The sequence below is a fragment of the Lysobacter gummosus genome (assembly GCF_001442805.1).
In the GTDB taxonomy this organism is placed as follows: Bacteria; Pseudomonadota; Gammaproteobacteria; order Xanthomonadales; family Xanthomonadaceae; genus Lysobacter; species Lysobacter gummosus.
In genome coordinates this window covers 2752590-2810260 of the sequence record NZ_CP011131.1, presented here as the reverse complement: position 1 = coordinate 2810260, position 57671 = coordinate 2752590, and the positions used below count along the sequence as shown (strand labels likewise).

Genomic DNA, 57671 nt, shown 5'->3' with positions numbered 1-57671 from the left:
GGCGCGATTGAGATGGATGATCGCGACGGGAACATGCTGGCCGGTGCAGCAGTACTCGAACAGCTTCGGACTGGCGATATCCAGCAGCTTGGTGAAGGAGAAATTCTGGATATTGACGCGCGCCGAACTGAGGCTGCCGGCGGAGGACGCGGTGCTGGACTGCGGCTGCGATGCACCGAAGCCGTAGTTCTTGATCTCGATCCAGTCCTTGTGCTTGTCGTCGGCGCTTTCGCCCTTGACGCCCTCGAGCTGGATGAATGCATCGAATGCCATGATCGTGCTCCTGTAATACAGTGCCTAGGTAGTGAAGGGCTCAGCGTGCCGACTTCGGCAACTCCGCCACCAGGCGGAGCGAGACGCTGAGTTCGTCGAGCTGGTAGTGCGGGCGCAGGAACGCCACGGATTTGTACGCGCCGGGCTTGCCCGGTATTTCGGTGACCTCGATGCGCGCTTCGCGCAAGGGGAACTGCGCCTTGCGCTCCTGCGACGCGTTGTCGTCCAGCAGGACGTACTGCGCGATCCAGTTGTTGAGGAACATCTCGACGCTGGACTTGGAGGCGAAGCTGCCGATCTTGTCGCGCATCATCGCCTTGAGGTAATGGGCGACGCGGCTGACCGCGAAGATGTACTGCAGCTGCGCCGACAGGCGCGCGTTGGCGTTGGCCGCATCGGTGTTGTACTCCTTCGACTTCTGCACCGACTGGGTGGAGAAGAACGCGGCGTAGTCGGTGTTCTTGCAATGCACCAGCGGGATCAGGCCGAGGTCGGCGAGTTCCTTCTCGCGGCGGTCGGTGATGGCGATCTCGGTCGGGCACTTGAGCGCCACCTCGCCGTCGTCGGTGCTGAAGGTGTGCGTGGGCATCCCTTCGACCAGGCCGCCGCCTTCCACGCCGCGAATCGCCGCGGTCCAGCCGTACTTGGCGAAGGCATCGGTGATCTTGCTGCCCAGCGCGTAGGCGGCGTTCATCCACAGATAGCGCTCGTGCTCCTTGCCGGTGACCGTCTCGGTGAAGTTGAACGCTTCCACCGGCGAGGTGTCGGGCCCATACGGCAGGCGGCCGAGCACGTGCGGCATGGTCAGGCCCACGTAGCGCGAATCCTCCGAGCCGCGGAAGCTCTTCCACTTGGCGTATTCCACCGTGTCGAAGATCTTCGCCAGATCGCGCGGGCCCGACAGCTCGGTGAAGCTCTCGAATCCGAGCAACTGCGCCGAGGCCGCCGACAGGAACGGCGCGTGCGCCGCGGCGGCGACATGCGAGATCTCCTCGACCAGGTACATGTCTTCGGGCTGGCGGCCGAACTCGTAGTCGCCGATCAGCGTGGCGAACGGGGCGCCGCCGAAGGTGCCGTATTCCTCTTCGTAGACCTTCTTGAACAGCGAAGACTGGTCGAAGTCGGAGGCGTTCTTGAAATCCTTGACCAGCTCCTTCTTGGTGCAGTTGAACACCTTGATCTTCAGCGTGGTGCTGGTTTCGCTGTTGTCTACCATGTACTTCAGGCCGCGCCAGCTGCCTTCCATGCGCTGGAAATCCTCCATGTGCATGACCGCGGACAACTGCTCCGACAGCAATCGGTCGATCTCGGCGATACGCGCGTCGAGCGCGGTGATCGCGTCCTTGGACACCACCAGGGCGCCGTCGGTGACTTGAGCGACCAGTTCGGCCATCAGATCGCGCGCGCGGGCGCGTTCGGTATCGGTCTTGGCGATCTTGGTCTGGGTCAGGATCTGTTCGAGCAGTCCGCCCTCGGCGGCTTCGACTGCGGCGGCCGGGGCCGCCTGGGATTCGGTATTGGCCATGATGGACTCGCTGGCTTCGCGGACGGGACGGCTGCCGATGCCGGCCGCCGTGACGACTTACTCGGACTTCGGCCCGACTTCCTTCCCGAGCTGGGTGATCTTGTCGGTGTTGAGCAGGACCTCGTTCAACAGATCCTCGAACTTGTCGTTGCCGGCGGCCTTGTTGCGCAGATCGGCGAGCTTCTGCCGCGCCTCCAGCAACTTGCGCAGCGGCTCGATCTGGCCGATGACCTGCTCGGGCTCGAAATCGGCCAGATTCGCGAAGGTGAGATCGACCGCGAGCTTGGAGCCGTCGTTGGCCAGCTTGTTATCGACCTGCCCCGCCACGCGCGGCTTCATCCCCTTGAGGACGTCGTTGAAGTTGTCCTTGTCGATGTTGACGAACTTGCGGTCCTTCAACTTCGGCAGCGGCTCCTCGCTCTTGCCGGTGAAGTCGCCGATCACGCCGGCGACGAAGGGCAGTTCCTTCTTCTCGATGGCGTCGCCGACTTCCACGTCGTAGGTCAGCTGCACGCGCGGGGCGCGGACGCGATCGAGCTTGTGCTGCGTGCTTTCCTTCTTGGCCATGATCTCTCCCGGCTTGCGCGGTGATTCAGTGACAGCGAGTCTAGGAATGGCGAACCGCCGCGGAAATCCGTCGGACGGCCGATCGACGGCCTATGCCGTTCGAACGAGGCGATGCGGCGTAAGTGCTGCGCGGCGAACGCCGAATGCGGCGGGCTCCGCGTTCATCGCATCGTTGAAGGCGCAACGGCCTCGCCGGGTCCGGCCGGTTCACTGTTTCAGCCCCACCCGCGCCCGGATCGCCGCCAGCACGCTTTCGTCGCGCACCACCTCGGCGAGGAATTCGTTCAAGGGCATGTCGGCCCATTGCACCGCCTGTTCCAGCAGCGAAGCCACCGGGCTATGCGGTTCGGTGCGCTTGAAGTAACCGGCGATGTCGCCGAGCGCGCGCAGGGCGGCCTGTTTCGAGGCCCGGCTGTCGCCGCCCAGATCCAGCGGCGTCGCCACCTCACCGCCACGTGGCGGTGCGCCGGCGGAATTGTCCTCGCCCTGCCTCGCCGCGGCATCGGCCGGATCGAGCAGCCCCTTCGCTTTCGCGGCCTGCTGCAGCACCTGGGCGATGCGCTTGAGCGTGGTTTCGATCTCGGCCAGGCTCGGGCAGGCGCGGCCGAACTTCGTATCCGCCACGGATTTTAGATGCGCATACGCGGTCTGCGCGGCGGCGATGCCGGCGAGCATGGCGCGCAGGTCGGCGTCGGCGACGGCGCGAATGCGGGTATCGAAGGCCTCGCCGCCCAGCTTGCCTTCGGCCAGCGCGGCCTGATGCGCCTGCGCATTCTGCCGCGCCAGATTGTCGAGCTCGCGCGAGGTCTGCCAATCGATCAGGGTGACCGCCGTCGCCGCGTCGGTGCTCAACGGCATGCGCTGCAGCGCCGCGGCGGCGTTGCTGTTGAACCAGGCCAGCTTTCCGGCGCGTTCTTCCAGATCCTCGCCCTCGGCCAAGGGATGCAGGCCGTCCCAATAGCGCTCGATCAGACCGGCGATCACCGCGAACCCGTCGCGCGCGCCGTCCAGGCCGTGGCGTGCGATCAGCGCCTCGCCGAGCCAGCCGGCGGCCTGCAGGTCCTTGCTGACCCGGCTCAGCGCTTCCACCGACAAGTCCAGGGCGAGCCGCCAGTCGGCGAGCTTGACCTGCGTCTGCCATTCGCCTTGCGGCAAGGAAGCGTCGTCGGCGCGGCGCGCTTCGCGGATGCGGTCGAACAGATCGGAAAACCCGGCATCCTCGCCGCAGGGTGCCTCGGCGCTGATGGGGGCCAGGAGGGCATCTATGTCGATCGCCATGGCGGAGCTCCTAAGCGGCACGCAGGCCGCGCGGTTCATTCGAGGATGGTCTGCGGCAGCGCCAGCGGCGCGGCGCCGCGCGAAGCCAGGAAGCGCTGCATCGGTTCGCTGGGCTCGATGCGCAGATGCACGCGCGCCTGGCGGAAGCCGATCGCCTGCAGTCGCGGCGCCAGCTGCTGCCATTGCGAAGGGCTGTAGGACTCGCGGAAATCGCCGAGACTGAAGACATGCGCGCCGGGCGCGAATTGTTCGAGCAGGCGTGCGATGCCATCGGGCCCGCGATAGAGCAAGGTCAGGCGGAAGGCGGGGTCCGGCGGAGGCGGCACGGCGGGCGCAGGCGCGGCAGGCACGACGGGCGCGGCAGTGGCGTCCTCGGGCGCGGCGGCGACCGCGTCCGTCGCCGCCAGCGCCTGGCTCGCGCTCGCCGGCAGCGCGATGCGGATGCGCGCTTCCGGGCAGGTGGACGGCGACCATTGCGGTTGCATCTGCGCGTCGGTCAGCGATTCCCCGCGACTGGTGATGCCCACGCTCTGACCGTTGCAGATCAGCTCGAACGTCGTGCCCTGCGCGCCTTCCAGCAGCGTTCCCAGATGGGTCGGCGCATCCAGCGTGAAGGTCCCCGCCGGAAACGGCGCGTCGCTCACCATTGCAGGCTGTCCACCGGTGAGCATCTGGCGATAGTCGGCCGACAGCGGCATCGCGACGCCGCTGAGACTGACCGGCGTGCGCTCTTTCTCGCTGAGGAAAGGCTTGAGCCAATCGCCGATGAAGGCTTCCAGCTTGCCTTGCGGGCCGAGCAAGGCCTGCGCCTGCTGCGCCGGCGGCTGCGAGGCCAGCGGCCGGATCACGGTTTCGCGCCAGCGCTGCTGCAAGTGATCGCCGGCGCGGCGCACGGTGAGCCGCAGCAGCAAATGCGCCGGCCCCTGCGCGATCGACCAGGCCGCCAGATCGTTCGCGCCGAACGCTTGCGCATAGGGCTCGCCGGGTTTGTCCACCGAACTCAACAACTGGCTGTACTCGTTCGCCGGTGCGCGTTCGGGCGCGCCGCGGCTGGCGAAAAGATCGGCGGCGATGCGATAGGCCTCCTGTCCGTCGCGATCGGCCTGCAGGCGCAAATAGCCGCGCGCGAACATCGGCGCCTGCGGCGCCAGGATCGCCACCTGGGTATCGCGCAACGCGGTCAGCCACACCGGCGGCTCGATCGAGACCTCGCCGAAGCGAAAACTGTCGCGGACCAATCGCCCCGCCGGCCGCCACGCCGAGGTCCAGCTCGATTTCATCTGCGCCCAGGCTTCCTTCCAGCGCAGGCCGAGCGGACGCTTGAGCGGCAAGGCGTAAAGCTGCGAGCGCAGCGTGCCGAAATACACCGTGTATGGGTTGTTGATGCCGGCCGCGCGCGCAGCCAGCTCGTTCTCGTGCCCTTTCCAGAAGGCGTAGCCTTCGCCGAAGCGCGACTGCAGCGTCGCCCAGGCGAGGAAGTAGTCGTGGAAATAAGCGTCGCGGAATGCGGCGACCTGCACGGCCGGAACATCGGCCTGTTCTTGCGCGGTTTCCAGGAACGGCGCGATCACCCCGTTCCAGGTGCGGTAGGTGAATGCGCCCGAGACCGTCGGCAGCGTGCCGCGCTCGATCCCCACGACGCGGTCTTTCGGCAGCCAGAAATCGTCCAGCGCATAGCCCTTGCCGCGGGCGTCCGCCCACGCCCGGACCTGGCCGACATCCAGCGAGCGCGATTGCATGATCCGCTGCAACTGCGCCTTCAGCCGGTCACGCTCGTCGTTCAGGCTCTTTTTTTTTTGCCAACGCAGATAGCCCAGATAGGTTTCGAACAGGGCGGTGGCGTTGGCGCGGTCGCGCCGGGTGTCGTTGTCGGGCGTGACGAACGGCGCGAACAGGCGCGAGCGGGCGTCGAAGACGACGTTGTCCGGCAACTCGCGCGCCAGGCATTCCTCGCTCGCGGAGCGGCAGGCATCCAGCAGGCGCAACCGCTGCGCGATCGCCAGCGCATGCTCGAATCCGGCGCGTCCGCGATCGATATCCTCGCTCAGCATCTGGTCGTAGGGCGCGAGGATCAGATTGGCGAAATCGTCCGTGACGCGCTGCTTCAACCCCTCGATATCGCGATCGGCGCGGCGGATGCCGAAGCCCAGCAAGGTGCCTTCCGCGGCGGATTCCAGGCGCTCGATGGTACGTCCGCAACTGGCCACCCACTCGATGCGCGCATTGCCCAGGCGGCCCTCGACCTCGCGGCAAGCGGTGCGCGTGCTGGCGAGCAACTGCGTATCGTCCTGCCGCGCCGCCGACAGGCCGTAGGCGAGATAGCCGCTGAAGCCCAGCAAGGCGGCCACGCCCAGGCCGGCCACCGCCATGCGCGCGGCGCTGCCGCGCAGGCTGGTCATGGCCAGCGGCTGGTCGGCGGGCAGAAAGCGCGTGAACAGATCGGCGACGAACGCGCCGCCTGGATGCGCGGCATCGGCGCCGCCGGCGAAATACAGGCCGCGCCACGGCGGCGTGCGCTGGAAGGTGTTGTCCTCCAACAGCAGCGTGACGAACAAGGCAAGTCCCGACTCGCAGCGGCGCAGCGATTCGACGAATTCGAAGATGTCGCGGCGCGTAGACGCGGTCGCCTGCGCGCGCAACGCGGTCATGCGCAGCGCATGCAGGCGATCGAGGATCGGCGTGAGGATCTGATCGAAGCGGCCGCTGGTGGCCGAGCTGACGGTTTCGGTCTGCGGCAGCCGGTGCCCCAGCGCCTGGGCGAAGGCTTCCGCCGGCAAGGTGGCGCGCAGCGTCGGGTAACCTCGCAGGCGCTCCAGGCCGCTGACCACGATATAGACCGGCACGCGCACCTGCAGATGCTCCATCGCTTCATCGACCAGACGCCGCAGCCGCGTCGCCGTGGTCTTCAGCGCGTCGGCCGGGCCCAGCAGGGTCTGCACCGACACGGTCAGCACGATGCCGTTGAGCGGCAGCTTCTCGCGCTCGGCGGCGAGCTGCATCAGCGCCTGGTACCACAGTCCGCGCTCCAGCCGCGAAGCGGTGTCGCAGACGGTGCGCGGATGCATCTGGATCGCGATCAGCGATTTGAAGAACCACCAGCGCCACCACTCGCCGCTGTCGCCGGCCGAGGGCGGCGGAAACGGCGACACTTCCGCGCCGGCGCGCAACAGGCCGTCGACATCGGCGTCGGCATCGCCCAGCAGCAGCATCCACGGCACGCGGTACAGCGGATCGCGGCCTTTTTCCATCTGCGGCGAACGCACGATGGTGCGCTTGGCCTCGGCGATGGCCTGCGCCATGCGCGCCAGCGGCTCGCGTTCGTCGTCCGTGTTGCCGGGCCCCAGGTCGCCGATGCGCGTGCGTGTGCGGCCTTGCAAGGTGAAACGGCGCTGCCCGGAGATGAACCACCACAGCACCGCCAGCGCCACCGCGCACAGGCCGAGCAATTGCCAGAAGCGCGCCGGCAGGGTCGGCACGATCGCGATCGCGGCGATCGCCAGCGCGATCAACAGCGCCAACGCCAGCAAGGCCACGACCAGCCGCAGCAACCACGGCTTCTTCGCGCCCTCGGCGACCGGACGGTACAGGCTGCGCGCCTGCGAGAACAGGCTGCTCAGCCACGAGAAGATCGCCTGCACCGGCGCGAGCGGATTGGGCAGGTTCATGGCTTGGGCTCGGTCTGCATGAACAGGAATTCCGCCGCGAGCCTGGGATTGCCGCGATTGCTTTCGATCAGCTGATTCAGGCGCGGCAGGTAGTCCTTCGCCGGCTCGATCTCCGCCGAGGGATTGCCCTGGAACAAGGGGGTCGGCGAGACGATCACGGTGATCAGCTCCTGTCCGAACGGTGGCGCCACCGTCCAGGAGCGCGCTTGAGTCGCGCCCACGTCGAACTGTTCGCCCGAGCGGATCAGGCGCCCGCTGTCGGGTTCTTTCGGATTCGGATAGATGTGCGCGACATCGCCGCCGACCGTGTAGTAATCCACGTACAGATACCCGTCGTAGTTGGCTTGCAGCAGCTTGACGGTCACTTGCTCGCCTTCCAGGAAGCGATCGGAATGCCCGGTGGTCGGCGTGACCGCCAGGCCGTAGCGAAGATCCTGGTTGCGCTCGCGGAACGGCTTGAGCATCCGCACCACCTCGCAGTGCGGCCAGATGCGCAGCTGCACCTTGAATTGCGGCGCGTTCACGCCTTCCACCTTCGACACGCGCTGCCGGACCGCGGCGATGTCGTCGGCGCGCGACACATAGCCTTCCACCGTGGTCTCACCGCGCGGGCCGACGACAGCGGCCAGGTCAGAACAGGGAAATCCGCTGAGCTGCCTGTTCACCAGTTCCTGCACGCTCGGGCCGCTCTGCTTGGGCGCGGCGATCAGCAGGTAGGCCAGATAACCCAGCGGGATCAGCAAGGCGGCGATCACGCCGGCCTTCAACAGCAGGCGGTCCCATTGCTTGGGATAACGCGGACCGGCCGGTGCCTCGCCGCTGTAGGGCTGCGGCGTCACCCGCTCCTCGCGCAGCGTGTGGATCGCCGCCGGCGCGACCGGCAGCTGGCGCGCGTGCAGTTCCTTGAGCTTGCCCAACTCGCCGCTGTCGCCGGTTTCGTAGTAGTACTGGCCGACGAATCCGAGCAGCAGCATGTGGTAGTACACCTCGCGCACTTCGTCGTGCTCGGACTTCAGCGCCGACAGGTGCGAGAAGAATTCGTTGCCGGCGTTGTTGGTGTTGTACAACGCGACCTGCAGCGGCGCCGCGCCGCTGGTGAGATAGGCCGGATTGCGCGCCATGACCTCATCGATCCAGGCCACCGCCGCGAACGCAGCGTCTTCGACATGCTCGGCGCGCTTGCCGTCGGCCTGGGCCGCGGCCTTGGCGCGATCGATCAGCTGGCGCGCCGCGGCCAGCACGTCCGCCGGCGGGTCGTGCGCGGCGGCGGCGGCGATCTTCTCGTCCAGCGCCAGCCCGAACGAACACACCGGCAGGAAATGATGGAGTAACCGCGCCATGACCGCCCTACTCCTGCGCGCCGATCGGATACAGCTTGATCGCGGTGGCGTCCGACGGCAGATCGCAGAACACGCAGATGTTGCGCGCGTTCTTGATCATCTGCCAGAACGGATGCGCGGTATCGACCAGGAAATACGTCGTGTTCGGCGTCTTCTGCGGCAGTTCCTCCGGCGGCACCGGCAGCAGGTCGATCTTCAGGCCGAACAGCGCCGCCGACAGCAGGCGCGGCATTTCCTCGGTCGAGGCGATCTTGCCGGTGCGCGACAGACGCGTGAACAGGTCCTGCCCGCGCAAGTCGGATTCGAACGCCAGATAGAAGCGAGTCTTGTCGGATTCGAACAGGTTCGCCGGCAAGTCGGCCTTGTAGAAGCGGCCGTCGAAGGCCAGCGCGATGCCGACCTCGGCGCCGACGGTCAGCGCCTTGATCAACGCCTCGGCGCGCTCGAAGGCGATGCGGAAGCAATGGCGCAGATCGTCGTGATCGTAATCGGGCAGTTCGGTTTCGGCCGGATTCGCGGCCAGGCCGCCAAAATAACCGATGTCCTCCGAGAATACGGAGAACTCCGCGACCAGCGCCCGCAACTGCTGGTACAGCGCATACGCCGGCACCGTGCCCAGCCGGACGTGCTCGGCGAAGACCGGGATATAGCGCGCGAAGGTCTGCATCATCGCCACGCGCATCACTTCCTGCGCGCTGGTCGAGGCGGCGCGGATGCCGCGCTGGCGCTTGCTGGCGGCGAAATCCTGTCCGCGCGAGGTCAGCAGGTCGCGCAAAGCGCGGGTCCAGCGCGAGAGATTGCGCGAGGCCTGCAGCGCCAGCAGCGGTGGAACGTAATCGTTCGACAATCGGTACTTGCCCGGACCTACCGGCACGATTTCGGCGAACTTGTAAGCCTCGCAGGACCGCACCAGGACTTCGGCGTTGTCGTCCAGCGAGGTCACGATCATCGGTTGATACAGCAGGAAGTCGACATCGGCGGCCGGGGCCTGCGGATCGAAGGGATCTTCCAGGCTGTCGCTGGCCAGCGCATGGCGCTCGCTCAGGCGCCCGGCCGGGCCCAGGCCGTGCACGGTGCGTTCGCGATTGAGCACCAGCCACAACGCGATCGGATCGTTGTTGCGCGGCGTCAGATCCTGCAAGGCGCGGTCGGGAATGCGCGCGTTGCCGCCGGCCAGCGCCGAGCCGCCGGCCAGGCGCTCTCCGTCGCGGGTGTGCAGTTCGATCTGCTCGATATCGACCACGCCGCTGGCCAGCGCGTCCTCGCGCAGCACCAGCGTTTCCAGGCCCCAGGGATACGGCGTGATCGCCCGCTGCACGCCCTGGCGCATCGCCTGATGCCAGGCGTCCTGCGCCTGCAGGTGCTGCGGGCTGAGAAAGGCGCCCTGGCCCCAGAAGACCTGACGATGGCGGTTCATGCGCTGGCCTCCGCGCGGCGGCGATGGCGCGCCGATATCGGCGCGGCGGATGTCGTAACGGCGAGCGTCATAGCGGTTCGGCCTCGATGCGATAGCCGGCGTGCTTCAGCGCCGCCAGCAATCCGTGTTCGCCGGGAAGATGGATCGCTCCGACCGCGATGTAGCAGCCGCCCTGGTCGAGCAAGGCGAGCAGCTCCGGCAGCCAGCGCTGGTTGCGTTCTTCGATCAGGCATCGGCGCGCGCGCATTTCGATGTCCTTGCTCTCGCCGTCCAGGCCGACCATGCGGTCGACATCGGCCAGCCAGGCATCGAGATCGCGCTCGCGGTAATGCCTCAACGCGCGCTCGGACATCTCGCGCATGACCTGCGGCGTCTTCAGCCGCTCTTCCAGCACCCGCGCCTGGTTTTCGCTGGCGATGCAGTCGAGCGCGCGCAACTGGTCCTCGGCCGTCTCCAGGTGCACGATGCGCATGCCGCGCTCGGAAGCGATGCGTTGCAGGCGATCGTCCAGGGTCTGCTCGCCGGCCTGCTCGCCGCGCGCCTCCAGCAGCGCCAGCACCATCCACGGTTTCATCCGCTGCAAGGTCGGCGGCGGAATCTGCGGCAGCAAGGTTTGCGCCATGGCGAAGCCCTCGGCGCTGATGAGCGCAGACAGCGACTGCTCCGGCGGCAACCAGCGATAGCGGTCCAGATCGCCGTCGCCGGGCGCGGCCAGATCGATCTCGTTCACCAGCGTGAACGACGACGACAGCGCCGAGGCCAGAAGCTCCGGACTTAGTCCCAGTTCTTCATCGTTGCCGAAGTGAATGGTGCCGAACAGGTAGCTGCTCGCCCGCGGCGGCGGGGATCGCGTCTGGGGCGCGGACGCATCCGCGGCTGCGGGCATTACCGCTTGCGCAGGCTCGATGCGGAACAAGATGCCGCGCGAGGGCGACGAAGGCGGCTGCGGAATCGATACCGGTATCTGCGCAGGCTCGGGCTTCGCCGCCAGCGCCGCGGTGCGCGTGCATCCGCACACCAGCGCCGCGACGGCCAGCACACATGCTCCGCCAACGCGCGGAATCGACGCGGATCTTAGCCAGGGCAGCGGCAGCATCGTCACAAGCAGTCACTTGAGGATCAGGCGGCTCATCTTTCGCGAGCGCGGCGGCGACGGCCATATCCCGTTGGCGCTATGCCTTTGGTGCGGTGCCCGCTATTGCCGGCGCGGCGGGCGCGGACTATCGTCGCGCTGAGTCTGCGCAGCCATCCATCCGTCCATCCGGGGTGGCGGCGCATGGGGCGTTCGCTGAGGATCCAAGTGATGAGAGTCCCATGAGAGTACTGATTGCCGACGACCATCGCCTCATCGTCGAGGGCGTCAAGACCAAACTGTCCGAGCTCGAGCACCAGGTCGAATTCGTCGTGGCGATGAACATCGCCGAGTTCGACGCGGTGGTGAACCGACCCGACAGCCCACTGGATCTGGCGATCATCGATATCTCCATGCCCGGCGCGCAGGGGCATCGCCACATCGCCGAAATGCGCCGTGTCGCCGCGGACGTGCCGATCATCGTGCTGTCGGGATCGGAGGACACCGAGCTGATCCGCACGCTGCTCGAACTCGGCGTCCAGGGCTTCATCCCCAAGGCCTATTCGCCCGACGTCATGCTGTCGGCCGTGCGCCTGGTGCTGTCGGGCGGCGTGTACGTGCCGCCGTTGCTGCTCGCCGGGGTCCAGGCGCGCGGCTGGACGCCCGCGGTCGAAATGCCGGCCGCGGCGCGCAACCTGTCCGCGACCGTCGAGCAGCACTCGCTCGACGGCCTGCGCCAGATCCTCACCGAGCGCCAGATCGACGTCATGCGCCTGCTGTCGCAGGGCAAGCCCAACAAACTGATCGCGCGCAACCTCGGCATCAGCGAAGGCACGGTCAAGATCCACCTGGCCGCCATTTTTCGCGCGCTCAACGTTCGCAACCGGGTCGAGGCCGTGGTGGCCTCGCGTCGTTTGGTCGAGCCGTGATTTTCGTCACGGTCCCGGCGCTGCGCTGCCCGCGTATGAACGCCGCTCCCGGCCCCGCGAGATGACGCCGGCCCTCCCCGCGGTGATATAACGCTCTTTCCCCCCGAGACGACAATTCCAGTGCGACCGTTCTCGTCCGCGTTCATGCGTCTGAGGCTTGCCCGCGTGTGGTCCTTGCTGCTGTGCATCGGCATCGCCGGAGCGGCCGCCGCTGCCCCTCCTGCGCAGCCCGTGCCTGCCGCGCAGGCAACGCCGCTGCGGTTCGGGATCCTGCCCACCGGCGGTCCGGCCGAATCCAGGCAGGACTGGCAAGCGCTGCTCGACGACCTGGCGAAGGCGCTGAACCGCCCGGTGGAAAGCGTGTCGGTGAGCACTTACGAGGGCATGCACCAAGCCATCGCCGCGGGCCGCGTGGACGTCGCCTTCCTGTCGGGCAAGCTCGCGCTGGACTCTGTGCTCAACAACAACATGCAGGTTTCGGTCCGGCTTACCCGCCTCGACGGCACTCCGGGCTATCGTTCGGTACTGATCGCACGGCGCAGCGGGCCGATCCGCAATCTGGCGACGCTGCTCGCCGCTCCGGGCCGATGGCGCTACGCGCGCAGCGAACCGCTGTCGGTCTCCGGCTATCTCGTCCCCGAAGCGCAGCTGTTCGCGCGCCGCGACCTCAGCTCCGATCTGTTCTTCAAATCGGTCACCATCAACAATCACCAGAACAACGCCCTCGCCGTCGCCAACGGCGAGGTCGATGTCGCCAGCAACAACGACGCCGATCTCGAACGTTTCGCCGTGCGCTTCCCGCGCCAGCATGCCCAGTTGCGCGTGCTGTGGCAGTCCGACCTGATCCCGCACGCGGTCCTGGTGGTCTCGCGCTCGCTGCCGGCGGAAACGCGCGCGGCGGTCCGGCGGTTTCTGATCGACTACGGACGCGGCGGCGATGCCGTGCGGGAACGCCGCAACCTGCTGAAGATCCACGAATTGTCCGGATTCGAGGCCGCCGACAACCGCGCGCTGCTGCCGTTCGAGGAGATCGAATACATCCTGGAGATGCAGCAGGCGCACTCCGCGCGCTGGATCGACGAAAACGCCAAACGCGCCCGCCTCGAGCGCCTGCGCGCCGAGCACGACCGCATCGAAAGGCAACTCACGCGCTAACGCCGACGAACAGGCGGCCAGATCACCCCAGCCGGACGCGGCCAATCCGCGCGACGCCGTAAGGCATAGTCCGTTCGGCAAATGGCCCCTGCCGGCTCACGCCCCTAGCCTGAGCGCCTGTCCCCCAATCGCACGATCCGCCCGACCGCGGAAGCGCGCGTCCCGCCATGCTCGATGAGCTGCTGCCTTACTACGAGAACGAACTGACGTACCTGCGCCGGCTCTCGAAGGAGTTCGCGGGGCGTTATCCCAAGATCGCTTCGCGGCTGATGCTGGAAGGCGATGTCTGCGAGGACCCGCACGTCGAGCGGATGATCGAATCGTTCGCCTTCCTGACCGCGCGCATCCACAAGAAGCTCGACGACGAATTCCCGCAGATCACCGAGGCGCTGCTGTCGGTGCTGTATCCGCACTTCCTGCGGCCGGTGCCGTCGATGTCGATCGCGCAGCTGCGGCCGAGCGCCGGCGCCGAACTGACCGCGATGCAACACCTGCCGCGCGGTACCGCCTTGTTGAGCCGGCCGGTGAACGGCGTGCCGGTGCGCTATCGCACGGCCTATCCGGTCGACATCTGGCCGCTGCGCGTCGCCGACGCCCGGCTGGAGTCCGCCGAGCGTTCGGCGTTCGCGCTGCACCGCCCCGGCAGCGTGGCGACGCTGCGGATCCGGCTGGAGGCGCAGGGGCAAACGCCGCTGTCTCAACTCGATCTGCGCAAGCTGCGCGTCTACCTGGACGGCGAAAGCCCGGTGACGCACGCCCTGTACGAAATCCTGCTGAACGCCACCGCCGCGATCTGTCTGCGCGCGCCGAACGGCTCGCCGCAGACGCCGCCGCTGCAATTGTCGCGCGAATCGCTGCGCGCGGTCGGCTTCGGCGAAGACGAAGGCCTGCTCGACTACGACGCACGCTCCTTCCTCGGCTATCGCCTGATCCAGGAATATTTCGTGCTGCCGGAGAAGTTCCTGTTCTTCGAACTCGACGGCCTGGATTTGTCGCGATTCGAAGACGCAGTCGAGCTGGTGTTCGAGATCCAGCCCTTCGGCCGCCAGGAGCGCCTGCCGCGGCTGGAGCAGGCGGTGGGCCCGGACACCTTCCGTCTCAACTGCACGCCGATCGTCAACCTGTTCAAGCAGCAGGCCGAACCGATCCGCCTGAGCCAGCAGCGCCACGAATACCCGGTGATTGCCGACGTGCGCCGCCCGCAGGGGCTGGAAGTGTATTCGGTCGATTCGGTGCGCAAGTTCAGCCGCACCGCCGATCAGGCCAATGTCGTGGATTTCGTACCGTTCTATTCGATCCGCCACGGCCTGCACGACAGCGACGAGGGATGCCATTGGTACACCCAGCGCCATCCCTCATCGCGGCCGAACGACGACGGCAGCGAAATGAGCATCGCCCTGGTCGACCGCGACATGAATCCGCACGTGCCGGCGGTGGACACCCTGTCCCTGTCGCTGACCTGCACCAACCGCGACCTGCCCTCGCAGCTGCCGTTCGGCGGCGAGGAAAGCCTGTTGCAGGTCGAACAAGGCGGCGTGATCGCGCAAGCGCGCCTGCTGAAGAAACCCACCGCCACCTGGCGTGCGCCGATGCGCATGGCCAATCAGTGGCGGCTGATCTCGCATCTGGCCTTGAATCACCTGTCGATCGTCGGCGGCGGACGCGAGGCGCTGCTGGAAATTCTCAGCCTGTACAACTACGCCGATTCGGCCAGCCTGCGCAAACAGATCGCCGGCATCGTCGATGTCGACAGCCGGCCGTCGGTGACGCGCATCGGCCGTGCGCCACGGCAGGCCTTCGTGCGCGGCACCGATGTCGAGCTGACCTTCGACGAGAGCCAGTACGTCGGCGGCGGCGTGTACCTGCTGGCGCGCGTGCTGGACGTGTTCTTCGGCCTGTATTGCACCTCCAACTCCTACACCCGCCTGAGCGTGCGCTCGCAGCAGCGCGAAGGCCTGCTGGCCGGGTTCGCGCCGCGCGCCGGCGCGCTGCCGCTGGTGTGAGCGGCGCGCCATGGCCGACACCGTGTCCTTGCCGCCGCCACCGATAGCCTCCACGGCGGGCAGCGAGCGGCCGGTCGCGCCGATCGAAAGACTGCGCGAGGATCCGCAGGCGTTCGGATTCTTCCAGGCCGTGCGGCTGATCTACCGCGCGCACGACTTCGACGCCCGCGGCAGTGCGGCGCGGCCCGGGCCCTTGCGTTTCCTCACCCCGGCCTCGTTGAATTTTCCTCCGGCCGAACTGGCCGCGCTGGAAGCCGACAACGCCGGCGGTTGGCGCATGCGCGTGCATTTTCTCGGCCTCACCGGCCCATCGGGCGTGCTGCCGCGCCACTACACCGAATGGCTGATCGCGCAGGGCGCGCAGCGCGACCGCGCCGCGCAGGATTTTCTCGACCTGTTCAACCATCGCCTGATCACCCTGTTCTGGCGCGCGTGGGGCAAGTATCGCGCCGACATCGGCCTGGAGTTCGGCTTCCGCAATTCGCCGCTGCACTACGTCCATCACCTGATCGGTCTGGGCACGCCCGCGCTGCAGGCGCGCGTGCAGGTACGGCAGCCATCGGCAAAGAGCGCGCCTGCGCAGCCGCGCCTGCCCGGCGCGGCCACCGCCTATTTCGCCGGACTGATCTCGCAACGCCCCCACGGCGCCGGTGCCTTGTCGCAGGTGGTCGGCGATGTGGTCGGCGCGCCGGTCGCGGTCGAAGGCTGTCTGGGCACCTGGCAACGGGTGCCGGCGGCCGACCGCACGCGCCTGGGCCGCGCGACATCGGCCTTGGCCGGCGGCTGTCTGTTGGGCGATCGCTTCTGGGATCGCCAGACCACCTTGCGCTTGCGCATCGGCCCGCTGGACCGCGCGAGTTTCCGCCGCTTGCTGCCGCGCGGCGAGTTGCTGTCGGACGTGGTCGAGCTGGCGCGCTTCCTCACCGGTCTGGCGCTGGACCTGCGCATCGAGCTGTCGCTGCGCGCGGATGAGGTTCCGCCGCTGGCGCTGGGAGAACGCGGCGCCGATCGCCCGCAACTGGGTTGGAACACCTGGCTGCGCGGACGCCGCGGCGCCGCGTCGGCCGACGAATGCGAATTCCACTTTTCCGCAATGGGAGGCCAGTCATGGCGCTGAACCTGCGTTCCCTGGTGGGACGCCTCAATACCACCTGCCGCGGCGCGGTCGAAAGCGCCGCCGGCCTGTGCCTGTCGCGCAGCCACTACGATGTCGAGATCGAACACGTGCTGCTCAAGCTGCTGGAAGTCGACAACAGCGACCTGCGGCGCATCCTGCGCCAGTTCGACATCGCGCCCGAGCGCGTCGAACAGGCGCTCGCGCAGGCGCTGGACGGATTGAAGTCCGGCAATCAGCGCACGCCCGCCCTGTCGCCGCATATACCCTTGTTGCTCGAACGCGGCTGGGCCTGGGCCTCGATCGAATTCGGCGAGGCGCGCGTACGCAGCGGCCATCTGCTGGTGGCGCTGCTCGCCGACGCCGAACTGCGGCGCCTGCTGGGCAATGTCGCGGCAGCGTTGGCGCCCATCAACCTGGAGACGCTGCTGCAGAATTTCCACGCCCTGGTCGACGCCTCGGTGGAAGCGCGCGACGCGCGCGCACTGGGCGACACCGGCGGTACGCCGGCTTCGGCCGACGCCGCCAGCGCCGGCGGCCGGCCCAGCGCCACGCCCAATCTCGACCAGTATTGCCAGAACCTCACCCAGCGCGCCCGCGACGGCAAACTCGATCCGGTGCTCGGCCGCGACGGCGAGATCCGCCTGATGATCGACGTGCTGATGCGGCGGCGCCAGAACAATCCCATCCTCACCGGCGAGGCCGGCGTCGGCAAGACCGCGGTCGTCGAAGGCCTGGCCGCGCGCATCGCCGCCGCCGAGGTGCCGCCGCCGCTGCGCAACGTGGAACTGTTGTCGCTGGATCTGGGCCTGCTGCAGGCCGGGGCCAGCGTCAAGGGCGAATTCGAAAATCGCCTGAAAGGCGTGATCGAAGAAGTGAAATCCAGCACGAAGCCGATCATCGTGTTCATCGACGAGGCCCACACCCTGATCGGCGCCGGCGGCGCCGCCGGCCAGAACGATGCCGCCAATCTGCTCAAGCCGGCGCTGGCGCGCGGCGAGATGCGCACGATCGCGGCGACGACATGGAGCGAGTACAAGAAATACTTCGAGAAAGATCCGGCGCTGACCCGCCGTTTCCAGGTCGTCAAGGTGGACGAACCCGAGGACGACAAGGCGGTGGCGATGCTGCGCGGCGTGGCCCGGGCGATGGCCGCGCACCATCGCGTGCGCATCCTCGACGAAGCCGTGCGCGATGCGGTCAAGCTGTCCTCGCGCTACATCGCCGGACGTCAACTTCCGGACAAGGCGGTCAGCGTGCTGGACACCGCCTGCGCCAAGATAGCGATCGGCCAGAGCGCGACGCCGGCCCAGGTCGAAGACACGCGCCGGCGCATGGAGGAGATCGCCACCGAGCGCGCGCAGCTGGAACGCGAAACCGCCGGCGGCGGCGATCACCTCGCCCGCCTGGCCGAACTGGCCGAGGAACACACGGCGCTGCAGCAGCGGCTGGAAGCGCTCGACGGCCGCTGGCAAGGCGAAAAAGACCTCGTCGCAAAGATTCACGAAAGGCTCGATGCGGCCGAAGCGCCGGACGCGGATGCTGCCGTGCGCGCGGCGGCGGTCTCGGAACTGGATGCCTTGCACGCCGAGCTGCGCGGGCTGCAGGGCGAAGCGCCGATGGTGCTGCCGGTGGTCGACGCCACCGCGGTGGCGCAGATCATCGCCGGCTGGACCGGCATTCCGGTCGGGCGCATGGTCGCCGACGAAATCCAGACCGTGCTCAACCTGCGCGAGCATCTGGAACAGCGCGTGATCGGCCAGGGCCACGCGCTGGAAGCCATCGCCCAGCGCGTGCGCACCTCGCGCGCGAACCTGGAAGATCCGAACAAGCCCAAGGGCGTGTTCCTGCTGGTCGGCACCTCCGGCGTGGGCAAGACCGAAACCGCGATCGCCCTGGCCGAAATGCTGTACGGCGGCGAGCGCAGCATGATCACCATCAACATGAGCGAATACCAGGAGGCGCATACCGTTTCCAGCCTCAAGGGCTCGCCGCCGGGCTATGTCGGCTACGGCGAAGGCGGCGTGCTGACCGAGGCGGTGCGGCGGCGGCCCTACTCGGTGGTGTTGCTGGACGAAATCGAGAAAGCCCATCCCGACGTGCTGGAACTGTTCTTCCAGGTCTTCGACAAGGGCCGCATGGAGGATGGCGAAGGCCGCGAGATCGATTTCCGCAATACCGTCATCATCCTCACCTCCAACGCCGGCACCGATCTGGTCATGCAGGCCTGCCGCGGCGCCGATGCCCTGCCCGACGGCGGCCTGCCCTCGGTCGAACGCCTCAACGAACTGCTCAAACCCGAGCTCAACCGCGTCTTCAAGCCGGCCTTCCTCGGCCGCACCACGGTGATTCCGTTCTATCCGCTGGACGACGCCAACATGCGCAAGATCGTGCGCCTGAAGCTGGGCAAGATCGCCCGCCGCATCCAGGCCAACCACGGTGCGCGTTTCGACTACGACGACGCCCTGGTGGACGCGGTGGCCGCGCGTTGCACCGAGGTCGATTCCGGCGCCCGCAATATCGACAACATCCTCACCGGCAGCCTGCTGCCGGAAGTCGCCGCCGAGGTGTTGACGCGGATGAGCCGCGGCGCCGCCCTCAGCCGCATCCATGCCGGCATCGACGCGCACGGTCGTTTCGCCTACAGCCTGGAGTGAGCGGCCGCCCGCCCGCGATGAACACGCAACCCCGAACCGCCGCGCTATGACGCATGGCCTAAGCCGTCTTGCCACTGGTCGCGCGCCCGCGCGCCGACCAGCATAACGGCATCCCCCGGAGCGCCCTGGCATGCCCTTGTCGACACAACACCGGATGTTCCAGCTGCGCTGTCCGCTCGGCGAGGACGCGCTGCTGGTGCGCGGGGTCCAGGGGCGCGAGGCGTTGTCGCGCCCGTTCGAGTTCAGCCTGGACCTGATTTCCGACCGCGACGATATCCAGCCCGAGGACGTGATCGGCAAGCGCTCGACCCTGTGCATCGAGACCATGGACGGCGAGCGCCACTTCACCGGCCTGATGTCGCGCTTCTCGCGCGTCGGCGCCACGCCGGCGCCGGAGGGCGCGCAAGGCGAGTTCTACGCCTACGAATGCGATCTGGTGCCGTGGCTGTGGTTCATGCTGCAGCACGAGGACTCGCGCATCTTCCAGGACAAGTCGATCCCGGACATCGTCGAGGAGGTGTTCAAGCAATTCCAGTTCACCGATTACGAGCTGCGCCTGTCCGGCGAACACCCGCCGCTGACCTATTGCGTGCAGTACCGGGAAACCAATTTCGCCTTCATCTCGCGGCTGCTGGAGCGCGCCGGCATCTACTACTTCTTCCGCCACGAGCCGGAAACCGAAACCCTGGTGCTCACCGACAACCGCGACCATAACCCGCGGCTGGAACCGGACACGCTGCCCTTCCACGACCTGGCCATGGCCGAGGCATCGGACTGCGTCACCGCGCTCAAGCGCCGCGAGCGCATCCACACCGGGCGCGTGGTGCTGCGCGACTACGATTTCGAACGCCCCAGCACCGATCTGGAAGTCAGCGTCGATTCGCTGGTGCACATCGGCGACAACAGCAACTACGAACGCTTCGTGCATCCCGGCGGCTACACCGATCGCGCCCTCGGCGAGGGCTTGGCGCGGGTGATGATCGAGTCGGAGGAAGCCGATCAGGACTTGCTGGATGCCACCAGCGACGTGCGCACCCTGATGCCCGGGCATGTGTTCGGGCTGGAGCGGCATCCGGAGGACGCGCTCAACGAAGACTATCTGGTCGTCGCGGTGGAGCACCGCGGCCGCAACAATCTGGGCAGCGATCAGGACAGCGGATACGACAACCGCTTTTCCATGATCCCGCACCGCGTGCAGTACCGCGCGCCGCTGCTCACGCGCAAGGCGCATCTGCGCGGGCCGCAGACCGCGGTGGTGGTGGGCCCGCCGGGCGAGGAGATCCACACGGACAAATACGGCCGGGTCAAGGTGAAGTTCCGCTGGGACCGCACGCCGAGCGCCGACGACAAGAGCTCGTGCTGGCTGCGCGTGGCGCAGATGTGGGCCGGCAAGCAATGGGGCGCGATGTTCGTCCCGCGCATCGGCATGGAGGTGCTGGTCGATTTCCTGGAAGGCGATCCGGATCAGCCCATCGTGGTCGGCTGCCTGTACAACGGCGAGAACATGCCGCCTTACGCCTTGCCGGCGGAAGCGACCAAGTCCACCTTCAAGACCTATTCCAGCAAGGGCGGCGAGGGTTTCAACGAGATCCGCTTCGAGGACAAGAAAGGCGAAGAACAACTGTTCCTGCACGCGCAAAAGGACATGGACCTGCGCGTGGGCAACGACCGCCGCGAATGGGTGGAGAACGACCGCAGCCTGGTGGTGAAGCGCGATCGCCTGGAAGAAACCCATCGCAGCCATCACAGCTTCGTCAAGAAGGACCGCGTGAGCGAAATCGAGGGCGACGATCACCTCGCCGTGAAAGGCAAGCAGGCGATCAAGATCGCCGGATCCAAGTCGCTGAAAGTGGACGGCGCGGTCGGCGAATCGTTCCAGAGCCACAGCGAACAGGTCGCCATGAATTACTACCTCAACGCCGGCGCCAACGTGGTGATCGAGGCCGGCGCCATGCTCACGCTCAAGGTCGGCGGCAACCACGTCACTCTTTCGCCGGCCGGCGTCGCCATCGTCGGCGCGATGGTGCTGGTCAACAGCGGCGGCGCGCCCGCGTCCGGATCGGCCGCCTCGCTGGTGCCGCCGCTGGCGGCGACCGCGGCGGCGGCCGCGGCCAGCGCCAAGCCCGGGCAGAAGCCGGAAGCCTCGCCGCTGGGCGACAAGCGTCCGGGCAAGCCGCCGGACCGGTCCAATTACGATCCCGATTCGGACGAAAACAAAGACAAGACGCATTGGATCGAAGTCGAGCTGGTCGATGAGGCCGGCCGGCCCGTCGCCGGCGAACGCGTGCAGATCACCCTGCCCGATGGCTCGATCAGCGGCGGCACCACCGACGAAAAGGGCCTGCTGAAAGTCGCCAACATCGACCCGGGCGATTGCCAGATCGGCTTCCCGGATCTCGACAAGGATGCGTGGGAATGACGGAGACCGACCATGGCTAGCGATGCTTCCGCGGGCGAGCGGCACGTGATCGGCAAAGGCGAGAGCCTGGCCTCGATCGCCAAGGAGCGCGGCTTCCTGTGGCGGACGCTGTGGGAGCACGGCAACAACGCCAAGCTCAAGGCCAAGCGCAAGAACCCGAACCAGCTGGTCGAGGGCGACGTGCTGTTCCTTCCGGAGAAAGGCGACAAGCAGATCGCCAAGCCGGCCGACGCCCGCCACCGGTTCAAGCGCCGCGGCGAGCCGACGCGGCTGAAGCTGCAGATGCTCGACAGCGGCGAGCCGCGCCGCAACGAAGCGTTCACGCTGGTGTTCGGCGACAAGGTGATCCACGGCAAGACCGACGGCGACGGCAAGATCGATCAGCCGATCCCGGGCGAAACGCGCGCAGCCGCGCTGAGCTTCGGCGACGGCAGCGAAAGCTACAGCGTCGAGATCGGATTGCTGGACCCGTCCGGACTGGCCAGCGGTCTGCAGCATCGTTTGAACAATCTGGGCTTTCACTGCGGCGGCGAGGACGGCGACATCGGCGAGGCCACGCGCGACGCCCTGCTGCGCTTCCAGCGCGCGCAGGGCCTGGCCGAGTCCGGCGAGGCCGACGAGGAAACCCGCGCCCGTCTCGACGCCTTGCATGTCTAGCCATTGTCCGGCGCAGCGCGCATCGCCGGAACGGAGACCGCCATGGGAATCATCAGCAACGCCGGCAATGCCGCCAAAGGCGTCACCGACACCCTGACCGACAACGTCGTCGGCGACGCGATCGATGCCGTCGCCGGAGGATTGACCGGGCAATCGGGCGGCGGCGCGTCGGCGACGGCGCATTACATCGCCGGCGAGGCGCTCGATCCGCGTCTGTCGAAAGCGGCCAGCATCGCCGCGCAGCCCGAACCGGTGGGCTCCGATCCGGGAACGCAGGCCAAACCCGGTTCGCACGTGCCCTTCGATGCGCGCAAGCCGCTGCAGTTCGTGCACCTGAGCTTCGCCCACGACGATCATGCCGACCGCTTTCCCGGGGAGTCCGCCGCCCACGGCATCGCCATGCGCGACGCGCTGATCCGCGAGGACGTTTTGATCTACTCCTTCGCACGCGCCGCGCAGCGCGTGCTGGAGCAGGCCAAGGCGAGCAAGGGCGCGGCCGGCGCGATGCTCGACACCGCCGGCTCCCTGCTCGGCGGCAAGGCGCAGGCCTCAAGCGGCCCGGAAGCGATCGACCCCGTACTGGACGCAATCCGCGCCGCCGCCGATCCGGTCAACGTCGACGCGCCCGGCTACCCCGAGGTGCACGCGGCCGGCGTGAAACTGGCCGAGGCCTGGGCCACGCTGCACGAAACCTGCAAGACCGCGCTGCAGCCCGCGGCCGGCGGCGGGATGGGACTGCCGTCGATTCCCGGCCTGAGCAGCCTCGCCGGCGGCGCCGGCATTCCCGAGGTCGTGGCGAAGATTCCCGAATGGCTGTTCAAGGTGCAAGACGCCTACCAGGCGATGTACCGCGCCTCGCGGCAGGCCTACGAGTGGGACATCATCAAGGCCTGCCACGACTATTCGATCCAGGCGATCGCGCAGCAGCGCAAGCCCGGCTTCGATATCTGGTTCCTGCTCGGCGAGAAACAGGGCGAGACGGTCGGCGAAGACAGCGACGTCGAACAGACGCTGGAAAACGCGCAACGTAGCCTGCGCGGCCTGCCGCTGGTCGGCGGCAGCGCGCCGGTCGATGATGCGGCCGGCGCTCTGGGCGGTGTGCAAAAAGCGATTCGCGACGCGCGCAAGGAAGCACGCGGAAAAGCCGGCGACATCACCGGTTGGCTGGCCACCACCGAATCGGAGCGGTCCAACCTGCCCGAAGGCAGCGCCGCGGCATTGAGCGCGGCGATCGCCGCCTTGAACGGCAAGCCGCAAGCGCAACCACCGCTGCCGGCGCTCGCGCCGTTGATGGCGCAGGCGCTCGGCGAAGCCTTGCTGGGCGCGGGCAAGCCGCTGCCGGGTTTCATGCAGACCGGCGTCGGCGTGATCGCCGACATCGCCATGGTGTTGCTGCCCAAGGTCTACAGCCATCTGCATGGGCGCCTGGGCCTGCCCGATCCGGCGCTGATCCTGGCCGCCACCCACGACGCGGTCGCCGGCAAGATCGTCGATCTGATCTGGGCGTGGATCTTCGGCAAAGGCTCCGCGCCGGGCCGCAATAACGAAGCGGACATGAAAGAACGCGGCACGCGCATGATCGACGATCTGAGCCGCGGCAGCCTCGCCAGCGGCGGCCTGCCCGGCATATCGGCGCTGGAGAACAAGGCCGCCGATCTGGTTCGCGACTTCATTCGCGACAACGGCCATTACATCGATGCGCTGATCGAATTCCTCGCCGAGGACCTGCACAAGGAACTGGCCGCCGCGCAGGCCGATTGCGCGGGCAAGTCCTGCCTGACCATGGAGGCCTATCTCGGTCGCCTGCCGATGCTGGCCGCGCTGTTGATGCGCAACCTGACCTTCCCGGTGTTCAACCTGGTGCTGAAGATCTTCGGCATCGGCGACCAGGTCGCCGGCATGGTCTGGAATCCGGTCGACGAGAAGATCCGCCAGGCCGGCGCCATTGCGCGCGGCATCCAGAACACCAAGAACGACGTCCGTCGGGCGGGCGAGGATATCGATGCGGGCAGCCGGCGCGTGGAGAATAAGCTCGACGATCAGGAGCGCTCTATCACCGGGCAAGCCGGAAAACTTACGGATCCGAACGAGTCGGTCAGCAGCTGGAACGACGTGACGGGATTGGCTGGTCGCAAGGAAGGTGAGGCCGGACGTCTCGCCGATACCATCGGCAGAGCCCCGAACGAGCTCATCCAGGCGGCCAAAGGCGAAGACAAAGAAGACGCGCCGCCGCCGGCGCAAGCCCCGACCGGCAGCGGTCCGATCTCGGCGCCGCGCGTACGCGACGGCACGGCCAAACCGGTCGCGCCCGGCGAAATTCAACAGGCCGGACGGGTGAGGCCGGAGACAGAAGCCGAGGCTATCGCGGCGCGCAATCAACCCGCCGCCGCGCCGCCGGCTGCGGCCGCGGCGCCGTCGCTGCCTTTCTGAGCCTCCATTCGTCATTCCCGCGAAGGCGGGCTCCGCTTTACTTCGGCGCAGCCGAACATCCAGCGACTTCAGCGCCATCCCCCAGACCGTCATTCTCGCGAAGGCGGGCTCCGCTTTACTTCGGCGTAGCCGAACATCCAGTGACTTCAAGCGTTCTCGCACGAAAAGCCCTGGATTCCCGCTTTCGCGGGAATGACGGCAAAAGCAGGGACGCCGCGGCTTCGTACTCTTTCGCACGAAAGGCCCTGGATGTTCGGCTACGCCGAAGTAAAGCGGAGCCCGCCTTCGCGGGAATGACGGCAAAAGCAGGGACGCTGCGGCCTCGTACTCTTTCGCTCGAAAGGCACTGGATTCCCGCCTTCGCGGGAATGACTAACTGGAAGTATCGCGCTGAAGCCTCTGGATTCCCGCCTTCGCGGGAATGACGGTAGGCGGGGGCGCTGTGTCTGACTCGCTCAACAACGCGACGATAAATGGACGCCATCTCCGCACGATCAACAACGCGCTACCCGATCATCACCGTCGGACAACCCTGCACGATCTTGCCGCCGTGCGCGGTTGCATCGCCGATCCGCGCCGCGGGCATGCCGCCGATCATGACGGTGGGCGAGCCTTGCGCGATCACATCCGGCGGGCCGACGCACAGCGCCATGTCGCCGATACGCGCGGCCGGCTGTCCGCCGACCAGGACGGTCGGGCAGCAGGCCGGCAGGATCGGGCCGCCGACGTGCGGCACCGGCGGCGTTCCCGGCGTCGCCATCGGGCAAACATGCATGTCGCCGAGTCGGGCTGCGGGAGGCATAAGCGTTTCCGTCTGTGTCGTGGAGTGAAAATCAGGTACGTGCGCACCGCTTCATACAATCGATTCTCGGCCCGCATCGGCGGCTTGGCGATATGCATTTCGCCATAGCCATCCGGCTGAATGCGCCGCGTGCCGGCCAGGTCGAGCAAGCGCGGGCTCCCCGCCGCGGCGCATGCCCGAATATGGCTCTTCCGGCGCGTTCCCGCGGCGCGCCATGCGCCGCAAGCGGTCGTGCGCTGCCGGCCACGGGGCGATCGTTCCGCGAACGCGCCGCCGGACGATGTCGCGATGCGGATACGCAACTCGCTCTAGCACGCACGAGATATCGAAGCATCGCCGCCGTTCGCGTCCAATAACGGCAACGACGGCGCGGGGCGCGCCGCCGCGACGAACGCGATCGCCAGGAGGTCCGCAGTGCAGTTCCTCCCCTCTTTAACGAACAAAAGCCGCGCAAGGATGCCGCGCACCGCATGCCGGCGCAGCGGCGGCTGAGCTCGTGGCCGCGATGGCTGCGTTCGCCGCGCGCCAGGGCCTGGGCGCTGGCGGGCGCGTTGGTCCTGGTGGTGTGCGCCGTCAGCGTGGTGCGCGTGGCGGCACTGGACGCAACGCCTGCCGACGGCCAGGGCCCGCGTCCGTCGCACGCACAAGCCGCCTCGCCGCACGCCGTCGAGGGCGCGCCGCGGCTTGCGCGCGCCGACGGCACGGATGCGGGCGAGGCGCGCATCTGGCGGCAAGGCGCGCAGGTGATCGTCGTGCTGCTATTGCTGTTCGGTGGCTACGATGTCTCCTGCCGGCTCCGGCCCGCGCGCGATCCCTCGGCGCCCGTGCAATCACCGCCCGTGGCGGACACGATCCCCTCCGGCGACATGCTGGCCATCGCCGGCGATCGAATGCGGCAATCCCTGCACGCGCTGAGCCTGTTCGCCGGAAGCCTCAATCACGGCGCGCTGCCGGCGCAACGCGATGCATTGCACGGCCTGGAAGCCAGCGTCCGCGATCTGGCCGGCATGATCGAGGAAGTCGAACAGATCTCGCGGCTGCTGCGCCACGAAGTGCCGGTGCGAGCGATAGATCTGCCGGTAGCGCAGCTGTTCGACAGCTTGCGCGGCCTGCTCGTGCGCGAAGCGCGCGGCGTGGGCGTGGAGGTGCATTGGCGCAGCGGCGATCTGTGTCTGCGCGGCGATGTCCTGCTGGCCGAGCGACTTGTGCATGTCCTGGTCGGCAGCGCCATTCATCGCGCGCGCCACCGCGTGCTGGTCGCGGCGCGGCCTGTAGCCGGGCGCGTGGCGCTGCAGATCCGCGACGATGGCGACCGTCTGGATATCGCCGCCGATGCCCCGGTCCTCGACGCGCTGTCGCGCCACGCACAGGCCATCGGCGAACGCGATACCGCGCTGGGCCTGGCCGTCGGCGCGCGAATCGCGGAACTGCTCGAAGTCGGCGTCGGCATTCGCCGCGGACAGCGCAGGGGCAACACCATCGCCATCGATTTCCCGCGCGCGCGCCCGGCCTCGCCGCCGCCCGACGACGCCACCCTGCTCTCGCTCGCCCTGCTCGAATCGGAGGCGCGGCGCGGGCAACCACCGCCCTCGCGCCTGAGCACGGTGTCCGATACCGGTCACGGGGGCGATGCGCATTCGGGAACGAGGAACGTCGAGCCCGCCCCGATGCGCACCGCCCCCACCTCGCGCGGCGACATCGATCGAAGTCGCTGAAGCGACATGACGGCCGCGCCACAGGGAATAGGCCGAATGAGATATCGAATTGTGCGCCGGCGATGTCCAGACTTTTCGCGTAAGGCCGTACCCGCCATTGGGACGGCGTCGACACCGGAGAAAGTCATGAATCGCAAGCTCGTATTCGCACGCATCGCCCTGGCATCGGCGCTGTCGCTGGGCGCGGCGTTCGCCGTGGCGCAGACCCACTACGGCGAAAAACCGCCGGCGGTGGACGACATCATCAAGAACCTGGGCAGCGGCAAGGACGCCACGCCCGCCACCGGCACGCGCGCCTTGCGTCCGGGCGCGGCGGTCACCGCGACCGCGGCGACGCAGCCGCCGAGAACCGCGTCGATCTCGATGCAGATCCAGTTCGATTTCAACTCCGACGCGGTGTCGGCCAGTTCGCAGACGACGATGGCGAACCTGGCGCAAGCGATGCAATCGCCGGAACTGGCCTCGCGCCGTTTCCTGATCATCGGGCACACCGACGGCAAGGGCTCTGCGCAGTACAACCAGCGCCTGTCCGAGCGGCGCGCGGCCTCGGTCAAGCGCTCGCTGATCCGCGACGGCGTGCCGGCGGACCGGCTCGAAACCGCAGGCCGCGGCAAGAGCCAGTTGCTCAACGGCGACGATCCCTACGCCGCGGAGAACCGCCGCGTGGAAGTGCAGGCCAGCGGCTGATACAGACCCGAGGCACCTCCTCATGGATCGCTCCCCTTCCCTCCGCGTTTTCGTTCGCCGTGCCGGCGCATCCGCGGCGCTGGCCGGGGCGTTGCTAACCGCGCAGGCCGGCCAGTACGTCATGGCGCAGGAGCCCGCGCCCGCGGCCGTCCTGGGCCAGCCCTTCGCCACCCGCCACGCGGCGTTCGAGCCGGTGCGTTTCGCCGACGTGCCGGGTTGGGACAACGACGCCCTGCACGAAAGCGCGAACGGCATGCGCGAGAGCTGCGATGCGCTGCGGCGCAAACAGGGATGGAGCACGGTCTGCGCGGCGTTCGACCGCGTGGACGCCGGCAGCGACGCGGCATTGCGCGCGTTCTTCGAAAGCAACTTCCACGTCTACCGGATGATGTCTCCGGCGCGTCAGCCCGACGGGCTCATCACCGGCTATTTCGAACCGTTGCTGGAAGGCCGGCGCAGTCGCGACGAAACCTTCCGCTTCCCGGTGTACGGCGTGCCGCAAGACCTGTTGCTGCTGGACGCCGCCACGCGCGCCGGCGGCGCCAGGCAATGGCTGCGCACGCAAGGGCAACGTCTGGTGCCGGCGTCCCCCGGCAGCGCCGGCGCGCGCGAATACACGCTGGCGCTGGACGATTTCTCGGCCGGTATCCGCGACAAGCGCATGCGCGTGCGCGTCGACGGCGATCAGATCAAACCGTATTGGTCGCGCCAGGACATCGAGCTGCGCTCGCTGCAGGCGCCGGTACTGGCCTGGGTGGCCGCGGCCGACCGGCTGTACTCGATGCAGATCCAGGGCTCGGGCAAGATCCGGGTCGAGGACGGCACGCTGATCCGCGTCTCGTATGCCGAACAGAACGGCCATCCGTTCCTGCCCAACATCACCCGCGGCATCGACACGTCCACTGTCCTGACCGCGATCAAGATTCGAGGGCTCAGCGTCGGCGGCAGTACCGGCGGATCGCGCGTCGATCCCGCCGTATCGGCTCCGGTGAACAACGAAGTCGCGCGCCTGATCGCGTTGTTCCAGGGCAGCGGAAAACCGGGTACCGCATCCTCCGCGCGGCCGTCGGCGAACCCAGGCTCGGCGGTGCGCGTCAAACCCAAGGCCACCAGCAACAGCGCCGATGTCGCCGCGCTGATCGCCGCGCTCAAAGGCGGCGCAACGGCCGCGCCCCGCGCGAATCCGTCCAGCGTCGCGTCCGCGTCGGCCAAGCCGGCGAGCGCGCGCCCCACGCTTCCGGTGTCGGCGACCGGCGCGCCCGCGTTGACCAATATTCCGGACCCCAGCTACGTCTTCTTCCGCAGCAGCGGCGACGGCCCCGAAGGCCCCATCGGCGCGCTCGGCGTACCGTTGACGGCCGGACGTTCGCTGGCGGTGGACCCGCGCTCCACGCCGCTGGGGTCCCCCGTCTTCATTTCGACCAAGGAACCGGCCGGCAGCGGTCCCCTGCGGCGGCTGATGTTCGCGCAGGACACCGGCGGCGCGATCCGCGGCAGCGTGCGCGGCGACCTGTTCTGGGGCTTCGGCGACAGCGCCGGGCGGCTCGCGCTGGCAACCAACGAAGTGGCGCAGATGTGGTTGCTGCTGCCGAAGACCCAGGTCGTCAGCGCGGCGCGGAACGCGGGACCCACGCTGCGATCGCTGCGTAATTCAGCGCGACTGCCCGACTGCGTGATCGACGATCCGGACTTGTGCGTCGAGGATTGAGTCGCGGGCGGGCGCGTCGTCCAGGCGGCGGAAAGCGTCTTTGCCCGGCTTCGCCGGATCGGCGGGCGCACCCGCGATGCGCGGTCACGCTCCGGGCGCGCGAGCCGGACCGTCGCAAACTCCCGCTATCACTTCGCAAACCACATTGCGCCGCTCAAGTACCGCGCGCAGAGCGCTGTCGGGCGCCATACGAAACGCATCGCCGGCTTTGATGTACGCCACGCGCATTGCATTGCCGGCGTGACGGACCAGCAACTCCACCAGTGCCTCGCGGTCTTGCGGCGCGGTCAGCCGGGTCGCGTCGCGTCGCGCCATATCGATCACCGCGGCGGGCAGCGCCGGGTCGCAGACCAGCACGTCCGCCTGGTTCAACACGCGCAAGGCTTTCAGCGTCAGCGAGCCGGGATCGCCGTCGCCGGCACCGACCAGGGCGACGCTGCCGGCGTTGTCGTCGTCGCGATCGCTTTCCAGGGCGTCGCGGAAGGCGCGTTCGGCGTCCTCGTGCCGGCCGTTGCGCAACAGCACCGACACCGGCCCGTCGATGACCCGGTCGAACCAGCGCCTGCGCTGCGGCAAGGCCGGGAACCGTTTGCGGATGGCATCGCGATGCCTCGCGAACAAGGTCGCGAAGTCGCCGAGGGAATGATCGAGCTCGATTTCCAGCCGTTCGCGGATGCGCCGGGCCAGCATCGGCGCGGCGCCGCCGGAAGAGATCGCCACCTGCAGGGGCGCGCGGTCGACCACGGCCGGGATCTGCACGCTGGACAGCTGCGCGTCGTCGACGACGTTGGCCCACAGCCCGCGCGCGTGCGCCTGTTCGGCCAGGCGCGCATTGAAGGCATGGTCGTCGGTGGCGGCCACCAGCAGCCAGACGCCGTCGAGCCAGGCCGGGTCGAACTCGCCGTCCAGGCGGGTCAGCCGGCCTTGTTCCAGCCAGCCTTGCAGCACCGGATCGAGCGCCCTCGCGTGCACGCGCACTCGCGCACCCGCGCGTAGCAGCGCCTCGATCTTGCGCACGGCCACTTCCCCGCCGCCCACCACCAGCACGGGGCGGCCGGAAAGGTCGGCGAGCAGCGGAAAGAGCGTCATGCGGATTCCTCCAAGGGGGCTCGCGGCCTGTTATGTTGCATGGCAACATGAGGTTGACGGCGCGTCAACACACCCAGGGGCTTCGACCGGTATGCCTCGCATCTTGTTGGTCAACGACACCGAAAAGCCGATCGGCGAGCTGCGCGACGCGTTGCTCGGCGCCGGCCATGAAGTGCTGGAGGAAGTCGTCGCGATCGGCGCCCTGCTCAAGGCGGTGGAGTCGCAACAGCCCGACGTGGTCATTCTCGACATCGACTCGCCTTCGCGCGACACGCTGGAGCAACTGGCCCTGATGCACGAGCACGCGCCGCGGCCGGTGGTGATGTTCTCGGCCGACGGCAACGAGCAGTTGATCCGCGCCGCGGTCGGCGCGGGCGTCACCGCCTATGTCGTGGACGGCCTGTCGCCGGCGCGGTTGGCGCCGATCATCCAGGTCGCGCTGGCCCGCTTCGAGCATCAGTCGCACATCCGCCGCCGCCTCGACGAGGTGCAGCAGCAATTGCTCGACCGCAAGCTCATCGATCGCGCCAAGGGCCTGCTGATGGAAAAACGCGGCATGGCCGAAGCCGACGCTTACGCCGCGCTGCGCCAACAGGCCATGAAGAACGGGACGAAGCTGGTGGACGTCGCCCGCCAGATCATCGCGATGGCCGATTTACTGGGATGACCCGCACGAATGAGGCCGAGATGACCGCACCCGCCGCCGCATCAGACCGTCCGTTGCGCCTGGGCTACCTGCCTTTGGTCGACTGCGCGCCGCTGGTGGCCGCCGTTCGCCTCGGCCTGGATCGCCGTTACGGCCTGCGCCTGCAGTTGCAGCGTCAGGCCTCGTGGGCGGCGGTGCGCGACCGGCTGCTGTCGGGCGAACTCGACGCCGCGCACGCCCTCGCCGGCCTGGTCTACGGCGTGGAAACCGGCATCGGCGGGCCGAAGGGCGAACTGGCGATCCTCTCGACGCTCAACCAGAACGGCCAGGCGATCACGCTGTCCTCGCAACTGGCGCGATCGCTCGAACAAGGCCTATCGCTGCGCGATGCGCTCGCCTCGTTGCGGCGGCCGGCGGTGTTCGCGCAGACCTTCCCCACCGGCACCCACGCCATGTGGCTGTACTACTGGCTGGCGGCGCAGGGCATCGATCCGATGCGCGAGATCCGCATCCTGACCCTGCCGCCGACGCAGATGCCCGAGGCCCTGGCGCGAGGCGAACTGGACGGTTACTGCGCCGGCGAGCCCTGGTCGATGCAGGCCGAGCTCGCGGGCGTGGGCCGGCGGGTGATTCGCAGCGGGACGATCTGGCCGGGGCATCCGGAAAAAGTCCTGGCCTGCCGCCGCGAATTCGCCGCGCTGCAACCCGACGCGGCGATCGCGCTGACCGCGACCGTGCTGGACGCGTGTCGCTGGCTCGATGCCGATATGCGGCATCGGCGCGAAGCGGCGCGATGGCTGGCGGACTCGCAGGTGATCGCCCTGCCCGCGCGCGACATCGAAGCCTGCCTGCTGCCCGCCGACGGCGACGGACAAACGCAGCTGCGTTTCCATGCCGACGGACAGGCGAATTTCCCCTGGCTGTCCGATGGACTGTGGTTCCTGGCGCAGTTCCGCCGCTGGGGATGGCTGCCGCCGGCGCTCGACGGCGAGGATGCGGCATTGATCGGCCGCGTGCATCGCATCGACAGCTATCGCCAGGCGGCGCAGCGGATCGGCGTGCCGGTTCCCGATGGCGACAGCCGCGCGCACCGGCTGTTCGACGAGACGTCCTGATCGCTCGCATCGCCACACACTGCGCGCACCAAAATGAAGCGTGCACGCGCTCGTTTGGTGCGCCCTTCGGATTTCGCGAACATCCGCACGGCCATCGGCGCATCGAGTCCGCGCATAAACGTTTGAATCGATGGACGATTCCATCCGCACGAAATCGCTGCACCGGCTTGGCACGATGATTGCTTAGCCCTTTGATGGGTGCACACGTGCACCTGCGATGAGCGACTCCGGCAGGCGGACCAACGGCGGTCCGTCCAGCCAAGACAACGGCGTCTACCCGGTTCGAACAGGACCGGAGGGCGCCGTTTTTCGTTTTCCCTCCCCTCCTCATCGCATCCCTGCCGGCACACCGGCATCGGGCGGCGTTCCATTCGGAGATCGCGCAGGTGAATCGATCCTTCTGGCAGGCCGGACATGCGCCCACGCTGTTGTCGGCGTTTCTGTATTTCGATCTGAGCTTCATGGTGTGGTATCTGCTCGGCCCGCTGCAGGTGCAGATCGCACAGGCCCTGCACCTGGACACGCAGCAACGCGCGCTGATGGTGGCCGTGCCGATCCTGTGCGGCGCGATATTGCGGTTGTTCCTGGGCATGCTGGCCGACGCCATCGGCGCCAAGCGCACCGGGCTGCTCGCGCAGGCCGCGGTCATGCTCACCCTGCTGGCGGCGTGGGGGCTCGGCGTGCATTCCTTCGCCCAGGTGCTGTTGCTGGGCGCGTTGCTCGGTATCGCCGGCGCCTCGTTCTCGGTGGCGCTGCCGCTGGCCTCGCGCTGGTATCCGCCCGAACACCAGGGCACCGCGCTCGGCATCGCCGGCGCCGGCAACTCGGGCACGGTGCTGGCCGCGCTGTTCGCACCGGTGCTGGCCGCGGCGTTCGGCTACGAAGCGGTTTTCGGCCTGGCCTGCCTGCCGCTGGCGCTGGTGATGATCGTGTTTTTCGCCTGCGCCAGGGATGCGCCGGTAGAAATCGAACGCAAGCGCTTCAGCGACTACGGCCGTGTGCTGATAGGCAACCGCGATTCGTGGTGGTTCATGTTCTTCTACTCGATCACCTTCGGCGGCTTCGCCGGTTTCGCCAGCGCCTTGCCCGGCTATTTCCACGATCAGTTCGGCTTCGATCCCAAGATCGCGGGCTGGGCGACCGCCGCATGCGTGCTGGCCGGTTCGGCGATGCGGCCACTGGGCGGCGTGATCGCCGATCGCATCGGCGGCACGCGCACCCTGCTCGCGGTCTATCTGTCGGTGGCGGTGCTGGTCGCCGCCGCCGGACAGGGCGTCGGCGGCGCGGCGATAACGGTGACCTTGTTCGTCGCCACCCTGCTCTGCCTGGGCGCCGGCAACGGCGCGGTGTTCCAACTGGTGCCGCAACGCTTCGGCGCCGACATCGGCTTGATGACCGGACTGATCGGCATGGCCGGCGGCATCGGCGGTTTCCTGCTCGCCGCCGGCCTGGGCGTGCTCAAGCAACACACCGGCAGTTACGCGCTGGGCTTGTGGGCGTTCGCCGGCTGCGCGCTGCTCGCCTGGGGCCTGCTGTCGAACGTGAGCAAGCAGTGGCGCCACCAGTGGGCGGCGCTCAGCGCCGCGCGTGTTTGAGTGCGGTCGATGACGGAGACACAGCGATGAAGAAGCCCAGACTCGTGGTGATCGGCAACGGCATGGCGGGCATGCGCACGCTGGAGGAGTTGCTGAAGCTGGTTCCGGACATGTACGACATCACCGTGTTCGGCGCCGAGCCCTATCCGAACTACAACCGCATCCTGCTCTCGCCGGTGCTGGCCGGCGAGCAGAATTTCGACGAAATAGTGCTCAACCCCATGGCCTGGTACGCCGAGCACGGCATCGAGCTGCATCTGGGCAAGGAAGTGGAGCGGATCGACCGCGTGCACCGGCGCGTCATCGCCGCCGACGGCACGCAGGCGCAATACGACCGTCTGCTGCTGGCGACCGGCTCATTGCCGATCGTGCTGCCGATCCCGGGCAAGGACCTGCGCGGCGTCATCAGCTACCGCAACATCCACGACACCCGCGCCATGATCGAAGCGGCCAAGGTGAAAAAACACGCGGTGGTGATCGGCGGCGGCCTGCTCGGACTGGAGGCGGCCAACGGCCTGAAACAGCGCGGCATGGACGTGACCGTGGTGCATCTGGCCGGCTGGCTGCTGGAACGCCAGCTCGACCCCGTCGCCGGGCGGCTGCTGGAAAACTCGCTGCGCGAGCGCGGCCTGAAGTTCCGCCTGGGCACTTCGACCACGGAACTGCTTGGCGACGACCACGGCGAGGTGCGCGCGGTGAGGTTCTCCGACGGCAGCGAAGCGCCCGCCGATCTGGTGGTCATGGCGATCGGCATCCGTCCCAACGCGCAACTGGCGCAGACGGCCGGCATCTATTGCAACCGCGGCGTCATGGTCAACGACTCGCTGCAGACCTTCGACCCGCGCGTCTACGCGGTCGGCGAATGCGCCTCGCATCGCGGCATCACTTATGGACTGGTCGCGCCGCTGTTCGAGCAGGCCAAGGTCTGCGCCAATCATCTGGCCCACTACGGCATCGGCATCTACGCCGGCTCGGTCTCCTCGACCAAGCTCAAGGTGACCGGCATCGATCTGTTTTCCGCCGGCGATTTCATGGGCGGCGACGGCAGCGAGGAGATCGTACTGTCCGACCCGGCCGGCGGCGTCTACAAGAAACTGGTGATCAAGGACGACAAGCTGGTCGGCGCCTGCCTCTACGGCGATACCGGCGACGGCGGCTGGTACTTCAAGCTGCTCAAGGACGGCGGCCGCATCGACGGCCTGCGCGATCGGCTGATGTTCGGCGAGAAAGCCATCGGCGACTCCGGCACCGCCGGACAGAACCGAGCGGTGACGATGGCCGACGCCGACGAAGTATGCGGCTGCAACGGCGTGCGCAAGGGTGCGATCGTCAAGGCGATCAACGAGCAGGGGCTGTTCACCATCGACGAGGTGAAGAAGCACACCAAGGCCTCCAGTTCCTGCGGCTCGTGCACCGGGCTGGTCGAGCAGATCCTGATGAACTGCCTGGGCTCGAACTTCCAGGAAACGCCCAAGACCAAGGCCGTGTGCGGCTGCACCTCGCATACCCACGCCGAGGTGCGCAAGGCGATCGCCGAACACCGCCTGCTCTCGCACCGCCAGGCCTACGAGTTCATGCAGTGGCGCACCCCCAACGGCTGCGCGACCTGCCGCCCGGCGATCAACTACTACCTGATCTCGACCTGGCCGCGCGAGGCCGCGGACGATCCGCAGTCGCGCTTCATCAACGAGCGCGCTCACGCCAACATCCAAAAGGACGGCACCTTCTCGGTGATACCGCAGATCAAGGGCGGCGTGACCAATGCCGACGAACTGCGGCGTATCGCCCACGTGGCGGACAAGTACGCCGTGCCGATGCTCAAGATCACCGGCGGCCAGCGCATCGACCTGCTCGGGGTGAAGAAAGAAGATCTGCTCGATGTCTGGCGCGATCTGGGCATGAAGTCCGGCCACGCCTACGGCAAGTCGATCCGCACGGTGAAGACCTGCGTCGGCAGCGAGTTCTGCCGCTTCGGCACGCAGAACAGCACGCAGATGGGCATCGACCTGGAAACCATGCTCGCCAACATGTGGAGTCCGCACAAGGTCAAGCTGGCCGTCTCCGGCTGTCCGCGCAACTGCGCCGAGTCCGGCATCAAGGACGTGGGCATCATCGCGGTCGAGTCCGGCTGGGAGATCCATGTCGGCGGCAACGGCGGCATCAAGACCGAGGTCGCCAAGTTCCTGACCAAGGTCAAGACCGCCGATCAGGTGCGCGAATACACCGGCGCCTTCCTGCAGTTGTATCGCGAGGAAGCGTATTACCTGGATCGCACCGTGCACTACATCGAACGCGTCGGCCTGGACTACATCCGCCGGCGCGTGGTCGACGACGCCGCCGATCGCAAGTCGCTGTACGAACGCCTGCTGTACGCGCTGGACGGATTGATCGACCCGTGGGAGGCGCGCGTGCGCGAGGACCGCCGGCCGCGCGAGTACGAGCCGCTGCGCATGCCCGCCCAGCTGGCCGGGCAGGAGAACTGAGCATGGACGCCGTCATGGAACACTCTCTCACCTGGCTGCGCGTGTGCGGTCTCGACGACATCCCCGCGCTTGGCGCGCGCGTGCTCAAGCGCGACGGCGCCGACGACATCGCGCTGTTCCGCACCGGCGAGGATCGCGTATTCGCGCTGCGCGACCGTTGCCCGCACAAGGGCGGCGCCCTGTCGCAAGGCATCGTCGCCGGCGACACCGTGACCTGTCCGCTGCACGGCTGGAACATCGCCCTGGGCAGCGGCCAGGCGCAGGCGCCGGACGTGGGCTGCGCGCACCGGTTCCAGGTGCGCGTGGAACACGGCGATGTCTGGCTCGCGCTCGAAGGCGACGGCTGATGGACGGTTCTGCCGCCCCCCTGCTGCGCACGCGCACCCGCTCCACGTGCTGTTACTGCGGCGTGGGCTGCGGCGTGCTGATCGACGCCGAGCGCGATGCGGCCGGCAGCCGCATCGTCGGCGTCGAAGGCGACCCGGCGCATCCGGCCAACCACGGCCGTCTGTGCACCAAAGGCCGCACGCTGGCGCAAACCGCGCACAGCACGCAGGGCCGGCTGCTGGCGCCGGAACTGCGCGCGCATCGTCAGCAATCGCGCCGCCGTGTCGACTGGGCGGTGGCGCTGGACACCGTCGCCGATCGCCTCGCCGACATCGTCCATCAGCATGGCCCGGACGCGGTGGCCTTCTATCTGTCCGGGCAACTGCTGACCGAGGACTACTACGTCTTCAACAAGCTCGCCAAGGGATTGCTCGGCACCAACAACATCGACACCAATTCGCGCCTGTGCATGTCGAGCGCGGTCGCCGCCTACAAGCTGGCCTTCGGCGCGGACGGCCCGCCCACCTGCTACGAAGACCTGGAACTGGCGAAGACCGTGCTGTTCGCCGGCAGCAACATGGCCTATGCGCATCCGGTGCTGCTGCGCCGACTGGAAGACGCCCGCCGCGACGATCCGCAGGTGCGCTGGATCGTGATCGATCCGCGCCGCACCGACACCGCGGCGATGGCCGACCTGCATCTGGCGATCCAGCCGGGCACCGACGTGGCCCTGTTCAACGGCATGCTGCATCACCTGCTGTGGGAAGACCTGATCGACCCGGCCTTCATCGCCGGCCACACCAGCGGATTCGGCGAACTCAAATCGCTGCTGCGCGAATACACGCCGCGCATGGCCGCGGAATTGTGCGGCATCGAGGTCGCCGATCTGATCCAGGCGGCGGAGTGGTTCGGCCGCAGCCCGGCGACGCTGTCGCTGTATTGCATGGGTTTGAACCAGTCCGTGCACGGCACCGACAAGAACCTGGCGCTGATCCACCTGCATCTGGCGACCGGACAGATCGGCAGGCCCGGCACCGGCCCGTTCTCGCTGACCGGGCAGCCCAACGCGATGGGCGGACGCGAAGTCGGCGGCATGGCGACCATGCTCGCCGCGCATCGCGACATCGAAGTCGCGGAGGATCGCGCGCAGGTCGAGCGTTTGTGGGGACTGCCCGCTCACACCTTGTCGGCCAAGCCCGGGCTGCCGGCGGTCGCGCTGTTCGATGCGCTGCGCAGCGGCAAGGTCAAGGCCGTCTGGATCGCCTGCACCAACCCGGTGCATTCGATGCCCGACATCGGCCATGTGCGCGAAGCCCTGCAGCGCGCCGAACTGGTGATCGTGCAGGAAGCGTTCGGCAATACCGACACCGTGCCTTATGCCGACGTGCTATTGCCCGCCGCCACCTGGGGCGAGAAAGAAGGCACGGTGACCAATTCCGAGCGCCGCATCTCGCGGGTGCGCGCCGCGGTGGCCGCGCCGGGCGAAGCCAAGCCCGATTGGTGGATAGCCAATGAAGTCGCGCGTCGTCTCGAAGCGCGCCTGGCGCCGCCGGGCGCGGCGCCGCTGTTCGCGTTCGACTCCACCGCGGCGATCTTCGACGAACACCGGCGCCTGACCGTCGGTCGCGACCTCGACATCGGCGGCCTGGATTACGCGAGACTGGAAACCGACGGGCCGCAGCAGTGGCCGTTCCCGGCGAACGCCGTGCAGGGGCAAGCGCGCCGCTACACCGATGGCGTCTTCGCCACCGCCGACGGCCGCGCACGCTTTCACCCGACGCCGTACCGGCCCGTCGCCGAAGCGATTTCGGCGCACTATCCGCTGCGCCTGCTGACCGGCCGACTGCGCGATCAGTGGCACGGAATGTCGCGCACCGGCCGCGTACCCGGCCTGTTCGCGCACAGCCCCAGACCGGGCCTGCGCATGCATCCGCAGGACGCGGCGCGGCGCGGGCTGGCCGAAGGCGAGCTGGTCCGCGTGACCGGCAAGCGCGGCGAACTGGTGCTCGCGCTGCAGTTGTCGGACGAACTCGCCTCCGGCACGGTATTCGCCGCCATGCACTGGAGCGGCCAGTTCCTGTCCAGCGGCGGCATCAACGAACTGACCCAGCCGGCGGTGGACGCGCGCTCGCAGCAGCCGGAGCTGAAGCATGCCGCGGTGCGCGTGGAAAAAGCCGAATTCGGCTGGCATCTATTGGCGGCGCGACGCGGAGAGGTGTTGAGTCTGCAGGCCGCGGTGCAGCCGCTGTTGAAGGAATGCGCGTTCGCCGAGCTCAGTTTCGCGGCCGAGCCCGGCGCCGGCGACGACATCGCCTGGCTGACGTTGCGGGCCGCGCACGCGCAGGCGCCGCCCGACGCCTGGCTGGATGCGGTAACCCAGGCGCTCACGTTGTCGCCGGGCGCCGACAGCGTGGAATATCGCGACGCGCGGCGCGGCTTGCTCAAGCGCGTGATATGGCGCGCGGAAGCCGGCGAGCGCCATATCGACGGCGTTCTGCTGAGCGACACGCAGCCTCACCGCATCGAGGAAGCCTTGCTGGAACGTGCATTGTCCGGCCGTGCCTGGCGTGGCTCCGGGCTGGCCGTGTTCGCGCAGTCCGGCCACGGCCTGCGCGACGCGTTGGTATGCAACTGCATGCAGGTCGGCGAAACCGCTATCCGCGAACAGGTGGCGCAAGGCGCCGGCGTGCGCGAACTCCAGCAGCGCCTGGGCTGCGGCACCGTCTGCGGCTCGTGTCTTCCGCAACTGGCGCAACTGTGCCGGCAACCGCAACGCGCATGAGGTCATCGATGACGAACGACGACGAACTATCGCCGCGCCACGCCCGCCTCCGCGATCGCGTCAACACCAAGGTCGTGCTGTTGTCGGCGGGGCCGGGCGACCTGGAACTGCTGACGCTCAAGGCCGCCAGGGTGCTGGCCGCCGCCGAAGTTCTGCTGCTCGACGATCTGGTCGCGCCCGGCATCGCCGAGCTGGCGCCGCGGGCGCGGATCGTGCGCGTCGGCAAGCGCGGCGGCTGCCGTTCGACACCGCAAGCCTTCATCTGCCGCCTGATGCGGCGCTATGCGATGCAGGGTGTACGGGTCGTGCGGGTGAAAGGCGGCGATGCGCTGCTGTTCGGGCGCGCCGGCGAAGAGATCGCCTTCCTGCGGCAGGCCGGCATCGAGGTCGAGATCGTCAACGGCGTCAGCGCCGGCTTCGCCGCCGCCGCTGCGTTGGGCATGTCGCTTACCCATCGCGATCATTGCCATGGGGTCACCTTCGTGACGGCGCATACGCACGATCACGGCGAGCCCGACTGGGCCGCGCTGGCGGCCACCGGAACCACGCTGGTTATCTATATGGGCATGACGCGTATTCAATCGCTGACGCAGGCGCTTTTGCGTCATCTCCCGCCCGACACCCCCGCCGCGATCGTGCAATCGGCGAGTCTTCCCGATGAGGTGCGCTTGTTCGCGACTCTGGATCAATTATCCGAACAATCAGACAAGGCATGGCCGGATCGGCCGGGCGTGATTCTGGTCGGGCGGGCCGTCGCGCAAGCGCGTGAGGAAGTTGCCTGCGGCCCATGCGCCGGCGGGGAAGATCTCCGCGAGCGCTTACAGCGCTGACTGAAGGGGCCGCCCGCAACCACAGCCGCGACAGCGTGGCCGCCCTGGGGCGGCGCCACGCCGTCGCAGCCGTCGTTAAAACCATCAGCGCCGGTACACGCGCACGTAGTCCACGTGCATCTTCGCCGGCAGCTTGCTTTCGTCGATGTTGAAGCCCGGCCAGTTGCCGCCGATGGCGAAGTTCAGCAGCAGAAAGAAGTCGTTGTGGAACTCCTGCGTGCCGTTGATTCCGTTCTGGATGTTGGCTTCGTGGAACTTGACGCCGTCCACGTACCAGCGGATCGCATTGACATCCCACTCCACCGCGTACACGTGCCAGTCGGCGACGTTGAGCGCGGTGTTGCCGCCGTACTGCGCGTAGTTGCCGTTGTGGTCGCGCCAGTGGATGGTGCCGTAGGTGCGGTTTTCGTTGTTGATGTGTTCCATGACGTCGATTTCGCCCGAGTCGGGCCAACCGACCTGCGAGATGTTCGCCCCCAGCATCCAGAACGCCGGCCATGCGCCCATGAACGACGGCAGCCGCATGCGCGCTTCGATCTTGCCGTACTTGAAGGTGCGCACGCCCTGAGTCTTCATGCGCGCTGAGGTGTAGCGAAAGCCGTTGAAGTCCTGGCGCCGGGCGGTGATGACCAGCGCGTTGTTCTCGATGCCGGCGTTCTCGCGGCGGTAGTACTGCAGCTCATTGTTGCCCCAACCGCTGCCGCCGTTGCCGGTCTCGAAGACCCAGCTCGGGCCGATCGATCCGTTGAACTCGTCGCTCCATGCCAGTTGCCAGTTCTGCGCGCTGGCGCCGCCGGCGAACAGGCACGCGACGGCGAAAACCATGCCTTTCATCAGTTGTTTCATGGTGTGTGATCCTTGTTGGAAACGTTAATGACGCCCATCGACCCGCTCCGGCTTTGCGTGCGAACAGGCTCGTGCGTCGCCGCCGGATGACCGCCGCACGCCAGGTTCGCGGCGAAACTGTCCCGTGATGACAGCGCTGTCAACCGGCGTTTTTTCCGAGCTCGGATTTGCGCGGACGGCTTCACACTCTGGATGTGGGCTGGTTGGTGATAAGCGCCGGCATCGGCTCATGCCGTGCTGCACGACAGCACGCGCTGCGCGCCGCGGCTATCAACCGTGCATGTCGCGGATATTCGTCGCCTTCCCCGCCAGCCGGCGACGCTGCGCGAACGCAAAAAACACCATTCAGCGGCCGGGAGCGGATGGCCGGATGCGTGCGGCGATCACGTCTTTCATGGTGAGCATCTGCGGTACGCATCACGTCCAAAGCGAATTCAATGGCGTATTGCTGCTTGCGGAATCGACGCTTGCCGATCGCGCTCATGCATACGTAAACGTTTCTGGAGAAACTTTCTCTGCGGACATGGAGGTTGTCTCGCGCATCGATGGATGCGCGCACCAACGACTCGCGGCGATCCTCGCCTGTCTTCTTTCGACCGCGGTTGCCGTGCGCACCGCCAAGTGCCGCGCTCGCGACCGCAAGTTCGACAAAAGGCCAAAGCCGACATAAGGAACGACGGCGCGCCTGAAAACGCGCCGCCAACGCGGCCACGGATGGCTGTACCGGCGAAACGCACGTGCCGTTTCGCCAAAGACCGGTGCGGACTCGGGCCGCAGCGGTCGACCCGGGAAAACCGCGATGCGGGTTCCCGATCGTTTGCCCTAAGGACTATCCCCCAACATGGAGCTTGTTATGAAAAATCTACTTGCGTTGAGTCTGATGTTGCTGATCGGCGTTCCGGCGATGAACGCCGCCGAAGCCAAGGAGCCTGTATTCAAAAAATCGAACGCCAAGGCCAAGTTCATCCACGGCGACAATCTAATCAAGGGCCTGCTGCCGGAAACCGGCGCCGCGATCGACGCGCGGCTGCAGACGCCGCGACAGAAGGCCGCCGGTTTGAGCGCGGTCATGGTCACGCGCAATGGCGATGTATACGAATCCAGGATGAATCCGGAAGATGTCGCCATCTTCGAAAAAGCCATCAAGGACCTGGAAGCGGTCGGCCGCACCGCCACCTCGTTCAGCACGGCGCCGACCTTCCCCACCCTGTATGAGGACGGCCGCGTCACGCCGAAAGTCGTCATCGGCACGGACAACCGCGTGCAGGTGTCGAACACCGTCGCCTCGCCGTACTGGCATATCGGCCGCATCGGCATCGGTTGCACCGGAACGCTGATCACCGCCAAGCACGTCCTCACCGCCGGCCACTGCGTGTCCAACGGCGCCGGCACCTGGTATTCCGCGCTGAATTTCACCACCGCCCAGAACGGCAGCTACCAGCCATGGGGCACGACCAGTTGGGCCCGCGCCGTCACCACCAGCGCGTGGCATAACAGCGCCGACAGCAATTACGACTATGCGCTGATCGTGCTCAGCTCGGCGCCGCACGGCGGCAACTCCGGCTGGGGCACCTACTCCGGCGGCACCCACACCATCAGCGGCTATCCGGGGGACAAGCCGCTCGGCACGATGTGGACGCATTCCGGCTCGGTCAGCACCAGCGGTTCCTACCGCCTGTGCTACACCATCGACACCGCCGGCGGAAACAGCGGCAGCGGCATCGCCAGCGACGGCGGCGTCAACGTCCGCGGCATCCACACCACCGGTTCGCCCAGCCAGAACTGCGGAACCCGGATCACCAGCACGGTCTACAACACGCTGCAGAACTGGATCAGCACGTATCCTTGATCGAATCGCATCGATCTGAATCGATGCCCGCGTGGCGCACCGGAACCTCGGTGCGCCGCGTTCTCGTCCCTTCGCCAACGTCCGAGGCGGCCATGATGAAACCGATCTTCATCTCGATACTGATGCTGCTGGCGGCCTGCGGCCTCGACAACAAGCAGCCGACCAAACCGGCGGCCGTCGATCAGGAGCCGCTGGAAAGCGCGCTGATCGTCGGCAGCGCGGAATCTCCCGACCCGGTGCTGGCCAGGGTCATGGCTTTGGAACAAAGCGGCGTGGTGAAAGACGTGGTGGTGCAGGAGTCCTTCCCGGTGCAGATCCGCCTGCGCGCGCCGCGCCGAGTGATCGACGAACTCAACCGCATGCCCCGAACCGGCCAGTTACGCTAAAGGCGCTGAAGGCTGTCGATTTCGCAGCCATGCATACGGCCATGGCGGCAAGCCGTCACGGTCTTCGCCGTCACTCCAGCGCCGCGTCGACGATGCCCTGCGCCTCGTGCAACAGCGTCTGCAAGTGCTCTTCGCTCTTGAAGCTCTCGGCATAGATCTTGTAGATCGCCTCCGTGCCCGACGGCCGCGCCGCGAACCAGCCGCCGGCGGCCACCACCTTGATGCCGCCGATCGGTTCGCCGTTGCCCGGCGCCGCGCTCAATATCTGTTCGATCTTCTCGCCCGCGACGCGGTCGGTGCGCAGTTGCTCCGGCGAGAGCTTGCCAAGCTTCGCTTTCTGCGCCGGCGTGGCGGCCGCGTCGACGCGGCTGGCGAAGGGCTTGCCAAGCTCGTCGGTCAAGCGCGCATACGCCGCGCCCGGGTCCTCGCCGCGACGCGCGGTGATTTCCGCCGACAGCAGTGCCGGCACCATGCCGTCCTTATCCGTCGTCCAGACCGTGCCGTCGCGGCGCAGCAACGAGGCGCCGGCGCTCTCTTCGCAACCCAATCCCAGCGAGCCGTCGAGCAGCCCGTCGGAAAACCACTTGAATCCCACCGGCGCTTCGAACAATGTCCGGCCCAGGCGCCTGGCCACGCGATCGATCAGCGCGGTGGTGACCACGGTCTTGCCGACCGCGGCACGCTCGCCCCACTGCGGCCGGTGCTGGAACAAGTAATCGATCAACACCGAGAGATAATGGTTCGGCTCCATCAGCCCGGCGCTGCGTGTGACCACGCCGTGGCGGTCGTGGTCGGTGTCGCAGGCGAAGGCGACGTCGTATTTGTCTTGCAGGCCGATCAACCGCTGCATCGCGTACTTCGACGACGGATCCATGCGGATCTTGCCGTCCCAGTCCGCGCTCATGAACGCGAATTGCGGATCGACCGTGTCGCTGACGACCGTCAGATCGATCCGGTAACGCTCCGCGATCGGCGCCCAATAGCGCACGCCCGCGCCGCCCAGCGGGTCGACGCCCATATGCACGCCGGCGGCGCGGATGAGGTCGAAGTCGATGATGTTGGCCAGATCGGCGACATAGGTGTTGAGGTAATCGTGTTCGCGCGTGCTGGCGGCCTTGCGCGCCTGCGCCAGCGGCATGCGCTTGACGCCGTCCAGGCCGGCCTCGATCAGCGCGTTGGCGCGGTTCTGCACCCAGTGGGTGATGGCGGTGCCGGCCGGGCCGCCGTTGCTCGCGTTGTACTTGAAGCCGCCGCTGTCGGGCGGATTGTGCGACGGCGTGATGACGATACCGTCGGCGAGGCCGGCGCTGCGGCCGCGGTTGTAGACCAGGATCGCATGCGAGATCGCCGGTGTCGGCGTGAACTCGCCGCCGGCGGCGATCATGGTGTCCACGCCGTTGGCGGCCAGCACTTCCAGCGCGTTGTCGAACGCCGGCAGCGACAGCGCATGCGTGTCCAGACCGACGAACAGCGGGCCGTCGATGCCCTGGCTCTTGCGGTAATCGCAGATCGCCTGACTGATCGCCAGGATATGCCACTCGTTGAAGCTGCGATCGAGCGAACTGCCGCGATGGCCGGAAGTTCCGAACGCGACGCGCTGCGCCGGCACCGAGGGATCGGGTCGAAGATCGGCGTAAGCGGACAGCAGCTTGCCGACATCCACCAGGGTGGATGCCGGCGCCGCTTTACCGGCGCATGGGCTGATGGTCTGGCTCATACGCCCGATGGTACAGGCTCAGGTTTCGCGCGATACAACGCGTCTCACCCTTTCGCGAACAAAGGCCTGCTCAGCTTGCCGCCTTCAAGGCGTGCTTGCGCACGCTCATGACCTTGTGGCATTCGCGCACCTGCGGCAGCAGGCGCTCGACTTCGGCGCGAGCCGGCGCCGGCGTGTCGGCATCGGTCAACGTTTCGTTGAAGGCCTTCAACAGACGATCCTCGGACTCTTCCAGCTCGGCCACGTAGCCGTACTGCGTATCGCCCAGGGTGGCCCGCACCTTGCCGTAGAACTGCTGCATCGAGCCGACGAAGGTGCCGTGTTCGGCCGGCTTGCCGCCGGCCGCGACCACCGCCGAGCTCAACGAGTCGACGATATCGGCCTTGACGCCGGCGATGCGTACGAACAACGCGGACAACTCCGCGTCCTTCACCTTCTGCGCGGCTTCGTCGTAGAAGCCCTTGCCGTCGCGGGCGATCTCGATCAGATCGTTGAGGCTGTGCGCAATCTTGGTCTGGTTGTTCATTGGAACTCCTGGAGGTTGCGTTCAAATGGGGCGGCGTATTCGCCGGTGGAAACGACTATTTCCGAAGGCTCATTAAGGCCTCGTGACCTGTTCGTTGTCCGAAACAACGATGCGATATCGGCATTCATGCGACGCACGATGCGATGGGAGCTGCGACCTTAGGCGCGCGGCGATGTGGCGCGCGTGAAGTCCGGGGCGAAGTTCTGAACTGTTCAGCGCGGCGTTGTCGCGGCTTCATACATGCGCGAGCGCGTCACAGCGATTGAACATCGGCCTGCCACACTCGTGGCGCACGCACTCACGGGTTCAACCTATGCCGCCCTCGCCCACCCGCTCCAGCCGGCAGCTTTCGACCATCGTCCATGCGTCGCCTTTCGTGATGGCGCAACGCCTGATGGACATGGCGCTGGCCACGCAACCGCCATCGGGCCGCGATCAGCGCGAATGGAACCGGATGTTCAGCGAGAAAGGCAGCGCCGCGGTGGAGGCCTGGTGGGCGATGGTCAATGCGATGTGGCTCGCGCCGATGTCGTCCAGCGCCTGGACGCTGTGGCCGAACCCGTGGCAGTACTGGACCGGACTGGCCCATGCCGGCGATCGCATCCTGGCCGAAGGGCTCAAGCCGGTGGCGCGTACCGTCTCGGCCAACCGGACGCGGCTGGCAAGGCGCGGATCTTCCAGGCGCTGACGCGCGGATTTATAGCGCCGGCTGCGATCAGGGATTGCTCCGGCATTCTTTCGCGATGGCGCTCATGACCTTGTGCTTCAGCAGCGCCATCTCGACCTGTACCTCATAGCCGTTCCAAGTGTTGTCCAGCGGCGGCAGCGATTTCAATCTGGAATCGAGTGAGTCGATGTCGCTCGCGGCAGAGGCCGCCGCCTGCGCGCATCGCCCCGAACTCAACCGTTTCGTCAGTGGCTCGGTCGCGGCGGAAATGGTGCCGAGCTGACGCTCGTAGCAGGCGCCGACAATGTTGCCGCAGCCGCCGAAGCTGCATTGCTCCCGGTCCTTCTTGGTTTCCCGCATGCATTGATCGAACTGCCTGTCCGCCTCCAGCTTGATGTCGCCGGCAAACACCGCACGGGGCAAGAGGAGGAGCAGCACGAGAAAGGTCGAAGCAGATTTCAATGTAAGAGCCTCAGGCAGCGTGGCTGGATTGAGTGAACTCGAGCATCTCACACGCCCGAGCGCGCCTCGATCGCCCGCAGCACCGCGATCATATCCTCCTGTCCGTGCCCCAGCTGCACCGTCTCGCCGAACAGTGCATGGCAGACATCGAGCAAGGGCGAAGCCACGCCGGCCGCGCGCGCCGCCTCGGCGATCAGGCGATTGTTCTTGAGCACGTCCAGCGCCGCCGCCTGCACGGTGAAATCGTCCTGGGTGAGTTTGCCGAGCTTGACCCGCGACACCTGGCTGGCCATCGGACCGGCGTCGAGCACGGCCTGCAACAGGCTCAAGTCGAGACCATGCCGCTGCGCGAAGTGCACCGATTCGGCCAGACCGGTGACCAGCGAAATCAGGAACAGATTCACCGACAACTTCATCAACAACGCCGCGGGCACCGCGCCGCAGACGAAGGATTGGCTGCACATCGGCGCCAGCAACGGCCGTACCCGCTCGACCGCCGCGCCTTCGCCGGCCAGCATCGCGACCAAGGTCCCCTGTTCGGCGGGGCCGCGCGAACCCGACACCGGCGCTTCGACGTATTCGCCACCAGCGGCGCGGATATCGGCTTCCAGCGCGCGCGAGTACTCGGCCGAGGTCGTGCCCATGTGCACCACGATGCGGCCGCGGACGCTGGCGCCGACCGCGCCGCCGGCGCGTTCCAGCACGGCGTCGATCGCCGCTTCGTCGGCCAGCATCAGGAACACCACGCTCGCCCGCCGGAACACGTCTTCGGTGCTGTCGGCGACGCGCGCACCGGCCTCGCGCAGGATCTCGATCGCCGGTTCGGAGCGATTCCAGACGATCGGCGCCAACCCGGCGCGGGCCAGATTCAAGGCCATGGGCCGGCCCATGACGCCCAGGCCGATGAAGCCGATGTCGGTATCCAAGCTGTTCTCCGATGGGGCCGCGGTCTTGCAAGCTTAATTAATGCGGGCGCCGATCAGGTTGAATATTTGTATACGCTGCGTTGCGAATAAGCCGCGGCGCTGCGAGCCGGCTGAATACGCACGTCGCGCCGAAGGATCTCCTGCGGTTAAATGGCCCGGTACAACCTGCGCCCACTTTCCAACCTGCAAGGCCTGCCCATGACCGACTCGAACGCGGTGATCGATTGGCTGCTCGGCGCCGATCCGGCGATCCGATGGCAGGCGATGCGCGATCTGCTCGACGCGCCCGAGTCGGCGTGGCAAGCCGAACGGGCCAAGGTAGAGCACGAGGGCTGGGGCGCGCGGCTGCTGTCGGCGCAGGACCCGGACGGGCAATGGGACGGCGGCGCGTTCGTACCGGCCGGTTTCGATTCGCAGCAGTGGAAACAGCACGGGCAACCGTGGACGGCGACGTGTTTTGCCTTGACCCAGTTGCGCGAATTCGGTCTGGACCCGGCCTGCGAGCGGGCGCGGCGCACGGTCGAACTGGTCGGCGCGCATTCGCGCTGGGACGAAGGCGGCCAGCCGTATTGGGCCGGCGAAGTCGAGGAATGCATCAACGGCCGTACCGTCGCCGACGGCGCTTACTTCGGCGTCGATGTCTCGGCCATCGTCGCGCGGCTGCTCGGCGAACGCCTCGACGACGGCGGCTGGAACTGCGAGCGCTGCAACGGCTCGCGCTGCTCTTCCTTCGCCCCACCCTCAATGTCCTGGAAGGCCTGCTGGAATACGAACGCGCCAGCGGCGGCAGCGCGCAGTCGCGGCAGGCTCGGCGTGCGGGCGAGGAGTATCTGCTGCGCCGTCATCTGTTCCGCCGCCTGAGCACCGGCGAGCCGGCCGACCCGCGTTTCCTGCAGTTCCTGCATCCCAACCGCTGGCGTTACGACGTGCTGCGCGCGCTAGATTACTTCCGCGACGCGGCGCTGCTTTCCGGCAGCGAGCCCGACCAACGCCTGCACGAAGCCGTCGAGCATCTGCGCGGCCGGCGTTCGCCCGACGGCACCTGGCCGCTCGACTGGAGCCCGGGCGGACGGGTCTGGTTCGACATGGACGACGGCCCGGGACGGCCGTCGCGCTGGCTGACGCTGCGCGCCTTGCGGGTGCTCAGGTGGTGGGACGGCGCCGGCGTGGCCTCGCTCGGAACCGGAAGCTGACGCCCACGTTGAACGGTCGCGGCGGCGCCGAGCGACCACGCCCCTGCTCATGCATCAGGCCCCGGCGATCAGGTCGCCGACACGATGAAGTGCCAAGCGAAATTCGCCGGCGGCGGCACGAAGCTGCGGCCGGCTTCCGCATACATGTTTCGTTTTATATCGGCACCGAAAGCAAACGAACTATTGCATACTTTCGTCTTGCGAAGGAGTTCCGTATGACGGCCAGCCGCGACACGAGCCAGCGACGTCTGCAGATCAGCGAGCTCGTACGCCAGCACGGCAGCGTGCAGGTGGCGGCGCTGGCGGCACGCTTCGGCGTGAGCATGCAGACGGTGCGCAAGGACCTGCGCTACCTCGCCGAGCGCGGCGTCATGGCGCGCGCCTACGGCGGCGCGATCGACAGCGGCGTGGTCGGCGGTGTCCAGGCCGAGCCGCAGTACGACCCCACGCGCACGGTGTTTCTCGACGAAAAGCGGCGCATCGGCCAGCGCGCCGCGGCCCTGGTCAAGGCCGGCGACACCATCGCCATCGATTCGGGCACCACCGCCGTCCAGTTGGCCGAGGCGATGCCCAACATCGATATCACCGTGGTCACGAACGACCTGCGCGTGCTGTCGGCGCTGGCGCCTAAGAACAACATCCATATCGTCATGCTGGGCGGCGAATTGCGGCGCAAGAACATGGCCTGCTACGGCGGGCTGACGGTCGATGCGCTCGGCGCGCTGCACGTGGACATGCTGTTTCTGGGCGTGGACGGTTTCGATCTGGAGCGCGGCATCACCACGCACTACGAGCCCGAGGCCACGCTCAATCGCAAGATGGTCGAGGCCGCGCGGGCGGTGGTGGCGATCGCCGACAGCTCCAAGTTCGGCAAGGTCTGCCTGCACCGCATCATCCCGGTCGGCGATCTGACTACGCTCATCACCGATACCGGGGCGCCGGAACATATCCGCCAGGCCAGTCAGCAGTTGGGGTTTGAGTTGCTGCTCGCCTGAGGTGGGGTTGCTTTCGCTTTGATTGTGGGAGGGGCTTCAGCCCCGATGCTCTTGGCTCAGATGCGGTGGATCTTCATCGACTGAGCGAAAAGCATCGGGGCTGAAACCCCTCCTGCAAAAGACGGCGCGCCCTCGATCACGCCCCCAGCAACTGCGCTTGGCCGGGCGCCCGCGCCTGCCGGCGCGAGCGCAGCCATTCGGAGAACCGCTCCATATACAGATAGATCACCGGCGTGGTGTACAGCGTCACCAGTTGCGATACCAGCAGACCGCCGACGATCGACACGCCCAGCGGCCGCCGCAGTTCGGCGCCGATGCCGTTGCCCAACGCCAGCGGCAGCGCGCCCAGCAGCGCGGCCGCGGTGGTCATCATGATCGGACGGAACCGCAGCAGGCAGGCGCGGCGGATGGCGTCGGCCGCGCTCAGGCCGGTGCGCTGCGCTTCGATGGCGAAGTCGATCATGATGATCGCGTTCTTCTTGACGATACCGATCAGCAGCACGATGCCGACGATGCCGTCCACCGACAGGCTCATGCCGCACATCATCAACGCCAGCAGCGCGCCCACGCCGGCCGGCGGCAGGGTCGAGATGATGGTGACCGGGTGGATGTAACTCTCGTACAACACGCCCAGCACGATGTAGATCACCACCACCGCCGCCAGCAGCAGCAAGATCTCATCCGACAGCGAGGCGGAGAACTCCGCCGCCTTGCCGATCAACTGGCCGCGTATCTGCGGCGGGAACTTGAGCTCGCGTTCGACCTCGGCGATGGCCTCCACCGCCTGCGACAGCGAGTAGCCCGGCGCCAGATTGAACGACAGCGTCACCGCCGGCAATTGCTGCTGATGGCTCACCACCAGCGGCGCGCTGATGACGCGGGCGCTGGCCAGCGACGCAAGCGGGATGGCGCCGCCTCCGCCGACCTGGAAGCCGACATTGCCGGTATCGCCGATGCCCGAAGGCGTGGCCGAGTTGCTCGAACTGAGCTGGCCGTACTCGCTGGCGTTGCTGCCGGTGAGCGCGCCGTTGCCGTTGCCGCGCACGGTCAGCTGGTTGAGCAACGCCTCGCTGGTGCGGAACTGCGGCCCCACTTCCATCACCACGCGGTACTGATTGAGCTGGGTGAAGATGGTCGAAATCTGGCGCTGGCCGAACGCGTCGTAGAGGGTGTCGTTGATGGTCTGCATCGGCACGCCCATGCGGCTGGCCTTGGCGCGGTCGATGGTCAGATCGAGCGCGTTGCCCTGCGCGGCCAGATTGTTGCCGACATCGGCCAGCTCCGGGCGCTGGCGCAAGCGCTCGGTCATCCGGGCGGCATACCCGGCCAGCTCGGCGGAATTCACCGCCGACATCGAATATTGGTACTCGGTGGCGGCGACGCGGCTGTCGAGGGCCAGGTCCTGCACCGGCTTGAGATACAACGCCACGCCGGGAATGTCCGCCACCGCTTGCTGCAGCCGCGGCAGCAGCGCGTCGAGTCCGTCGCGCTCGCCGCGATCCTTCAACACGATGCTCAGCTGCGCCTGGTTGAGCGTGGGATTGACCGAGCCGGCGCCGATGAACGCGGCCACGCCGGCCACGCCCTCCTGCTTGCGCAAGGCCTCGGCGACCGCGCGGGTGCGCTGCTGCATCTGCGCGAAGGCGACGTTCTGATCGGCCTGGATCACCCCGGCGATCAAACCGGTGTCCTGCTCGGGCAACAGCCCTTTGGGAATGATCGCGTACAGAACCACCGTAAGCGCCACGCTGGCGGCGGCGACCGCGATGGTCAGGCGCTGGTGGCCCAGCACCCAGTCCAGCGAGCGCTCGTACACGCCGACGATGCGCGTCCACACAGTGCGGTGGCCATCGGCGGCGTCGCGCTCGTGCGCGTCGTCGCCGTCCGGCAGCGCTTCGCGCTTGAGCAGGTAGGCGCACATCATCGGCGTCAGGGTCAGCGACACCAGCATCGAGATCGTCACCGCGATGGTCAGCACCCAGGCGAACTCGTGGAACAGGCGGCCGGTGACGCCGGGCATCAACAGCAGCGGCAGGAATACCGCCACCAGCGACACCGTCAGCGACAGCACGGTGAAGCCGATCTGCTTCGCACCGATCTCCGCCGCTTCCTTGCTGCTCTTGCCCTGCTCCATGTAACGCACGATGTTCTCGACCATGACGATCGCATCGTCGACCACGAAGCCGGTCGCCACCGTCAGCGCCATCAGCGACAGGTTGTCCAGCGACATGCCGGCGAAGGCCATGACCCCAAAAGTGCCCAGCAGCGACAACGGCACCGCCACCGACGGGATCAGCGTCGCCCACAAGCGGCGCAGGAACACGAAGATCACCCCGACCACCAGGCAGATGGTCAGCACCAGGGTGAATTCCACATCGTCCACCGAGGCGCGGATGGTCACGGTGCGGTCGGCGAATACGTCCAGGTGCACGTCGGCCGGCAGCACGCTGCGCAGCTCGGGCATGATCCGCTGGATGCGCTCCACGGTCTGCACGATGTTGGCGCCGGGCTGGCGGCGCACGTCCAGCAGCACCGCCGGCTTGCCGTCGGCCCAGGCGGCGAGTTGGTCGTTCTCGACGCCGTCGATCACCTGGGCCACGTCGGCCAGCCGCACCGGCGCGCCGTTGCGGTAGCTGATGATGGTGTTCTTGTACTCGGTCGCATCGCGCAACTGGTCGTTGGTGCCGATGCTGTAGGACTGGGTCTTACCGTTGAGCGTGCCCTTGGGCGCGTTGACGTTGGCCTGGGTGAGCGCGCTGCGGACGTCCTCCAAGGTCAAGCCCAGATTGGACAGTTGCGCCGGATTGACCTGCACCCGCACCGCCGGCCGCACGTTGCCGGCGATCGACACCAGTCCCACGCCCTGCACCTGCGAGAGTTTCTGCGCCAGGATCGAATCGGCGTAGTTGTTGATGTCGCGCAGCGGCAGGCTGTCGGAGGTCAGCTTGAGGGTGAGGATCGGCGCGTCGGCCGGATTGACCCGGTTGTACACCGGCGGATACGGCAGGTTGCCCGGCAGGATGCCCTTGGCCTGGCTGATCGCCGCCTGCACGTCCTGGGCGGCGACGTCGATGTCGCGGTCCATGTTGAACTGCAGCACGATCGTGGACAGGCCCGCGGACGAATCCGAGGTCATCATCGCCAGCCCCGAGATCTGCCCGAAGTTGCGCTCCAGCGGTGTGGTCACCAGCGCCGCCATCGTCGCTGCGCTGGCGCCGGGGTATTGCGTGGTGACGACCAGACTGGGCGCATCGATCTGCGGCAAGGCCGACACCGGCAACTGGCGATAGCCCAGAACGCCCAGCAGTATCACCGCCACTACCAGCAGCGATGTGGTGACTGGGCGACGGATGAAGAGAGTCGACAATCCCATGGCGCGGTCAGTGCGCGGCGGCGATGGGAGCGGCCGGCGCCGCCGCGACTTCGCCGGGCTTCAAGGGCTTGACCTTGCTGCCCGGCTTGAGCCGGAACTGGCCCTCGGTGACGATGCGCGCGCCCGCGGCGAGTCCGGAGGCGACCATCACATGACTCTCGCCGACCTCCCCCGCCAGCTTGACCGGCTGCATCTTCACCGTCTGGTCGGCCTGCAGCAGATAGACGTAATCGCCGTCGGGACTGCGCTGCACCGCCTGCGCCGGAATCACCAGCCCGCCGGCCACCGTGCGCAGCTTCAGCCGCACGTTGACGAACTGCCCCGGCCACAACGCGCCTTGTTCGTTGACGAACACCGAGCGCAGCTTGAAGGTGCCGGTGGCGCTGTCCACCGTATTGTCGATGACGTCCAGCGTGCCGCCCTGGGCGACGGTGTGCGCATCGACGCGGTCGAGCGCATCGACTTCCAGCGCCGCCGCGCCGCGGGCGGCGCTGCGCACCAGGTCCAGGTTCTGTTCGGGCAAGGTGAAGCTGACGTAGATCGGCCGCACCTGGGTGATGGTGACGATGTTGGTGCTGGTGGTCACCACATTGCCCGGATCGACGCCGCGAATGCCGGCGACGCCGTCGATCGGCGAGACGATGCGGGTGTAGTCCATCTGCACCTTCGCGTTCTGGATCGCGGCCTGATCCGCCGCGATCTGAGCCTCGTTCTGGCTGACCGTGTTGCGCTGGGTGTCCAGATCGATCTTGGACACGTACAGGCTGTACTTGGGATCGGAAGAACGCTGGTAATTGCTGCGCGCGGTCGCCAGCGCGGCCTGATCCTGGCGCAGCTTGGCGATAGCCTGATCGTAATTGGCCTGGGCGTTGCGCGGGTCCAGCTGCGCCAGCAGCGCGCCCTTCTTCACTTCCTGGCCTTCCTTGAAGTTGATGCTCAGCAATTGCTGGCCGCCGATCTGCGGGTTGACCGCGACGCTGTTGCGCGCCTGCACGGTGCCCTGGGCCAGCAGATACACCGGCACGTCCTGGCGCGAAACCGGCTCGACGGTGACCGGGATCGGCGTGGCCTCAGCGCCCGCCTGCGCACCGGGGCCGGCATCGGCCGAAGACGTGTGCAACACGCCCATGGTCGCCACTCCCATCACGACCACGACGGCGGCGATCAACGCGATCTTGCTGAAACGCGACATGAAACACTCCTGGCATGCATGAGGCAGGTGGCGCATCCGCCTGCGGCGGTCGGCGCGCATCTGCCGTTTATCAAGGTCCCGCTACAACGATTTGAAAACCGGCGGAAACTAGCCGTATTTGCTACGAAAACTGCGAGCGGTCACTCTTTTCGAAACGGCGCGAACATCGCCTGGGCCAGCCCCTGCGCCTTGAACGCGCGCCTGGCCGCGCGCTGCTCGCGCCGCGCCGCCTTGCGTTGTTTGCGATCGTGGTTCCACAGGTAGATGGCCGGCGTGCTCAGCAAGGTCAGCAACTGCGACACCAGCAGTCCGCCGACGATGGCGATGCCCAGCGGCTGGCGCATCTCCGCGCCCACGCCGAAGCCGATCGCCAGCGGAAACGCCGCGCCGATCGCCGCCAGCGTCGTCATCAGGATCGGACGGAACCGCACCAGCGCCGCCTCGCGCACCGCCTGCAGCGGGCTCAGGCCGCGCTCGCGCTCGGCGCTCAGGGCGAAGTCCACCATCAAGATCGCGTTCTTCTTGACGATGCCGATCAGCAGCAGCACGGCGATGATCGTCATCAACGTCACCGGCGTCTGCGTCACCAGCATCGCCAGGAACGCGCCCACCGCCGCCGCCGGCAAGGTCGATAGGATCGTCAGCGGGTGCACCAGGCTTTCGTAGAGAATGCCCAGCACGATGTACATCGCCGCCACCGCCGCCAGCAGCAGGATCAGGCCGTTGGATTGCGCCGATTCCATGCGCAGGTTGTCGCCGGTCAGATTCAGGCGGATGCCGGCCGGCACTCCGGCCTTGCTCACCGCCTGCCGGATCAAGTCGGCGCTGCGATCGGGAGTGACGCCGTCGGCGAGGTTGTAGCTGATCTTCACCGATTCGAGCTGGTTGTAATGGCTGATGCTGGCCGCGGCGATGTTCGGCTCGATCCTGGCCATCGTCGACAACGGAATCATCCGCCCAGCCGGGGAACGCACATAGGTGTTGAGCAGCGCATCGACGCTGAGCCGGCCTTCGTTGGACGAGGTCAGCACCACCCAGTACTGGTTGATATCGGAATAGATCACCGACACGGTGCGCTGGCCGAAAGCGCTGGACAGGGCCGAGTCGACATCGGCCATGCTGATGCCCAGGCGACTGGCGATGTCGCGATCGACCTTCAGCATCTGCTGCTTGCCCACCGCCTCGTAGCTGCTGCCGACGTCGCGGAATTCCTTCATCGCGCGCAGCTGTTGCACGACCTTCAGCGCCCACGGCTGCATGTCGCCGCTCAGGCCGTTGACCAGCTGGAACGAGAACAGGCCGCCGCCGCTGCCCTTGCCTTCGTCGCCGCCCAGCAATTGCAGAGGGCTGATCACCACCGAGATCCCGGACAGTTTTTCGTAGCGGCGGTTGAGACGCTCGATCACCTGGCGCAGGCTTTCGCGGCGCTCGCCGGGCCCAGCGCCCAGCGGCTTGAGATCGACGAACATGTTGCCGCCGCTGCCGACCGCGCCGCCGCCGCTGTCGGAACCCAGAATCGTGGTGACATCCGCAATGGCCGGATCGGCCTGCATGATCGCGATCAGTTCTTCCGCGCGATCGGCCAGCAAGGTCGGCGAGATGTTGGTGTCGGCGCGGAAGGTGGCCTGCAGCATGCCGGTGTCTTCCTCCGGCATGAACGCGCCGCCGGCGGTTTCCACCACCGCCAGGGCCAGGCCGACCGTCGTCACCAGCAGCAGCAACGGCTGCCAGCGCATCAGCCGGCGGTGGCGCAGGGCCCAGTCCAGCGAACGCTCGTACACGCCGTGCAGCCATCGGTCGAAGCGCTCCACGCGCGATTCCAGCTTCGACACCCGCGCAGGCTCATGCGGCTGCACCGTGAGATAACGCGCGCACAGCGCCGGGGTCAGGGTCAGCGCGACGATCGCGGAGATGATCACCGCCGCGGCCAGGGTCATGGAGAACTCGCGCAGTAGCACCACCAGTTCGTTATTGCCCAGCAGCAGCGGCAGAAACACCGCCAGCAGGGACAGAGTGATCGAGACGATGGTGAAGCCGATTTCGCCGATCGCGGTCATCGCCGCGCGCAGCGGCGGCTGGCCCAGTTCCATGTAGCGCACGATGTTCTCGATCACCACGATGGCGTCGTCCACGACGAAGCCGATGCACAGCACCAGCGCCACCAGCGACAAGGTGTTGAGCGAATAGCCCAGCGCCCACATGGCGATGAAGGCGCCGGCCAGCGACAGCGGAATGCTGAGCATGGCGATCAGGGTGGGCCGCAGCCGGCGCAGGAATACCAGCATCACCGCGGCCACCATGGCGATGCTCAGCAGCAGGGTGATCTCGACCTCGTGCAGGCCCGAGCGCACCGTGCCGGTCAGATCGAACATCGGCACCACCTGCACGTTCGCCGGCAAGGCCTGCACCAGCGCCGGCAAGCGCTCGCGAATCTGCGCCACGGTGCTGACCGCGTTGGCCTGCGGGCGCTTGCCGATCTGGATCGTCACCGCCCGCTGCGAGCCGAACCACGCCGCCTGATAGCGGTCCTGCTGGCCGCTGGCGACGGTGGCGACATCGCCCAGGCGCACCGCCGCGCCGTTGCGCATCGCGATCAGCAGATCGGCGAATTCCTTCGGATCGTGCAAGGCGCCGTTGGCGCTGACTGTCATCTGAGTGCGGCCGTCGCTGAGGATGCCTTGCGGCGAGGTGACGTTGGCGGCGATCAGGGCGTTGCTGACATCGTTGGCGGTGATGCCCTTGGCCGCCAGCGAGACCGTATCGAGTTCCACCCGCACCGCATGCGGCGCGCCGCCGGTCACCTGCACCTGGGCCACGCCGGGAATCTGCGCGATCGCCGGCTTCAGCAAGGTGTCGGCCAGATCGTAGAGTTTGTCCGGCGGCTGCCCGTCGGAGGTCAGCGCCACCATCAGGATCGGGATCGCGTCGGTGTTGGCCTTGAAATACTGCGGCGGCGCCGGCATGCCCGCGGGCAGATCCGGCGCGGCATCGTTGATCGCCGCCTGCACGTCGCGCGCGGCCTTGTCGGCGCTGCGGCCGAAATTGAACGACAACTGGATCTGCGCCGCGCCTTCGCCGATCTGCGACTCCATCGACTGCAGTCCGGCGATCCGCCCCAGCCGCCGCTCCAGCGGCGCGGCCACCGTGGTCGCCATGGTCTGCGCGCTGGCGCCGGGCATCTGCGCCATCACCACCACGCCGGGGAATTCCAGCGACGGCAACGCCGCCACGCCGAGCAGCAGATAAGCCCACAGTCCCG

The 57671-nt window shown here is 67.4% G+C and carries 44 protein-coding genes (2 of these 44 cut by a window edge); 26 read left to right on the top strand and 18 right to left on the bottom strand.

What is annotated here, in order from left to right:
* The 8 genes from LG3211_RS11400 to LG3211_RS11365 form a co-directional block, all read right to left on the bottom strand.
* Positions 1-273, bottom strand: the 5' portion of a protein-coding gene (locus LG3211_RS11400; protein ID WP_057942951.1) for an Hcp family type VI secretion system effector. It extends 222 nt beyond the left edge of the window; only the first 273 of its 495 coding nucleotides appear in the window; it begins with the start codon at positions 271-273; the stop codon falls past the left edge of the window.
* A gap of 40 nt (positions 274-313) precedes the next feature.
* Positions 314-1798 carry a type VI secretion system contractile sheath large subunit gene (tssC, locus tag LG3211_RS11395; protein ID WP_057942950.1) on the bottom strand — a complete coding sequence of 495 codons (1485 nt, stop codon included), beginning with the start codon at positions 1796-1798 and terminating at the stop codon, positions 314-316.
* Positions 1799-1855: 57 nt separating this feature from the next.
* Positions 1856-2365, bottom strand: a complete 510-nt coding sequence (gene tssB / locus LG3211_RS11390; RefSeq protein WP_057942949.1) for a type VI secretion system contractile sheath small subunit — start codon at positions 2363-2365, stop codon at positions 1856-1858.
* 207 nt (positions 2366-2572) lie between these two features.
* The gene (tssA, locus tag LG3211_RS11385; protein WP_057942948.1) at positions 2573-3643 is read right to left on the bottom strand and encodes a type VI secretion system protein TssA; all 1071 of its coding nucleotides are present in this window, start codon (positions 3641-3643) and stop codon (positions 2573-2575) included.
* 35 nt (positions 3644-3678) lie between these two features.
* On the bottom strand, positions 3679-7308 hold the full coding sequence (locus tag LG3211_RS11380; RefSeq protein WP_057942947.1) for a type VI secretion protein IcmF/TssM N-terminal domain-containing protein: 3630 nt from the start codon (positions 7306-7308) through the stop codon (positions 3679-3681).
* Positions 7305-8648 carry a DotU family type IV/VI secretion system protein gene (locus LG3211_RS11375; RefSeq protein WP_057942946.1) on the bottom strand — a complete coding sequence of 448 codons (1344 nt, stop codon included), beginning with the start codon at positions 8646-8648 and terminating at the stop codon, positions 7305-7307. Before LG3211_RS11375 ends, LG3211_RS11380 begins: the two co-directional genes overlap by 4 nt.
* Positions 8649-8655: 7 nt before the next feature.
* Positions 8656-10065: a type VI secretion system baseplate subunit TssK gene (gene tssK, locus LG3211_RS11370; protein WP_057942945.1), complete on the bottom strand. Its 1410-nt coding sequence runs from the start codon at positions 10063-10065 to the stop codon at positions 8656-8658.
* Positions 10066-10132: 67 nt separating this feature from the next.
* Entirely contained in the window at positions 10133-10951 is an 819-nt protein-coding gene (locus tag LG3211_RS11365; protein WP_222837609.1) for a TraB/GumN family protein, read from the bottom strand.
* 19 nt (positions 10952-10970) lie between these two features.
* On the opposite strand from LG3211_RS11365, the gene LG3211_RS26795 reads away from it, so the two are divergent.
* The 9 genes from LG3211_RS26795 to LG3211_RS11325 all read left to right on the top strand — a co-directional run bounded on the left by LG3211_RS26795 (position 10971) and on the right by LG3211_RS11325 (position 24501).
* Entirely contained in the window at positions 10971-11300 is a 330-nt protein-coding gene (locus LG3211_RS26795; RefSeq protein ID WP_222837608.1) for a hypothetical protein, read from the top strand.
* Positions 11301-11379: 79 nt separating this feature from the next.
* Positions 11380-12066 (top strand): LuxR C-terminal-related transcriptional regulator, encoded by a 687-nt coding sequence (locus LG3211_RS11360; protein WP_057942943.1) that lies wholly within the window; start codon positions 11380-11382, stop codon positions 12064-12066.
* Positions 12067-12231: 165 nt separating this feature from the next.
* Positions 12232-13221: a phosphate/phosphite/phosphonate ABC transporter substrate-binding protein gene (gene phnD, locus LG3211_RS11355; RefSeq protein ID WP_057945424.1), complete on the top strand. Its 990-nt coding sequence runs from the start codon at positions 12232-12234 to the stop codon at positions 13219-13221.
* Positions 13222-13388: 167 nt separating this feature from the next.
* Positions 13389-15224, top strand: coding sequence for a type VI secretion system baseplate subunit TssF (gene tssF / locus LG3211_RS11350; protein WP_057942942.1), 1836 nt, complete (start codon positions 13389-13391; stop codon positions 15222-15224).
* Positions 15225-15234: 10 nt separating this feature from the next.
* Positions 15235-16341 (top strand): type VI secretion system baseplate subunit TssG, encoded by a 1107-nt coding sequence (gene tssG / locus LG3211_RS11345; protein ID WP_057942941.1) that lies wholly within the window; start codon positions 15235-15237, stop codon positions 16339-16341.
* The gene (gene tssH, locus LG3211_RS11340; RefSeq protein WP_222837607.1) at positions 16332-18995 is read left to right on the top strand and encodes a type VI secretion system ATPase TssH; all 2664 of its coding nucleotides are present in this window, start codon (positions 16332-16334) and stop codon (positions 18993-18995) included. The genes tssG and tssH overlap by 10 nt, the downstream gene beginning before the upstream one ends.
* Before the next feature lie 130 nt (positions 18996-19125).
* On the top strand, positions 19126-21414 hold the full coding sequence (gene tssI, locus LG3211_RS11335; protein WP_083512477.1) for a type VI secretion system tip protein TssI/VgrG: 2289 nt from the start codon (positions 19126-19128) through the stop codon (positions 21412-21414).
* 12 nt (positions 21415-21426) lie between these two features.
* Positions 21427-22071 carry a peptidoglycan-binding domain-containing protein gene (locus tag LG3211_RS11330; RefSeq protein WP_057942939.1) on the top strand — a complete coding sequence of 215 codons (645 nt, stop codon included), beginning with the start codon at positions 21427-21429 and terminating at the stop codon, positions 22069-22071.
* Between the two features lie 42 nt (positions 22072-22113).
* Positions 22114-24501, top strand: a complete 2388-nt coding sequence (locus LG3211_RS11325; protein WP_057942938.1) for a hypothetical protein — start codon at positions 22114-22116, stop codon at positions 24499-24501.
* Positions 24502-25006: 505 nt separating this feature from the next.
* On the opposite strand, the gene LG3211_RS11320 is transcribed toward LG3211_RS11325, so the two are convergent.
* The gene (locus LG3211_RS11320; protein ID WP_057942937.1) at positions 25007-25303 is read right to left on the bottom strand and encodes a PAAR domain-containing protein; all 297 of its coding nucleotides are present in this window, start codon (positions 25301-25303) and stop codon (positions 25007-25009) included.
* A 470-nt stretch (positions 25304-25773) separates the two neighbouring features.
* On the opposite strand from LG3211_RS11320, the gene LG3211_RS11315 reads away from it, so the two are divergent.
* The 3 genes from LG3211_RS11315 to LG3211_RS27055 all read left to right on the top strand — a co-directional run bounded on the left by LG3211_RS11315 (position 25774) and on the right by LG3211_RS27055 (position 29413).
* On the top strand, positions 25774-27018 hold the full coding sequence (locus LG3211_RS11315; protein ID WP_057942936.1) for a sensor histidine kinase: 1245 nt from the start codon (positions 25774-25776) through the stop codon (positions 27016-27018).
* A 126-nt stretch (positions 27019-27144) separates the two neighbouring features.
* Complete coding sequence (locus LG3211_RS11310) at positions 27145-27705, top strand: OmpA family protein (protein ID WP_222837606.1); 561 nt, start codon at positions 27145-27147, stop codon at positions 27703-27705.
* 91 nt (positions 27706-27796) lie between these two features.
* Positions 27797-29413 carry an MltA domain-containing protein gene (locus tag LG3211_RS27055; RefSeq protein ID WP_057942935.1) on the top strand — a complete coding sequence of 539 codons (1617 nt, stop codon included), beginning with the start codon at positions 27797-27799 and terminating at the stop codon, positions 29411-29413.
* Positions 29414-29497: 84 nt separating this feature from the next.
* Here the strand turns inward: LG3211_RS27055 and LG3211_RS11300 are convergent, their stop codons facing one another.
* Positions 29498-30502: an NAD(P)-dependent oxidoreductase gene (locus LG3211_RS11300; protein WP_057942934.1), complete on the bottom strand. Its 1005-nt coding sequence runs from the start codon at positions 30500-30502 to the stop codon at positions 29498-29500.
* A 91-nt stretch (positions 30503-30593) separates the two neighbouring features.
* On the opposite strand from LG3211_RS11300, the gene LG3211_RS11295 reads away from it, so the two are divergent.
* The 7 genes from LG3211_RS11295 (at position 30594) to cobA (ending at position 40280) form a co-directional block, all read left to right on the top strand.
* Positions 30594-31169 carry an ANTAR domain-containing response regulator gene (locus tag LG3211_RS11295; protein ID WP_057942933.1) on the top strand — a complete coding sequence of 192 codons (576 nt, stop codon included), beginning with the start codon at positions 30594-30596 and terminating at the stop codon, positions 31167-31169.
* A 20-nt stretch (positions 31170-31189) separates the two neighbouring features.
* Positions 31190-32263, top strand: a complete 1074-nt coding sequence (locus LG3211_RS11290) for a CmpA/NrtA family ABC transporter substrate-binding protein (protein WP_057945421.1) — start codon at positions 31190-31192, stop codon at positions 32261-32263.
* Positions 32264-32688: 425 nt separating this feature from the next.
* Positions 32689-33858: a nitrate/nitrite transporter gene (locus tag LG3211_RS11285; RefSeq protein WP_187313191.1), complete on the top strand. Its 1170-nt coding sequence runs from the start codon at positions 32689-32691 to the stop codon at positions 33856-33858.
* A 62-nt stretch (positions 33859-33920) separates the two neighbouring features.
* The gene (gene nirB, locus LG3211_RS11280; protein WP_237049893.1) at positions 33921-36341 is read left to right on the top strand and encodes a nitrite reductase large subunit NirB; all 2421 of its coding nucleotides are present in this window, start codon (positions 33921-33923) and stop codon (positions 36339-36341) included.
* Positions 36342-36355: 14 nt separating this feature from the next.
* Positions 36356-36688, top strand: coding sequence for a nitrite reductase small subunit NirD (gene nirD, locus LG3211_RS11275; protein WP_057945420.1), 333 nt, complete (start codon positions 36356-36358; stop codon positions 36686-36688).
* Entirely contained in the window at positions 36688-39450 is a 2763-nt protein-coding gene (locus tag LG3211_RS11270; protein WP_057942930.1) for a nitrate reductase, read from the top strand. The genes nirD and LG3211_RS11270 overlap by 1 nt, the downstream gene beginning before the upstream one ends.
* A gap of 8 nt (positions 39451-39458) precedes the next feature.
* On the top strand, positions 39459-40280 hold the full coding sequence (gene cobA, locus LG3211_RS11265; protein ID WP_083512475.1) for a uroporphyrinogen-III C-methyltransferase: 822 nt from the start codon (positions 39459-39461) through the stop codon (positions 40278-40280).
* Positions 40281-40364: 84 nt separating this feature from the next.
* Here cobA and LG3211_RS11260 read toward each other — a convergent pair whose 3' ends face one another.
* Positions 40365-41126 carry a glycoside hydrolase family 16 protein gene (locus LG3211_RS11260; RefSeq protein WP_057942929.1) on the bottom strand — a complete coding sequence of 254 codons (762 nt, stop codon included), beginning with the start codon at positions 41124-41126 and terminating at the stop codon, positions 40365-40367.
* 280 nt (positions 41127-41406) lie between these two features.
* On the opposite strand from LG3211_RS11260, the gene LG3211_RS25635 reads away from it, so the two are divergent.
* From LG3211_RS25635 to LG3211_RS11250, 3 genes are all read left to right on the top strand, one after another.
* Positions 41407-41796: a hypothetical protein gene (locus tag LG3211_RS25635; protein ID WP_148648855.1), complete on the top strand. Its 390-nt coding sequence runs from the start codon at positions 41407-41409 to the stop codon at positions 41794-41796.
* 183 nt (positions 41797-41979) lie between these two features.
* Positions 41980-42975, top strand: a complete 996-nt coding sequence (locus LG3211_RS11255; protein ID WP_237049869.1) for a trypsin-like serine peptidase — start codon at positions 41980-41982, stop codon at positions 42973-42975.
* A complete protein-coding gene (locus LG3211_RS11250) occupies positions 42972-43361 on the top strand; it encodes a hypothetical protein (protein ID WP_148648854.1) in 390 nt (129 codons plus the stop codon). Before LG3211_RS11255 ends, LG3211_RS11250 begins: the two co-directional genes overlap by 4 nt.
* A gap of 70 nt (positions 43362-43431) precedes the next feature.
* Here LG3211_RS11250 and pgm read toward each other — a convergent pair whose 3' ends face one another.
* Positions 43432-45078, bottom strand: a complete 1647-nt coding sequence (pgm, locus tag LG3211_RS11245; protein WP_057942926.1) for a phosphoglucomutase (alpha-D-glucose-1,6-bisphosphate-dependent) — start codon at positions 45076-45078, stop codon at positions 43432-43434.
* A 70-nt stretch (positions 45079-45148) separates the two neighbouring features.
* Positions 45149-45604: a PA2169 family four-helix-bundle protein gene (locus LG3211_RS11240; protein WP_057942925.1), complete on the bottom strand. Its 456-nt coding sequence runs from the start codon at positions 45602-45604 to the stop codon at positions 45149-45151.
* 313 nt (positions 45605-45917) lie between these two features.
* Between LG3211_RS11240 and LG3211_RS11235 the strand changes: the two genes are divergently transcribed.
* Positions 45918-46292 (top strand): hypothetical protein, encoded by a 375-nt coding sequence (locus LG3211_RS11235; protein ID WP_057942924.1) that lies wholly within the window; start codon positions 45918-45920, stop codon positions 46290-46292.
* Between the two features lie 27 nt (positions 46293-46319).
* On the opposite strand, the gene LG3211_RS11230 is transcribed toward LG3211_RS11235, so the two are convergent.
* Together LG3211_RS11230 and LG3211_RS11225 are read right to left on the bottom strand one after the other, a co-directional pair.
* Complete coding sequence (locus tag LG3211_RS11230) at positions 46320-46733, bottom strand: hypothetical protein (RefSeq protein WP_148648853.1); 414 nt, start codon at positions 46731-46733, stop codon at positions 46320-46322.
* 47 nt (positions 46734-46780) lie between these two features.
* Entirely contained in the window at positions 46781-47659 is an 879-nt protein-coding gene (locus tag LG3211_RS11225; protein ID WP_237049868.1) for an NAD(P)-dependent oxidoreductase, read from the bottom strand.
* A 198-nt stretch (positions 47660-47857) separates the two neighbouring features.
* On the opposite strand from LG3211_RS11225, the gene LG3211_RS11220 reads away from it, so the two are divergent.
* From LG3211_RS11220 to LG3211_RS11215, 3 genes are all read left to right on the top strand, one after another.
* The gene (locus LG3211_RS11220; RefSeq protein ID WP_222837605.1) at positions 47858-48520 is read left to right on the top strand and encodes a hypothetical protein; all 663 of its coding nucleotides are present in this window, start codon (positions 47858-47860) and stop codon (positions 48518-48520) included.
* 65 nt (positions 48521-48585) lie between these two features.
* Positions 48586-48852 carry a hypothetical protein gene (locus LG3211_RS26790; protein ID WP_222837604.1) on the top strand — a complete coding sequence of 89 codons (267 nt, stop codon included), beginning with the start codon at positions 48586-48588 and terminating at the stop codon, positions 48850-48852.
* A gap of 215 nt (positions 48853-49067) precedes the next feature.
* On the top strand, positions 49068-49847 hold the full coding sequence (locus LG3211_RS11215) for a DeoR/GlpR family DNA-binding transcription regulator (protein WP_057942922.1): 780 nt from the start codon (positions 49068-49070) through the stop codon (positions 49845-49847).
* A gap of 136 nt (positions 49848-49983) precedes the next feature.
* On the opposite strand, the gene LG3211_RS11210 is transcribed toward LG3211_RS11215, so the two are convergent.
* From LG3211_RS11210 to LG3211_RS11200, 3 genes are all read right to left on the bottom strand, one after another.
* Positions 49984-53220 carry an efflux RND transporter permease subunit gene (locus LG3211_RS11210; RefSeq protein ID WP_057942921.1) on the bottom strand — a complete coding sequence of 1079 codons (3237 nt, stop codon included), beginning with the start codon at positions 53218-53220 and terminating at the stop codon, positions 49984-49986.
* A gap of 7 nt (positions 53221-53227) precedes the next feature.
* On the bottom strand, positions 53228-54412 hold the full coding sequence (locus LG3211_RS11205) for an efflux RND transporter periplasmic adaptor subunit (RefSeq protein WP_057942920.1): 1185 nt from the start codon (positions 54410-54412) through the stop codon (positions 53228-53230).
* Between the two features lie 140 nt (positions 54413-54552).
* On the bottom strand, positions 54553-57671 hold the 3' portion of the coding sequence (locus LG3211_RS11200) for an efflux RND transporter permease subunit (RefSeq protein WP_057942919.1). Its footprint extends 70 nt past the window's final position; the window shows 3119 of its 3189 coding nt (coding positions 71-3189); its start codon lies beyond the right edge, outside the window; its stop codon occupies positions 54553-54555.

Bases quoted from the DNA above. Each gene is read 5' to 3' on its own strand.
- tssC (WP_057942950.1), bottom strand. From the start codon at position 1,798: ATGGCCAATACCGAATCCCAGGCGGCCCCGGCCGCCGCAGTCGAAGCC.
- tssB (WP_057942949.1), bottom strand. From the start codon at position 2,365: ATGGCCAAGAAGGAAAGCACGCAGCACAAGCTCGATCGCGTCCGCGCC.
- tssA (WP_057942948.1), bottom strand. From the start codon at position 3,643: ATGGCGATCGACATAGATGCCCTCCTGGCCCCCATCAGCGCCGAGGCA.
- LG3211_RS11380 (WP_057942947.1), bottom strand. From the start codon at position 7,308: ATGAACCTGCCCAATCCGCTCGCGCCGGTGCAGGCGATCTTCTCGTGG.
- LG3211_RS11375 (WP_057942946.1), bottom strand. From the start codon at position 8,648: ATGGCGCGGTTACTCCATCATTTCCTGCCGGTGTGTTCGTTCGGGCTG.
- tssK (WP_057942945.1), bottom strand. From the start codon at position 10,065: ATGAACCGCCATCGTCAGGTCTTCTGGGGCCAGGGCGCCTTTCTCAGC.
- LG3211_RS11365 (WP_222837609.1), bottom strand. From the start codon at position 10,951: ATGCCCGCAGCCGCGGATGCGTCCGCGCCCCAGACGCGATCCCCGCCG.
- LG3211_RS26795 (WP_222837608.1), top strand. From the start codon at position 10,971: ATGCGGAACAAGATGCCGCGCGAGGGCGACGAAGGCGGCTGCGGAATC.
- LG3211_RS11360 (WP_057942943.1), top strand. From the start codon at position 11,380: ATGAGAGTACTGATTGCCGACGACCATCGCCTCATCGTCGAGGGCGTC.
- tssF (WP_057942942.1), top strand. From the start codon at position 13,389: ATGCTCGATGAGCTGCTGCCTTACTACGAGAACGAACTGACGTACCTG.
- tssG (WP_057942941.1), top strand. From the start codon at position 15,235: ATGGCCGACACCGTGTCCTTGCCGCCGCCACCGATAGCCTCCACGGCG.
- tssH (WP_222837607.1), top strand. From the start codon at position 16,332: ATGGCGCTGAACCTGCGTTCCCTGGTGGGACGCCTCAATACCACCTGC.
- tssI (WP_083512477.1), top strand. From the start codon at position 19,126: ATGCCCTTGTCGACACAACACCGGATGTTCCAGCTGCGCTGTCCGCTC.
- LG3211_RS11330 (WP_057942939.1), top strand. From the start codon at position 21,427: ATGGCTAGCGATGCTTCCGCGGGCGAGCGGCACGTGATCGGCAAAGGC.
- LG3211_RS11325 (WP_057942938.1), top strand. From the start codon at position 22,114: ATGGGAATCATCAGCAACGCCGGCAATGCCGCCAAAGGCGTCACCGAC.
- LG3211_RS11320 (WP_057942937.1), bottom strand. From the start codon at position 25,303: ATGCCTCCCGCAGCCCGACTCGGCGACATGCATGTTTGCCCGATGGCG.
- LG3211_RS11315 (WP_057942936.1), top strand. From the start codon at position 25,774: ATGCCGGCGCAGCGGCGGCTGAGCTCGTGGCCGCGATGGCTGCGTTCG.
- LG3211_RS11310 (WP_222837606.1), top strand. From the start codon at position 27,145: ATGAATCGCAAGCTCGTATTCGCACGCATCGCCCTGGCATCGGCGCTG.
- LG3211_RS11300 (WP_057942934.1), bottom strand. From the start codon at position 30,502: ATGACGCTCTTTCCGCTGCTCGCCGACCTTTCCGGCCGCCCCGTGCTG.
- LG3211_RS11295 (WP_057942933.1), top strand. From the start codon at position 30,594: ATGCCTCGCATCTTGTTGGTCAACGACACCGAAAAGCCGATCGGCGAG.
- LG3211_RS11290 (WP_057945421.1), top strand. From the start codon at position 31,190: ATGACCGCACCCGCCGCCGCATCAGACCGTCCGTTGCGCCTGGGCTAC.
- nirB (WP_237049893.1), top strand. From the start codon at position 33,921: ATGGCGGGCATGCGCACGCTGGAGGAGTTGCTGAAGCTGGTTCCGGAC.
- nirD (WP_057945420.1), top strand. From the start codon at position 36,356: ATGGAACACTCTCTCACCTGGCTGCGCGTGTGCGGTCTCGACGACATC.
- LG3211_RS11270 (WP_057942930.1), top strand. From the start codon at position 36,688: ATGGACGGTTCTGCCGCCCCCCTGCTGCGCACGCGCACCCGCTCCACG.
- cobA (WP_083512475.1), top strand. From the start codon at position 39,459: ATGACGAACGACGACGAACTATCGCCGCGCCACGCCCGCCTCCGCGAT.
- LG3211_RS11260 (WP_057942929.1), bottom strand. From the start codon at position 41,126: ATGAAACAACTGATGAAAGGCATGGTTTTCGCCGTCGCGTGCCTGTTC.
- LG3211_RS25635 (WP_148648855.1), top strand. From the start codon at position 41,407: ATGTCGCGGATATTCGTCGCCTTCCCCGCCAGCCGGCGACGCTGCGCG.
- LG3211_RS11255 (WP_237049869.1), top strand. From the start codon at position 41,980: ATGAAAAATCTACTTGCGTTGAGTCTGATGTTGCTGATCGGCGTTCCG.
- pgm (WP_057942926.1), bottom strand. From the start codon at position 45,078: ATGAGCCAGACCATCAGCCCATGCGCCGGTAAAGCGGCGCCGGCATCC.
- LG3211_RS11240 (WP_057942925.1), bottom strand. From the start codon at position 45,604: ATGAACAACCAGACCAAGATTGCGCACAGCCTCAACGATCTGATCGAG.
- LG3211_RS11235 (WP_057942924.1), top strand. From the start codon at position 45,918: ATGCCGCCCTCGCCCACCCGCTCCAGCCGGCAGCTTTCGACCATCGTC.
- LG3211_RS11220 (WP_222837605.1), top strand. From the start codon at position 47,858: ATGACCGACTCGAACGCGGTGATCGATTGGCTGCTCGGCGCCGATCCG.
- LG3211_RS11215 (WP_057942922.1), top strand. From the start codon at position 49,068: ATGACGGCCAGCCGCGACACGAGCCAGCGACGTCTGCAGATCAGCGAG.
- LG3211_RS11210 (WP_057942921.1), bottom strand. From the start codon at position 53,220: ATGGGATTGTCGACTCTCTTCATCCGTCGCCCAGTCACCACATCGCTG.
- LG3211_RS11205 (WP_057942920.1), bottom strand. From the start codon at position 54,412: ATGTCGCGTTTCAGCAAGATCGCGTTGATCGCCGCCGTCGTGGTCGTG.